Here is a 55472-nt window from a genome sequence, read left to right as displayed (position 1 = left end):
CGCACGGTGTCGAGGTCTTCCCTCATGGCGGCCTGCAGGCTCATGCTCATGCAGTCCTTCAGCACATTGCAGTCTGCAGGGGGTGGGGCAGCAGCCATTGGCGCCTGTGCGGGTGCCACAGCCAATGGTGGCTGGGCGCCAGGCGGTGGGCTCATGGGCGCCTGTGCGGGTGCCTCCGGCTCGGCGGGCGCTTGTGCCATGGCTTCATCGTTTTCGGCAGGTGCAGCCTCTTCGGCTTCTTGCGCATCGGTCTCGGCCTGCGCCTGTGTGATCGGCGCTTCGTCATTCAGGAAGGCCATCACCACCTCGTCGAAGCGGCCCAGTGCGGCCACCACCGGGGCGGCATCCAGCGGGCGACCATTGACCTGCAGCATGCCCTTTTCGAACTTGAGGGTGGCTTGCAGGCCGTCAGGGGTTTCGCGCGCCATCTGCGAGGCCAGCACGAACTGCCGCTGGTCGGCGTTGAGCAGCTCACCCTTGAGCAGCAGCTTGCCCTGTGCGTTCAGCAGCCGTGCGGTGCTGAGGGCCTGCCCGGGGGCGGCGGCAGCCAGTTGCAGCTGGAAGTCGCCCTCCAGGCCGCCTTGCGTGCCCAGACCACTCAGCCGGGTGATGCCCGCCTTCATGCCGCTGGCCAGCAGGGTCTGCACGGCCTGGCGCACCTTCTGGCTTTCCTCGCGGGTCAGGGCCTGGACACCGCATGACGAGCCCATCACCGTGGTGAGCGTTTCCACGCTGGCCGCGTGCAGGCCTTGCACCGAAGCCTCCAGCACCATGTCCTTGAGCTCCTGTCCGGCCCATTGCACACGGCTCAGGCGCTGGGTGAGCGTGGAGTCGAGGCGGTCGTTCTTTTCTAGTGTGATGGAGCGGAATTCCAGGCCTGTGGCCGTGGCCGTCTGGCTGCTGATCTCCTGCACTTTCAGGCCCATGCTGCCGATGCCGCGCTGCCAGTGCTGCAGGTCGAGATCGATCCCCAGGCCCTTGACCTGCACGGCGTGGCCGGTACCACGCAGGGTGACGTCATCGAGCTGCCACTGGAACTGCAGCGCCTTGTGGTGCCAGGATACCTTGCCTTTGGAGGGAGAGCCTTCCAGGCGTTCGCCGCCTGCGGCATACGACATGGCAGGCAAGCTCAGGTCGGAATGGATCGCGCCAGTCCAACGAACCTGACCGTCGCCTTGCAAGGGGTTGTCGCTGCCGAACACCCGCTTGAACACCTCTGCGCCTTCCCCCTGTGGTTTGAGCGACCAGTGGAAGCGGTTAGAGGCCGTGAAGCTCGGGAGGTGGCTGGCCTCGTAGTCAAGCCGCCAGACGGTGTCGGCGTCACCGTCGCCGGTGTGGCATCGGTCACGCACCACCACATCGACCGATCCTGTTGAAGACAGGTACCCCGCCGTGTGCTGCAGGTTGCGCAGCAGCACATCACTCTTGGGGTCAGGGGTGCTGGCCAGTTGGCGCAGATGTTCGTCCACCGCGCGAGAGCTGAAGTGGGGCAAGGCCCCGAAGGCGAGAGCGCTCAGGCCCACGATGGCCATCAGGCCGTTGCGAAGCACGGGCTTCATGGGGCACCTCCATCCAAGTTGCCCGGCGAGATTAGCCCTGAGTGATGAAGGAAAGAAGACCCGCACGAGATGCCGGCGCGAGGCAACGCCCGTTTTTCACGGAAAAGCCCGCGATGGCTTCAGGGGTTTGCCAATCGGCAACAGACCAGGCGGTGCGCCCGCCCCAGGTCAGGCCCTGCGTGGGCGCTGGATCCAGGCATCCAGACCCGCCAGGGCCTGAGTCCACAGGGGGGGCATCAGTGCCATCACCCAGGCACTGGTGCCGATTTCGGTGCTGCGGTGCCAGAAAGCCAGCCCCACGGGCAGGCTGACGGCAACCAGCCACACGGCCCAGAACACGAAGAAGAGCAGGGCCTGGGCTCGGCGGTGTTGCCACCATTGGCCGGCGCCGGGCACGATGCCTGACAACAAGGCAGGCACCCATCCGGGCGCCTGGAGCGTGTCCAGCGCGAGCGGTTCCACCTCTTCGCGCTGGGCGGCCGGAATGCCCAGGTGATGCAGCACCCGTTCGGCCGTGACCTGTGACGGCACCAGCCCCTGCAGGATGCGACCGTCGGCCATGCGGATCTGCATCCACACCCCTGGGGCAAAGGTGTGTTGCAGGCGGGTCCAGGTGGGCAGGCGCTTGCGCGAAACCAGGCGAACACGCTCGATGCCGGCGCGGTACCAGCGCGCCTCCAGCGCCTGGGTCCCCGACGGCGGGCTTCTGAAGGCCAGCAGGCGCCGGCTGGTCAGCACCATCCAGCGCACGCGCATGCCATCGCGCATCATCCAGGTCTCTCGGGCGTGCTCGCCGGGCTTGGCTGCGGCGGCCCAATGGGGCGTCAGGCGCAGCCATTGCAAGGCCTGCTGGTTCAGCATCGACTCGAAGGCCGGGTGACGGGCCAGGCGCTTGAGCCAGCTGGGTTGCAGTGCCAGGGCTGCCAGCATGCCGCCGAGTGAGCCGAACCGCACAGGCCAGGTCGAGCCTGGCTGCACGATCAAGGCGAGGAAGGCCAGGGTCATCAGCAGGGGCGCGCGTGCAATCAGGGCTTTGACCAACCGGCGTGGTGCTTGTTCGGGCATGGTGCCCACGAACCGCAATTCCATTCCTGCTTCGGCCCGGGCGGGCGCCTGTTGGCGCCACCGCTGCAAAGCCCAGCACAACATGCCCAGGAGAAGGGCCACCACAGCCCCCAGGCGCGCCAGACGGTGCCGATCCATGGCCGCGTCGGCCTGGGCGCGCTCGCTGGCCAGGGCATGGCGCAAGGTGGCATCGGCGTAGTCGTCCAGCGCATGACCGTCGACACCGAATCGACGTATGCGCCAGTCATGCCCGTCGATGACCAGCAGTTCTTCGCGTCGCCAGGCCAGGTCCCTGGGCTCGGCGGTGTCTGGCAGTTCGAGCGCCTTGAGGGCCCCATCAGGCATCACGAAGGCGACATCACCCTTTTGCATGCGGGCATCGAGCAGGGCGATGGTGGCCACGGGGCTGTCCGGCACGCCGCGCGCAGGGTGTGTGTCGGACAAGGCCAGATACTGCCGGTCTGTGGTGGGTTTGAGCGTCAGACGGCTGGTCTGACGCAGGTCGAGCCCGCTCAGGCCCACCAGCGCAGCGCGGTTGGTGTCCGTGGCCCAGAGGGTGTCGCCCTCCCACCACAGCCGGTTCGTGAATTCGAAGGTGCCGGGTTGGCTGCGCGCCAGCAATCGCCCCTCGGGGCTGAACAGCACCACGGTGTGGCTGCCCCCTGTGGCCACGGCCATCCGGCCATCCAGGTGCACGGCCAGCCAGACCGCGCCGTCCAGCTGGTGGCGCAGGTCGGCCGGCCAGTCCAGGTGCACGGTGCGGGTCAAGGCCCCGGTCTGCCCATTGAGCACCACGACATCCGGGTGCCCGCGGCTCATGGCCAGCAATTCGTCGTGGTCGACCAGCGAGCGCACCGACAGCGTGGCGGGCGCCTTCGGCAGCCCCAGCCTGTCCAGTGGCACCTGCTGCACGGTGTGGCCCGCGGTGTCCAGCAGCAGCAGACCGCTGTCCACCACCACCCAGACACGGCCATCGGCGAGGGGCGCCAGGGCCGATGGCCCCTGGTGCGTCAATGCGTCGCGGTGCCATTGCACCGACCCACCCGCCAGCAGCATGCTGACCAGCAGGCACAGGCCTGCCAGCCACGACCCGAGGCGTGACGGCGGTGGGCTCATGGCGACGTGGGGCTGCAGCACAATGCGCGCGACCCGAGGTCAGGCAGCGACGGTGCGAACGGTCAGCGCAGGTGCGCCGGCGGCGATCGCGATCAGGCGATCGATGTTGGGGTGCTTGCCGGCGTTCAAACGGGCATCGGCGGTGTGTTCGGCGTAGATGTCCAGGCCTTCCAGGGCCGCCGCGGCGTTGATGCTGCCATGCCGGCTGGCCAGGGCAGCGTAGACGGCCAGCGAGCCCGCCTGGCCTGGCTTGTTCTCGATGCGGGCGCTGACCTGTCCATCTGCGTCGATCAGTTCAATGGCCGACAGGTGGGCGACGGGTGGCAGTTGTTTGAGGTTGTCGGCGAAGGCCATGTGGTGTCTCTGGTCAGCGGGGCAAGCGCAAAAGCGTGGATTTTGCCGCAAGCCGTGCCTGCAAGCCGCTGGTGTATGGTGTCCAGATGCGTGTTTCTGAACGCCTGGCCGATGCCAGGGAGAGTCTGCAGGGGCTGACGGGTCGGCAACTGGGTTTTGCGGCCGCCACCGCAGGTGCCGTGGCGTTTTCCGGCAAGGCCATCGTGGCCAAGTTGATGTACCGGCTGGGTGCCGACGCGGTCTCGACCGTGGGGATGCGCATGGCCTATGCGCTGCCCCTGTTTGCGGCCCTGGCCTGGTGGGTGTCGAGGTCGGAGGAGGCCCGGCGAACGCCCCTGGGGCGCCGGGATGCCTGGCAGGTGGCCGCGCTGGGTTTTTGCGGCTACTACCTGGCCTCGACCCTTGACTTCCTGGGGCTTCAGTACATCTCGGCCAGTCTGGAGCGGGCGATCTTGTACCTCAATCCCACACTGGTGCTGTTGCTGTCGGTGGTGTTTCTGGGGCACCGGGTGCGCTGGGCCGCGGTCGGTGCCATGGCGCTGGCCTATGCGGGCGTGGTGGTCGTGTTCTTGCACGATCTGTCGTCTCTGCACCTGGGCGTGCACGTTGCCGCAGGCTGGCATGACGTGTTGCTGGGCGGGGCGCTGGTGTTTGCCAGTGCCCTGTCGTATGCGGTGTACCTGATGGGCAGCGGCACCCTGGTGCAGCGCCTGGGCAGCCTGCGCCTGGTGTCCTACGCGTCCTGCATGGCCTGTGTGCTGTGCATTGTCCAGTGGGTGGTGGTGCATCAGGTCTCGGGTGGACAGGCGGGTGGTTGGGCACATCTGCCCTGGCAAGCCCATGCCTTGTCGGTGCTCAATGCCGTGGCCTGCACGGTGCTGCCGATCTGGCTGGTCATGCAGGGCGTCAAGCACCTGGGGGCATCGATGGCTTCGCAGGTGGGCATGATCGGGCCGCTGTCGACCCTCTGGATGGCCTCTGTGTGGCTGGGTGAGCCCATCACGCCCCAGTTGCTGCTGGGCACGGCCGCCATCCTGGGGGGCGTGGTGCTGCTGGCCCGTGTGAAGGGCTGATCAGCGCTGGGCGTGCCGGGCTTCGGCCTGCCCCAGGGCCTGTCGCAGGCATCGGGCTTGCTGGCCGATCGACTCAGGCAAGGGTTGTGTGCCCTCCAGCACCGACTGGATGTATGCCGCAGTGGTGCCAGCGTCGTGTTGCGTGGGCAGGTCGGGCAGGGCGGTCAGCGTGCCCTCCTGGGGTTGACGGCTCAGGCTGGTGTCCATCTCGCCTTGCAGGTACACATCGAAACGGGGTTGCCTGCGCGCGTCGGCCACGGGCTCGCCTTCGGTGCCTCGCATCAGCAGTGCGTTGGCCTGGGTGCGCTGCAGGTAAGCCTTCAGCGACACGGCGTATTCAGGGTGGGTATGGTTGACCACACGCACGGTGGGCACGGCTGGCGGCAGGGGGGCGAGCAGCTTGGCCACGGTGTGCGCCGGGTTGCGCAGGCCGATGGTCCAGCGCACGTCCAGCAACCTGGCCAAGCCAGGGCAGAGGGTGTGGGTGTCGACAAAGGCAGGTTGGCGCGCCAGCCAGGCCGAAGCCACTTCTTGCGGTGTACGGCACCGCGCCCAGCCGAGGGCATCGAACACCTGGGCCGTGGTGACCCGGGTGGGATCGGCCAGCGGGCCATGCACCAGCACCGCCACACCGCTGCGCGCCAGATGGGCAGCCAGCAGCGCGGTCAGGTTGGGCAGCTTGCGTGCGCCGTTGTAGCTGGGCAGCACCACCACGCCCGAGCCATGGGGCTGGGGTGCAGGCAGCGGCATACAGCGCGCCAGGGTGGACTGCACGAACCCATCCAGTTCTTCGTCGGTTTCGCCCTTGATGCGCATGGCCAGGGCGAAGGCGCCGACCTCGAGGTCGGTCACACGGCCGTCGAGGACCTGGTCGAACAGGTCACGGGCCTGGTCACACGACAGCGGCCGGGCGCCTTCTTTGCCCCGGCCGATTTCCTTGATGTAGGCGGCAATGCTCATGCGGGCATTGTCGCTGCGATCAGGCCGCGGGTGCCGTGCTGTCGCACCGAGCCGGGTGCGACTTGATCAGCTTCTTGAGTTCGGGCACGCAGGAGCCGCAGTTGGTGCCACAGCGCAGCTGCCCCTGAAGGGCCGACAGCCGCTCGTCGGGCGAGCCCTGGCACTGGCCCAGTGTTTCGACGATGGCCGGTTCGGTCACATTGAAGCAGGTGCACACCTGACGGCCTTTGCTGGCCGTGGCCACGGGGGGCGTGGCGCCGGGCATTAGCAGGTTGCGCCCGAAGGTGTCGACCGGGCTTTCCTCCTGCAGCAAAGGGCGCAGCCAGACTTCGGAGCTGATGTCACCACCCAGCAGGAAGCCTTGCAGCACTTGCTGTTCGCCAAGGGCCTGCCGGCGCACGGTGCGGTGCTGGCCTCGGGCGGTGTCGCGCAGGCGCAGGCAGTCGGGGGTGTCCAGGCCCAGCAGGGCTTCCATGGCGTGCAGCCATTCGGCGCTGGGCGCTTCGGTGCGGGCGCCACGGAACAGCACGCCCACCAGGCCTTGCGCATGGGGCTCCCGGCCGAAAGGCACGCAGCTGGCATAAGCGAAATCGGTCATCTGCGCCTTGAGGGCCTCGCGCAAGCGGCTGGCCTGCTCGGCCGGCAACCACACCAGGGCCAGCAGGCGCCAGGGCAGTTGCACAGGGCTGATCTGCACGGCCGCGTGCTTGAGTTCGGGCTGTTTGGATTTTGGGCAGAAGAAGGGACTGGTCAGGGCGTTCACCCCTGTGCGGGCCTGCCCCTCCGGCCCGGTGCCGCCCAGCACTTCCTGGCCCCAGTGCATGGCCATGAAAGCCTGCCCCGGGCGCTGTGCCTCGCTGGTGTGCACCGGCACGATCACGCTGCCACGGCGCGAGCGCACTTCCACCAGGTCGCCTTCGGCCAGGCCCCGTTGCTGCAGGTCGGTGGCGTGCAGGTCGATGCAGGGTTCGCTGACATGGCCGAACAGGCGGCCCAGCGTGCCGGTGCGGCTCATGCCGTGCCACTGGTCGCGCAGCCGCCCGGTGTTCAGGCTGATGGGGAACTCGGCCGTGCAGGGGTCTTGCACGGGTTCGTAGGGCACGTTGGCAAATCGCGCACGGCCGCTGGGGGTGGGGAAGCGCCCGTCGGTGTACAGGCGCGCGGTGCCTTGTGCATGGCCTTCGGGCATGGGCCATTGCTGCGGGCCTTGCTGCTCCAGCAGGGCGTAGCTCAGCCCCGTGATGTCGAGGTCACGGCCGCGGGTGCTGTCGCGGTGTTCGTTCCACACCTGCTCAGCGGTTTCATAAGGGAACAGGGTGGTGGTGCCTGTGCGCCAGGTGGCGCGACGCTCGGGCATCAAGGCTTCGAGGCGGCGGGCCACGTCGCGGAAGATCTGCCAGTCGTGTCGGGCCAGCCCCGAAGGCGCCTGGGCCGCCCGCACACGGCTGATGCGGCGCTCGCTGTTGGTCACGGTGCCGTCTTTTTCGCCCCAGGTGGTGGCCGGCAGCAGCACATCGGCATACGGCACGGTGGCGGTCGTGGCGAAGGCTTCCTGCACCACCACCAGCTCGGCGGTTTCCAGTGCCTTGCGCACGGTGGCCTGGTCAGGCAATGACTGCGCGGGGTTCGTGCATGCAATCCACAGGGCCTTGATCTCGCCGCGGGCAGCGGCTTCGAACATTTCCACGGCGGTCTTGCCGGGCTGGGCGGGCACATCGGCCACACCCCACAGGGCGGCCACCTCTTCGCGGTGGGCCGGGTTGGCCAGGTCGCGGTGCGCGCTCAGCAGGTTGGCCATGCCGCCCACTTCGCGCCCACCCATGGCATTGGGCTGCCCGGTCAGCGAGAAAGGGCCTGCGCCAGGCTTGCCGATCTGTCCGGTGGCCAGATGGAAGTTGATGAGCGTGGCGTTCTTGTCGGTGCCGCGGCTGCTCTGGTTCAGGCCCTGGCAATACAGCGACAGGGTGGGCGTGTGAGCGCCCATCCAGCGCGCGGCCTGCAGCAGGTCGGCTTCGGGCACGCCGCAGACATCGGCCACGCGGGCGGGCGGGTGGTCGGCCACGGTGGCACGCAGGGCCTCGAAGCCTTCGGTGTGGGCCTCGATGTAGGCCATGTCGATCAGGCCTTCGGCCAGCGCAATGTGCAGCAGGCCATGGAACAGCGCCACGTCGGTGCCCGGGCGCAAGGGCAGGTACAGATCGGCCATTTCGGCCGTCTCGGTCTTGCGTGGGTCGGCCACGATCAGCTTCTGATCCGGGTTGGCCTTGCGGGCCCCCTCGATGCGCCGGAACAGGATCGGGTGCGCATATGCCGTGTTGGCCCCCACGATGAACAGGGTGCGGGCGTGCTGGAAATCGTCGTAGCAGGCCGGGGGGGCATCCACCCCCAGCGTGGCCTTGTAGCCGGCCACGGCGCTGCTCATGCACAGGCGCGAATTGGTGTCGAGGTTGTTGGTGCCCACCAGCCCTTTGGCCAGCTTGTTGAGCACGTAATAGTCTTCGGTCAGCAGCTGACCGGAGCCGTAAAAGCCGATGGCGTCCGGGCCGTGCGTGCGCACGATGCGCGCCAGCTCCTGGGCCACATGGTCGAGGGCCGTGCTCCAGGTGGTGGCTTGCGGTGCCTGATCGCGCTGCGTGCGCAGGGCCGGTTGCAGCAGGCGAGCGGCCTGGGTCACGGCCGGGGCCGCGGTCAGGTGCAGGGTGCTGCCCTTGGTGCACAGCCTGCCGAAGTTGGCCGGGTGATCCGGGTCGCCCTGTACATCGACGATCTGGCCGTGGCGGGTTTCGATGATCACGCCACAACCCGTGCCGCAATAGGGGCAGGTGGCACGCGTGTGCTGGCGCTCGCCCTCAGGGGCGCGGATGGGGATGGTCCTGCTCATGGGCGGGCCTTTGTGCGGTGTGTTGAAACTCAGCGGGCACCGACTCTTCGGACGGTGTCTTGTGCAGGGGAGCAAAGAACAGGAAAGAGCGAGAAAGAACGACAGGCGATGACAGCGCGATCTGTCACCCGTGCATGCAAGAAGCGCACCACACCCCGTGACGCACCAAGAGGCGGTCAGCCGAGCTGGGCGTACAGGCCTGTGACCTTGTCCATGACCATCAGGATGTTTTCAGAGGTGGAGAACACCTCTTCGGCTCGGCGCTGAGCCCCAGCAGGCTCCTGCAGTCGGCTCAAGGCGTTTTCGAAGAACACCCATTGCTGCTCGGCCAACGTGAGGTGCTCACGGATCGTGGGGGTGGCCTGAGGGGCCACATACAGCAGGTTCAGCGCCGACCGGAACTCTTGCCGCGCTTTCTCCATTTCGCCTGGCGCATCGGCCACCTGTGCACCCCAGCGCTGGCTGAGGTAGAACTTGGCCGTGCGTTGAGACAGCATGCGCTGGCGGCCCGCCACGTTCACCAGTTTGCCCACCGGCTTGCCCGACAGCTGCTCCAGTTGCACCGTGCCTTGATGCGCCAGCTTGAGCACCTTGCTGTCCAGGCCCAGCACCAGCCCGGTGGCCGAGCGGTCGGGAGACTGTCCCACCAGCGCAGCCTTGTAGTCGCTCCAGGCCGCCTCCAGGCTTTGGTAGGTGCTCCTGATGTCCGGGGTGGGCGCGTAACTTTTCAGTTCGACCAGCTGGCGGTCGAACAAGGCCATCGAGTCGCCCAGCACCTTGTCGGCGCGACGTGCATCGATGCCTTGGCCCAGGGCCAGCCAGGCCTTGGCCATGCGCTGAGACAGCATGCGCTGGCGGCCCGCCTTGTTGATGGCGTCATTCAGTGATGTGACCTGGGCCTGCACGGTCAGCGGTGTGGTCAGCCCAAGGCTCAGTGCAAACGGGACCCCGGGTGTCAGCAGGGGTGTCATGGCGCCGAGCAGGGCCTGGCGGCGGGAAATGTTCAGCGATTCGGTGTGCTTCATGGAACTGCCTGTGTGCGTTGCGCGAGCCCCCGCGAGAGCTCGCCCTGCGGGCGATGCAAGATCTTGGCCAGATGGCTGGGGCAGGGCGCTGGCGCGGTGCTCAGGCGCAGGCCAGCGCCTGCCCGAAGATCAGGCGGTCACGCATGGCGCCCACCTTCGCGCCGTCCTGGATCAGCTGGAAGTACCAGCTGCCATCGTCGGTGTCGCCGTACAGGCAGGCCCCCACCAGCTGCTCGCCCGCCAGCACCAGCTTCTTGTAGACCCCGGCCTGCGGATCGTCCAGCACGATCTCTTCGGTGCCTTCGCCCCCCATGAAGTTGCCCGCCGAAAACAGCTGCACACCGGTCACCTTCAGCTTGGTCGAGATCTGCGAGCCGGTGTAGCGCCCGATGCCGAACTGCGCCAGGTGCGTGGCACACACCTTGGCCTGGTCGAACAAGGGGGCCACCAGGCCATAGGCGATGCCGCGATGGGCGGCACACTCGCCCACGGCGTACACCCGGGGGTCGGTCACCGTCTGCAAGGTGTCGGTCACCACAATGCCGCGCTCGCAGTGCAAGCCGGTCTGCTGGGCCAGGCCCACGTTGGGCCGCACACCCGCGGCCATGACCACCAGGTCGGCTGCGGCCTCGGTGCCGTCCTTGAAGCGCACGGCACACACCCGGCCCTGTCCGTTGTCGACCAGCTCTTGTGTCTGCGCCCCGATGCGGAACCTCAGGCCGTGGCCTTCCAGCGTGCTTTGCAGCAGGCCGGCGGCTTTTTGATCGAGCTGACGCTCGAGCAGCCACGGCGCAATGTGCACCACGGTGACTTCCATGCCGCGCTGACGCAGGCCATAGGCCGCCTCCAGGCCCAGCAGCCCGCCCCCGATCACCACCGCATGGCGGTGCTGGCGAGCGGTCTCGATCATGTACTCGGTGTCGGCAATGTCACGGTAGGCGATCACACCGTCCAGTTCCTTGCCTGGCACCGGCAGGATGAAGGGGTTCGAGCCCGTGGCCATCAGCAGGCGGTCGTAAGGCGCTTCGGTGCCATCGTCGGCGCGCACGATGCGGCGCTGGCGGTCGACCTCGACCACCTTGCGGCCCAGGTGCAGGGTGATGCCGCGATCGGCATACCACTGCAGCGGGTTCAGGATGATGTCGTCCAGGGTCTGCTCGCCAGCCAGCACGGGCGAGAGCATGATGCGGTTGTAATTCGGGTGCGGCTCGGCACTGAACACCGTGATGTCGTACAGGTCTGGCGCGAGCTTGAGCAGCTCTTCCAGGGTGCGAACCCCGGCCATGCCGTTGCCGACCATCACGAGCTTCTGCTTGTTCATGGTGGAATCCTTCAGCGGGTCTTGTCTTTTTGTGCAGGGTGGCAAGCAAATTCAAGGCCACTGGCCGTTTGCGTCGCACCTGTTGGGCGTGCGAGCCTGTGGCTGGGCCGCACACCTTGCACGCAAGCGACCTGCCAAGGCACCAAACTTGCGTGCTGCACGCACCTGAACAGGGCGGCACCAAGGCAGTGCACCCAAGCTGAGGAAGCGCATGAGTTTTGAACTGGATGTGGCCTGCCGCTGCGAGCGTGGGCCCCGAGAGCGGCTGGAAGATTTCGCCGCGGTGGTGGCGCCGCAAGGGCGTGACGCCCAGGCCGGCGTGATCGCGGCGCTGGCCGATGGCGTGTCCAGCGGCGGGGGCGGTCTGGAGGCGGCACAGGCCGCCGTGCTGGCCGTGACGGGCGACTACCATGCCGCACCGATCACCTGGGACACCTCGGTCACGCTGGAGCGCCTGATTGGCAGCTTCAATGCCTGGCTGACCGACCACAACCGGCGTCGGCAGCCTTTCCGTGACGCCCCGATCGCCATGACCACCCTGACCACGCTGGTGCTGCGCGGCCATGGCTACAGCCTGGCCCATGTGGGCGACAGCCGCGCCTGGCTGGTGCGTCAGGGTGACTGCGTGCAGCTCACGCAAGACCACACCATGGGCGGCCATGAGTTTCAGAATGGCCTGACCCGTGCCCTGGGGGCTGAAGATGCCGTGCGTGTGGACCACAGCGAGGGCGACATCCAGATCGGCGACACCTTCATCCTGACCAGCGATGGCGTGCATGGCGCCTTGCGGCCCAAGCAGTTTCGCGAGCTGGCGCGTCTGGCGTCTGCCCAGGCCGTGTGTGACGGTCTGATCGACAAGGCGCTGGCCTCCGGCGGCAGGGACAACGCCAGCGCGCTGGTCATTCGCATCATGGGCCTGGCCGAAGCCGAACTGGCCGACGCCCAGCGCCGCTCACGCCTGCTGCCAGTGCCCGAACGCCTCCAGGCGGGCGATGTGCTCGACGGCCTGAAGGTGCTGGCGCTGGTGGCCAACAACGGCGTGCACCGCGTGTGCAAGGTGCAGCGCCTGTCTGATGGGCGCTTTCTGGCGCTCAAGACCTTGCACCCCTCTCGGGCCAGCGACCCCGAAGAGCGCGCGATGCTGGCCCACGAGGCCTGGCTGGGTGCGCGCGTGACCGAGCGCGACGCGCGGGGCCTGGTGCGCAGCCACGAGCCCGATCAGCCCACGGCTTTCTACACCCTGCAGGACTGGTGCGACGGCCAGCCCCTGGGTTTGCTGATCCGCGACAAACGCTTCGATGTCACCGAGGTGGTGCATGGCGCGATCGAGATTGCCCGCGCCGTGGGGCGCTTGCACCAGCATGGCGTGGTGCACCGCGACATCAAGCCCGACAACCTGCTGCTGGGCGAAGATGGGCAGTGGCACTTGCTCGACCTGGGGGTGGCGCTGTCGGGCAAAGAGCCCGAGTGCCTGAAAAGCCTGCACGCAGGCACGCCCAGCTACATGAACCCCGAGCAATGGTCGGACGACCCGCAGCTGTCCAGGGCCCATGCGGGCAGTGACCTCTTCGCCCTGGGGGCCGTGCTTTACGAATGGTTGACGGGCCGACTGCCCTATGGCGAGGTCGAGCCCTACCAGATGGGGCGCTACCGCCGTGACCCAACGCCACCTTCACGCCTGCGCCCCGACGTGCCCATCTGGCTGGACCACATCGTGCTCAAGGCCGTGGCGCGTGACCCGAAGCAGCGCTTCGAAACCGCAGAAGAGCTGGTGCTGGCCCTTGAGCGCGGTGCATCGCGGCCCCTGCTGGCGCCTGGCAGCACCCCGCTGGTGCAGCGTGACCCGGCTGCGGTGTGGAGGCTGGCCCTGGGCGTGTCGCTGTTGTTCAACCTGCTGCTGGTGTATTGGCTGGTGTTTCTGCCGAACCGCGGGGGCTGAAGCAGGCACAAAAAAGCCGGACAGCGCAGACTGTCCGGCATCAGGGGCGCTTGTGGCGCCATCGAAAACCGCGCCCTTGTGCGGCGCGGCGGTGGAAAGCGTCAGCGGGCGCCCGCCTGGCGGGTGCCTTGTGCATAGGCTTGCGCCAGGGTGCCGCCCGTGCGCGCGCGGCCTCCTTTTTCGGCCCAGGTGCGTGTCCAGCGGATCTGCATCACGCGCATCATCACCAGCACGGCCACACCCAGCACGGCGAAGGCCAGGAAGCCGTAGAAGTAGCTGCCGGTCAGTTGTTTGGATTGCCCCATGGCATTCGGAATGAACCCGCCGCCCAGTGCGCCCAGCTCACCGATCATGGAGCCGGCCACGGCAGTGGTCAGGGGCCAGCGCAAAGGCACCAGCTGGAACAGCGCGCCGTTGCCTGCACCCAGCGCCGCAAAGCACAGCATGAAGAGCAGGGTGGTCAGGGCCAGGTTGCTGCCCATGGTGCCGCACACCACCAGGGTGATCACCACGAAGGCCAGCACGCCAGTCAGGGTGTTGATGCCGCCCCAGCGGTCAGACAACCAGCCTCCCAACACCCGGGTGGCCGAGCCCATCAGGGTGGCCAGCATGGTCAGCTGCCCGGCTTCCACCTTGGTCACCTTGAACTGGTCGTAGAAGTAAGTGGGCAGGAAATTGGCCAGGCCAATGAAGCCGCCAAAGGTGATCACGTAGATCAGGCTGAAGGCCCAGCCGTCTTTCTCGTAGAGGCAAGCGGTGTGTTCGCGGAAGGTCTGGTGTTCGACATCGGGCGGCTCTTTGGCCATCAGGGCCATCACGATCATGGGCAGCACCATCGTGAAGGCGGCCAGCCCGTACACCGTCTGCCAGCCGAACTTGGCGGCCAGTGGTGGGGCAAACAGCACGGCCAGCACCGTGCCGCTGTTGCCGGCGCCGGCAATGCCCATGGCCAGCCCCTTGTACTTGGGTGGGAACCAGCCAGAACCCAGCGACAGCGCGATGCCGAAGCTGCCCCCGGCAATGCCCAGCAGCACACCCATGGCGATCACTTCGCTGTGCGAATCGACGAAGAAGTAGCCGTAGCACAGTGCCAAGATGATCAGGAACATCTCGACCAGCGCCGCGCTCTTGCGGCCGATGTACTGAGACAGCAGCCCCAGGGGGAAGCGCATCAGCGCGCCCGCGATGATGGGCACTGACACCATGAAGCCTTTTTCTGCGGGTGTGAGGTTGAAGGTCTCACTGATGAACGGCGCCATGGCCCCGTTCAGCACCCAGATGGCAAAGGTGAAGTCGAAATAAAGGAAAGAGGCGAACAGGGTCGGCGCATGGCCAGACCGCAAGAAGGTCTTGAAGTTGCTCATGGGATCACTCAGCGGTTGCGCGTGCACCTTCGTGGGGACACGCTTGTGTTGTGCCCTTGTGGAAGCAAACGCCATGCCAGGTGGTGGTGCGGGGCGCACCGCCGTTGTGCACGCCCGCGCGGTCGTGAAAAGGCGGCAGAAATGGGACAATGCCGGCAGTTGAATCAGGAGCACGCATGAGCATCAAGTCAGACCGCTGGATCCGTCGCATGGCCGAAGAGCACGGCATGATCGAACCGTTCGAGCCCGGTCAGATTCGGCAGTCGGCCAATGGCCAGAAGATCGTGAGCTACGGCACCAGCAGCTACGGCTACGACATCCGTTGCGCCGACGAATTCAAGATCTTCACCAACATCCACTCCACCGTGGTCGACCCCAAGAATTTCGACGAAAAAAGCTTTGTCGATTTCAAAGGTGACTGCTGCATCATCCCGCCCAACAGTTTTGCCTTGGCCCGCACCGTGGAGTATTTCCGGATCCCACGCACGGTGCTGACCATTTGTCTGGGCAAGAGCACCTATGCCCGCTGCGGCATCATCGTCAACGTCACCCCGTTCGAGCCCGAATGGGAGGGCTACGTCACGCTGGAGTTCAGCAACACCACGCCCCTTCCTGCCAAGATCTACGCGGGCGAAGGCTGCGCGCAGGTGCTGTTTTTTGAAAGCGATGAGGTCTGCGAAACCAGTTACCGTGACCGAGGTGGCAAATACCAGGGGCAGCATGGGGTGACCCTGCCTAAAACCTGAGCGCCAGAGGCCGACAAAACAAGCACGTGCCACCCATTCCAAGGATGGGGCACGACAAGTAGTTGCGGTAACATCAATGGCGGTATTGAGTGCCCTTGGGCACGCTGTGACAGCTCCGATGTGAAGCCTGGGCAAAATCCGGGAACAACAATGACATCCACACGGAGGCCGTCGCTGGCTATCGGGTCGCACGGAAGTCCCTACAGACTTCAGGGAGGGGGCGATCGGGTATCAATGCTCTGGTAGTACCTTTTGTCTGGGCCTTTCCCCCATGCGCCGACCCCTGCAATCTCCCGCGTTGATCAACGCGTTTTACGACAGTGTCCGCCCCGAGCAGCGAGAGACGGCGCAAGCCGTCCAGCGGGCGATCCAGTCGGTGGCCCCACAGCTGCGCCCTGAAGTGAAGTGGGGCAATCTTGTCTTCACCAACGATGGCGACAACCTGCTGGCCATCGTGATGTTCAAGCTCAATGTCCACCTCCAGGTGTTCAACGGCGTGCAGCTGTTGAGTGACTTTCCTGAACTGCAAGGTGCAGGCAAAGGCATGCGGCATGTCAAGTTCCGCTACCGGCAGCCGATTGATGAAAAACTGGTGTGCGAACTCACGCAGGCCAGCCTGGATGCCTATGCGCGTTCCTACCGAAACCAGTACGCCAGTCACGGTCATGAGCGCTGAGTAGCGTTGCACTCTGACGGCGCTGCCTACAATGCATCAATGTCGTCCGCCCTGCACCTGCTCAACGCCGATCTCCACTGCCACTCCAGCGTGTCAGACGGCACACTCACGCCCGAGGCCGTGGCAGACCGTGCCTGTGCCAACGGTGTCCAGTTGTGGGCCCTGACCGACCACGATGAAGTGGGCGGGCAGCAGTTCGCGCTGGAGGCTGCACACGCACGGGGCATGGACTACCTCACGGGCACCGAGATTTCGGTGACCTTTGCAGGCAAGACCGTGCACATCGTGGGCCTGGGCTTTGACCACACCCACCCGGGCATGGTCGATGGGCTGGCCTTCACGCGGGGCGGCCGAGAGCGCCGTGCGCGAGACATGGCGGCTGATCTGGCACGCGTGGGCATACCGGGCGCTTTCGAGGGTGCTTTGAAGTACGTGGGCAACCCCGACCTGATCTCGCGCACCCATTTCGCGCGTTACCTGGTCGAAGTGGGGGCCTGTGGCGACACCCATGAGGTGTTCCGTCGCTACCTGACCGAAGGCAAGCCGGGCTATGTCGAGCACCGCTGGGCCAGCCTGGGTGATGCCATTCGCTGGATCACTCAGGCGGGCGGTCTGGCCGTGATCGCGCACCCCGGACGCTATGACTTCACGCCCACCGAGGAGTACGCCCTGTTCACCGAGTTCAAGGCCCACGGCGGTCTGGGTGTCGAAGTGGTCACGGGCAGCCACACCGTGGCCGAGTACGCCAGATACGCCGACATGGCGGTCGAGTTCGACCTGCTGGCCTCGCGCGGGTCCGACTTCCATGACCCCAATGAAAGCCACACCGACCTGGGCACCTTGCCCGACCTGCCCGGCAAGGTCACGCCGGTTTGGGAAGCCCTGCAGGCGCGCATCCACCGCGCCTGACAGCCCATGGCCCAGTTGTTCGAGGTCCATCCGGACCACCCTCAGCAGCGCCTGCTTCGACAGGCCGCGCAACTGTTGCAGCAAGGGCAGGTGGTGGCCGTGCCGACCGACTCCAGTTATGCGCTGGTGTGCCACCTGGACGACAAGGCAGCTGTTGATGCCTTGCGTCGCATCCGGGGTGTCGACGAGCGCCATCACCTGACGCTGCTGTGCCGAGACCTGTCTGAGTTGGCGCAGTACGCACGTGTGGACAACCGGCAGTACCGCCTGCTCAAGCTGGGCACACCCGGGCCTTACACCTTCATCCTGGAGGCCACCAAAGAAGTGCCACGCCGGGTGTCGCACCCTTCAAGGCGCACCATCGGCCTTCGCGTGCCCGACCACAAGGCCCTTCAAGGCCTGCTCGAAGAAATGGGGCAACCCTTGCTGGCGACCACCCTGATTCTGCCGGGTGAAGACGATGCGCTGAATGATGCGCACGACATTCGTGAACGTCTGCAGAAGCAGGTGTCCGCCGTGATCGATGCCGGTGCCTGCGCCATGTCGCCCACCACCGTGGTCGACCTCAGCAGCGGCGAGGCGGTGGTGTTGCGTGAGGGGCGTGGGGAGCTGGCGGCGCTGGGACTGTGAGCCCTTGGGCGTTGCCCGGATGCGTGGGGTTCAGGGGCGAGGTCCGTTTTGCAGGGTGTTCAGCACGCCCTGCGCATTGAAGCCCAGCTGCCATTGCCCACGCACGTTCATCAGCGGCGTGCCGGGTGAACCGGCGGCCTGGTAGGTCTGCGCGCACTCGCGGTCGCGGTCGATGTCGCACTCGGTGTAGGGCACACCCCAGGCCTCCAGCTGGTCCATGGCCCGGTGGCAATACACGCAGGTGTCGGTGCTGTACATCACGATGTCGCCCGGGCGGGCGAGGGCGGCCAGTTGTCGGCCGGTTTCATCACCCTGGCGGCCTTGCCACCACTGCATGCCCAGGTACACGGCCAGCACGATCAGGGCGGGCGCCAGCCATTGGCGCCATGCCGGGGTGTCGATGGGGTTGGCCACGGTGTATGGGTGGTTGCTGTGGGGTCAGGATTTCGGGGCGGCTTTCTGGCCCAGCTTGCTTTCTTCGCCAGCCAGCAGCTTGCGGATGTTGGCCTCATGGCGCCAGATCAGCAGCACGCTCATCACCACCACACCCCAGAACATCACGCCCACGCCATTGAAGTGCCACTGCAGCACGGGCGCCGCCAGCGAAGCGGTCAGGGCCGCCAGCGACGAATAGCGGAAGATGGCGGCCATGGCCAGCCACACCAGCAGCGTCAGGCCGCCCATGGCCGGATCGAAAGCGAGCAGCGCACCTGCGGCCGTGGCCACGCCCTTGCCACCCTCGAACTTGAAGAACACGGGCCACAGGTGGCCCAGGAAGGCCCCCAGCCCCACGGCGGTCTGTACGTCCAGGCTCAGGCCCATGCGCTGAGCCACCACGATGGGCACATAGGCCTTCAGGGCGTCGAACACCAGGGTCAGGATGGCGGCTGCCTTGTTGCCCGAGCGCAGCACGTTGGTGGCACCCGGGTTGCCCGAGCCGTACGTGCGCGGGTCGCTCAGGCCGAACAGGCGGCTGACGATCACGGCAAACGACAGAGAACCGATCAGGTAGCCCAGCACGGCGCCCGCGGCCGACTGGGTCTGTGGGGAAAGGGCTTGCAGATCCATGGGTGTGGTGAGCCGATGGGGCGCGGCTCGGTGCTCGAAAAACGCGCCAGTGTAGCCGCTGCTAGGGGACATTCCCGTGACGGGGTGTGCAGGCACGGGGTGACAATGCAGTCGCTCAGATTCACCCCCCGCCCAGCCATGATTTCCTACGACCGTCAGAAACGCCCGAACCTGCTGCTGTGGGGCGGTGCCTTGGTGCTGGGTGCTGCGGTGGGGGCAGGCTTGTGGTGGCACCAGCAACAACAGGGGCCCGACGCAGCGAGCGGTGTGGCCGCGGTGTCTCCCGTCGAGCCTCCTGCGTCGGCGGCCGAGGCCTTGCGCAACCTGAGCACCCCGCCCGCTGTGCTCGATGACGGCCGGCCGGCCGACTTTTCGCCCGACGAGTGGAAGAGCCTCCAAGACACGGTGGGCAAGTCGCCCAATGGGGCGCAGGAGCTGGCCCGCGTGGCCAATTACCTGCGGTTTCAGCGCGCCTTCACCCAGTGGCAGGAGCTGAGCGAAAACGGCACGCCCGAACAGAGGCGCCCCTTGGCGGAAAAGTTGCTGCAGACCGTGCCGGAGCGCCTCAAGCAGTCCGAGGTGACCATCGGTGAGGCCCTCATGCTGGCCGCGGTGCTCTACAACGACATCGAGCCCGATGAAAGCGCCCGCGCTGCCAAGCTCGACGCTTATCGCATTCAGCTGGAGGCCGTGGCGCCCAAGGTCGATCAAGCCGCCGAGATGCGCGAAGCCAATTGCCTGGCCGAATACAAGCGACGTGAGGCGGTCATCCAGCAGGAGTACCTGTCGCAACCCGAGGGGCAGCGCGACCACAAGAAGTTCGAGACCGACCTCGATGCTGCCCACAAGGCCGTGTACGAGGCCACCGACTGCGCGGGCCGTCGCTGAGCGCGCACAGTCGGCGTGAGGGCCCAAGGGCCCGATAGAATCTCAGGCAATGAGCCGAGATGACCTTGCCCCCGTCGCACAGACACCCCCCGCGCGGTGGTGGCCCTGGCTGGTGGGCGTGCTGGTGGCAGCCCTGGCCTGGGGCATGAGCCGGCAGGCGGCGGTTTTCGCACCCTTTCTGTTGTCGTTCGCTCTGGCCTATGTGCTGCAACCTGCGGTTGAGGCGCTGGTGCGCCGCCGCTGGCCACGTGCCCTGGCGGCTGGCGTGGCGGTGCTGGGGGCAGGCGTGACCTTGGTGCTGCTGGCGGCCTTGCTGGTGCCCATCGTGATGGACCTGGTACCGCGCCTGCGCGAACAGTTGCCGGACCTGGCCCAGCGAGCCTGGCTGGGTCTGCAGCCCTGGCTGGCGCAAATGGGTCTCAAGGTGCCGCAGGAGCTGGCTGATTTCAAGCCGCTCATTGCCCGCCACCTCTCCACCCATGGCGAAGAGCTGTCCCAGGCCGTGCTCAATTCGGTCAAGGTGGGCGGCAGCGCCCTGTTCACCGTGGTGGGGCTGGTGGGGCTGGTGCCCATGCTGGCGTTTTACTGGTTGTGTGATTGGTCGCGCATCCTCGCGCTGGCCACCGGCCTGGTGCCAGTGCGCTGGCGGCGTGGCGTGCTGGCGGTGGCCAGTGAAACCGACACCGTCATGGGGCATTACCTGCGGGGGCAGTTGCTGGTGATGCTGATCCTGGCGGTGTACTACAGCGTCGGCCTGATGCTTTTCGGCCATGAGCTGGCCCTGCCCATCGGAGTGTTCACCGGGCTGGCGGTGTGCATCCCCTACCTGGGCTTTGGCCTCGGGCTGGTGCTGGCGCTGTTGTCGGGCGTGTTGCAGTTCAGTGCCGAAGGTGCGGCCTGGTGGTGGCCGTTCGTGGCGGTCGGCGTGGTGTATGGCATCGGCCAGGTGGTCGAAAGCATCGTGCTCACGCCCCGGTTGGTCGGTGAGCAGATCGGGCTGCATCCCCTGGCCGTGATCCTGGCGCTCATGCTGTTTGGCGCCATGCTGGGCTTTGTGGGGGTGCTGATTGCACTGCCTGTGAGCGCGTTGCTGATGGTGCTGGCCCGCCGGGCCCTGGTGGCCTATCAGGGCTCGGTCTGGTTCCAGGAGGACGGCCCTTCATCATGAGCGCAGTGCTTCAAAGCGCCTGGGCCCCCATGCGGCAACTGGCGCTCGACCTGGGCCCTTCTGACGTGCCCGGCCTGGACGATTTCGTGCAGGGCGACAACGCCGAGGTGCTGGCCTGGCTGCGTGCCTGGCCCGACAGTGCCACGCCCGGTGCACCCGCCTACCTGTGGGGCGCTGAGGGCCTGGGCAAGACCCACCTGCTCAAGGGCCTGGCCTCGCAGGCGCTGGGGCTGGGCTGGCATGTGCTGTGGCTGGATCCGCACGGCTTCCAGTCGTGGGACTGCGGTCAGCCGCAAGCCGCGACCCTGGTGCTGATGGACGACTGCGACCGTCTGGATGCCCAGCAGCAACACTGGGCTTTCAACCTGTTCATCGAGTGCGCAGCCAGCCTGGCGGAGGCCCCTGCAGGCACGCCGGTGGCCATCGCGATCGTGGCCGCCGGGCGAGTGCCGCCGGTGGATCTGCCTGTGCGCGACGACCTGCGCACCCGCCTGGGCTGGGGCCTCACATTTGCTGTGCACGCGCTGGGCGAAGACGACCTGCGCGAAGCTTTGCAACACGAAGCCCGCCGCCGCGGCCTGAAGCTGCACGAAGGCGTACTGCCTTACCTGCTCACGCACTGCCGCCGTGACCAGGGCTACCTGATGCGGCTGCTGGACCAACTTGACCGATTTGCGCTGGCCGAACAGCGGGGCGTGACCGTGCCCTTGCTCAAGCAGATGCTGGCGCTGGAGACCGCATGAACCTGTGCCTTTTCGACCTCGACCACACCCTGCTGCCGCTTGACTCCGACCACGAGTTCGGTGAGTTCCTGTGCCGCAGCGGCCTGGCCGATGCCGCGGCCTACCGTGCCCGCAACGACGCTTTCTATCAACAGTATTGCAATGGCACCCTGGTGCTGGCCGAGTACATCGAGTTCACCACCAGCGTGTGGCGCCGCATGAGCCCGACCGAGCAGGCCGATCTGCAGGCGCGTTTCCTGGCCGAAGTCATCCAGCCCGCCATCCGCCCGCAGGCCCTGGCCCTGGTCGAGCAGCACCGTGCGCAAGGCGACCTGATCGCCATCGTCACGGCCACCAACGAGTTCGTCACCCAGCCCATTGCCAGGGCGTTTGGCGTCGATCACCTGATCGCCGTGAAGCTCGTGCGCGACGCCGAAGGCCGCGTCACGGGTGAAATCGATGGTGTGCCGTCCTTCAGAGAGGGCAAAATCACGCGCGTCGAACAGTGGTTGGCCGAACGGGGCCATTCGCTCACCGATTTCCAACGCGTCAGCTTTTACAGCGATTCGCCCAACGACCTGCCCCTGCTGGAGCAGTCCACCGACCCGGTGGCCACCAACCCCAGTCCGGCGCTGGAGGCCGAGGCGAAAGCCCGCGGCTGGCGTCTGCTGAACCTCTTCCAATGATCAAGAGCCTCATCAACAAAATCCTGGCCCGCGGGCCGGCACGCGCCAAGGCGTCTTCCCAGACGTCGGCCCCCACGGGCGACGAAGCGCCGGCCAAGGCGCCCCGCAGCCGCGCCAAGAAGGCCAAGAGCAAGGCGCCCACCGGTGAGCGTGTGGAGCTGAACGCAGCCGATTGCGGCATCGACGTGCGCCTGGTCGACGAGCGGGCCTACAAGGTGGTCAGCACCCTGAAAGATGCCGGCTACGAGGCCTACATCGTGGGCGGCGCCGTGCGCGACCTGCTGCTGGGCTTGCGCCCGAAAGACTTCGACGTGGCCACCAACGCCACGCCCGAGCAGGTCAAGGGCCTGTTCCGCCGCGCCTTCATCATCGGCAAGCGTTTCCGCATCGTGCACGTGGTGTACGGCCGCGGGCGCGAGCACGAAGTGATTGAAGTGTCCACCTTCCGCGCCTACCTCGATGCCGGTGCGGCCGAGCAGGTCAGCGGCAACGAAAAAACGTCGCGCAAGGAGCTGGGCGACAAATCGCACGTGGTCGACGCCAGTGGCCGTGTGCTGCGCGACAACGTGTGGGGCCCCCAAGACCAGGATGCCGCGCGCCGCGATTTCACCATCAATGCCATGTACTACGACCCGATCGCGGGGGTGGTGGTGGACTACCACGGTGGCATCGACGACGCCCGTGCCCGCGTGTTGCGCATGATCGGTGAGCCCGACATGCGCTACCGCGAAGACCCGGTGCGCATCATCCGCGTGGTTCGCTTTGCGGCCAAGCTCGGTTTCGAGATCGAGCCTGGCACCCGTGCCCCGCTGCGCGACATGGCCAGCCTGCTGTCGAACGTGCCGCAGTCGCGCCTGTTTGATGAAATGATCAAGCTGCTGCAGACCGGCCATGCCCGCGCCTCGCTCGAAGAGTTGCGCAAGCAGGGCCTGGACCACGGTTTGTTCCCCATCCTGGACGCGGTGTTCGACCCGCAGCATCCGCCCAGCGAAGAGCGCCTCGAGTTCATCGACCTGGCCCTGGCCGACACGGACCGTCGCGTGGGCGAGGGCAAGCCGGTGGCGCCCAGTTTCCTGCTGGCCTGTCTGCTGTGGCACGACGTGCGCGACGAGTGGGACACCAACCTGCGCAACGGCGTGCCCAGCTTCCCCGCGCTGCAGCAGGCCACCGACGCGGTGTTCAACGCCCGCATTGGCGACATTTCAGGCCGTGGCAAGCTGGCCGCCGACATGCGCGAGATCTGGACCATGCAGCCGCGCTTCGACCGCCGCGTGGGCAATGGCCCGTACAGCCTGGTGCAGCAGCCGCGCTTCCGCGCTGGGTTCGACTTCCTGCGCCTGCGCGGGCAGGTCGGTGAGGTGGAGCCCGAGCTGGCCAACTGGTGGGAAGATTTCTCTCTGGCCGACGACGAAACCCGCGACGACCTGGTGGCCCAGGCCCGCGAGGCCGAGTCGCAGCGTCGACAGAGCCGTGCGCCCCTGGCCCGTGGCGCCGCCCCTTCGACCACGGGTACCGACGGTGGCCTGGCGGGTGAGGTGGGGGATGTGGGCGAGGGCGATGCCCCCGCCAAGAAGCGTCGTCGTCGCCGTCGCAAGCCGGCCGGCGAAGGCCGCCGCGGCGGCGCAGCATCGGGCGGGCCTGGCGAATGAGCCAACCCGTCGCCGGGCCGCGCAGTTTCCACGCCTGGATCGGCCTCGGGGCCAACCTGGGCGATGGCCCGGCCGCCTTGCGGGCCGCCGCGCAGGCCATCGGCCGCCTGCCGGGCACTCGGCTGGTGGCGGGCTCGTCGCTGTACCGTTCGGCGCCGGTCGATGCGTCTGGCCCTGACTACACCAACGCCGTGCTGCTGGTGCTGACCTCACTGGGTCCGCGTGAACTGCTGCATGCACTCCAGCGCCAGGAACTGGCTCAGGGCCGCGAGCGCCCGCACCACAACGCCCCGCGCACCCTTGACCTCGACATCATCTGGCACGGCGATCTGATCACCTGGAGCCCCGAGCTGGTGCTGCCGCACCCCCGCTACCGTCAGCGCGCGTTCGTGCTGGAGCCGCTGGCCGAGGTGCTCAAAGCCCTGTTGAACAACCCCGAGGTGGTGCTGGAAAGCTGGCCCCATGTTCCCGACATGGCCCACCGCCGTGCGCTGGCGCTGGCTCAGGGCATCGAAAAACTGCCGGAAACCTTGTGGCCGGCCTGAAAAAACGTGTGATCGGGGCGTGCCAAGGCTCCGAATGCGCGCCAAGCCCCTGATTTCTCTGGAATTCGCTGTTTTTTCAGAGTAGAATCGCAGGCTTTGTTGGTGGGGCTTGCTGCATGTTTGCAAAGGAAGTCCACTGACAGGCGCTGCAACCCGGCGCTGTGCACACCGAGACAGGTCAGCCCGTGTCCCTCCGCGAATCCGGACGTGGAACACGGGAACGGGCCAAGACCCTGGTGGCCGAAAGGCAGGTTTTCACCTTGTGTGGCAATGCGTTGGCAGTGCGGTCAGTGGCCGTGCAGAGGCCCTTTTGAATGCATTCAATCTGAAAGCGATCTGTAATGACGACCATCCGTGTCAAAGAAAACGAGCCTTTTGACGTTGCCCTGCGCCGCTTCAAGCGCACCATCGAAAAGCTGGGCCTGCTGACCGAACTGCGCGCCCGCGAGTTCTACGAAAAGCCCACCGCCGAGCGCAAGCGCAAGAAGGCTGCCGCCGTCAAGCGCCACTACAAGCGCGTGCGCAGCATGCAGCTGCCCAAGAAGCTGTACTGATCGCTTCGGTCCCTTCTTTGCCGCCGAGCGTCATGATCTGACCTCGGTGCTGCAACCAAAGCCCGCGCGGGGACGCCCATGCGGGCTTTCGCTTTTTCAAGGCATCCATGTCAGGGCACCTGCAGTGCCCTCGTGTTGCCCAGTCCTCTGAACCTCTGACGCCCCAGGAGCCCCCATGAGCCTCAAAGCCCGCATCAACGACGACATGAAGGCCGCCATGCGCGCCAAGGAAGCCGAGCGCCTCGGCACCATCCGCATGCTGCTGGCGGCCATGAAGCAAAAGGAAGTGGACGAGCGCGTGGAGCTGGACGACGCCATGGTGGTGGCCATCGTCGACAAGCTGATCAAGCAGCGCAAGGACGCTGCCGAGCAATACACCGCCGGTGGTCGCCCTGACCTGGCCGACAAGGAAAAGTCGGAAATCACGGTGCTGGAGCTGTACCTGCCCCAGCGCATGAGCGCCGATGAGATCAAGGCTGCCATTGCCGCCATCGTGGCCGAAGTGGGCGCTGCCGGCCCTGGCGACATGGGCAAGGTCATGGGTGCCGCCAAGCAGCAGCTGGCGGGCAAGGCCGACATGGGCCAGGTGTCGGCCGCTGTGAAGGCTGCGCTGGCGGGTTGACCCCGAGTCGGCAGGCGCCGCCAGAGGTGGTTGCCTGCACGACAATGCTGACATTCCACCCAGGAGGCCCCATGAGCCAGATCACCCTGCAACCCATTGCCGAAGACGTCTACGCGGCGCCGCAGTTGTCGGCAGAAGCCATGGCCGCCGCGGCCGAAGCCGGCTTCAAGGCCGTGATGAACAATCGTCCCGACATGGAAGGGGGCCCTGATCAGCCCTCGAGCGCCAGCATCGAGGCCGCTGCCCAGGCGGCAGGTCTGGCCTACGCCTACCTGCCTGTGCAGGGCGGCTACCAGTCGCCTGAAGAGATCGCACAATGCGCCGAGCTGCTCAAGAGCCTGCCGCGCCCGCTGCTGATGTTCTGCCGCAGTGGCGCCCGTTCGACCCGGCTGTTCATGCAGGCCCAGGCCCTGGATGAGCGGGGCTGACGCAGGCAGGGGCGCGATGCAAGCCTTCATCCGACTGATCGATGGCCTGTCGCGTGCGCTGGGTGTGCTCGCGGCCTGGGCCCTGCTGCTGGCCTGCGCCATCAGCGCTGGCAATGCCGTGCTGCGCTATGCCTTCAGCATCGGCTCGAACGCCTGGCTGGAGGCACAGTGGTACCTGTTTGCACTGGCGGTGATGGCGGGCGCGCCCATGCTGTTGCGCCTGAACGAGCACGTGCGGGTTGACGTGGTCTATGGCGGGCGTGAGCCCCGCACCAGGGCATGGATCGATGCACTGGGCTTGTTGTTCGTGCTGCTGCCGGTGTGTGCGCTGGTGGTGCACCTGTCGTGGCAATTTGCACTGGATTCCTACCACCAGCATGAGTTGTCGCCCAGCGCGGGTGGCCTGATCCGCTGGCCGGTCAAGATGGCCATTCCGGTGGGCTTTGCCTTGCTGGCCCTGCAGGGCCTGGCCGAATTCTTCAAACGTGTTCAGTACCTGCGCGGCCAGGGCGTGGACCTGCCCCAGTACGAAAGGCCGCTGCAATGATCGCCATGGAGCAAATGGCCCCCGTCATGTTCGGGGCGCTGATCCTGGTCATGCTGCTGGGCTTCCCGGTGGCCTTCTCACTGGCCGGGTTGGGCCTGGGCTTTGGCTATTTCGCCGTCAGTCAGGGCTTTTTCACCGAGGCCTTCATGGGCAACCTGCCCATCCGGCTGTACGGGGTGCTCAGCAACGAGTTGCTGCTGTCCATTCCCTTTTTCACCTTCATGGGCGCCATCCTAGAGCGCTGCGGCCTGGCCGAAGACCTGCTCGAAGGCACGGGGCAATTGTTCGGCAGCAAGCCGGGTGGCCTGGCCTTTGCCGTTATCCTGGTGGGCGCCATCCTGGGTGCCATCACGGGCACCGTGGCCGCCAGCGTGATCGCCATGGGCGTCATTTCGCTGCCAGTCATGATGCGCTACGGCTACGACATGCGCTTCGCCACAGGCGTGATCGCAGCCTCAGGCACCATCACGCAACTGATCCCGCCGTCGCTGGTGCTGGTGGTGCTGGCCGACCAGCTGGGCCGTTCGGTGGGCGACATGTACCTCGGCGCGATTGGCCCCTCGCTGCTGCAAACCGCCATCTTCCTGCTGTTCACCTGGGCCGTGGTGGTGTTCCGCCCGCACTGGGTGCCGCCCCTGCCTCCCGAAGCTCGCACCTTGCAAGGCTCGGCCCTGCTCAAGCGGGTGCTGTGGGGCATGGTGCCCTCTGTCGTGCTGATCTTCCTGGTGCTGGGCACGTTGTTCATGGGCCTGGCCACGCCGACCGAGGCGGGCGCCCTGGGCGCCTTGGGTGGCATGGCCTTGGCCGCGCTGCACAAGCGGTTGAGCTGGGCTCTGGTGTGGCAGGCCATGGACAGCACCTTCCGTGTCACCACGATGGTGATCTTCATCCTGCTGGGCTCCAGCGTGTTCTCGCTGGTGTTCCAGGGTGTGGACGGTCACATCTGGATCGAGCACCTGCTCACCAACCTGCCAGGCGGCCCGATTGGCTTCCTGATCGCGGTGAACATCTTCGTGTTCTTCCTGGCGTTCTTCCTCGACTTCTTCGAGATCGCCTTCATCATCGTGCCGCTGCTGGCGCCGGTGGCGCAGAAGCTGGGCATCGACCTGGTGTGGTTCGGCGTGCTGCTGTGCGTGAACATGCAGACCAGTTTCATGCACCCGCCCTTTGGTTTTGCGCTGTTCTACCTGCGTGGGGTGGCCGACCAGATCCACAAGAGCGGGGCCATTGCGCGGCCCATCCAGTCGCGCGACATCTACCTGGGTGCCATTCCTTGGGTGCTGCTGCAGCTGTCGCTGGTGGCCATCGTGATTTTCTGGCCCGAGTCGGTCACGGCCTTCCTCGACAAGGAAGAGGTCGTGAACGTCGACGATGTGAAGATCGAGATGCAGATCGAAGACACGGGGGCGGATCCGCTGGCCCCGATGGTTGAGGAGTCGGCATCTGGGGCCGAGCCGGTACCCAGCGCGGCAGACATGGCCGACCCCTCATTGATCGACCCCAACACGCTGCGGCCCTGATGGTCGCTCCTCGGTCATCTCTTCAGATGATCGGTCGAAAGCACAAAAGCCCTCCGGCGGAGGGCTTTTTGCTGGGCGCTGGCCAGACTCAGGCAGCCGGTTCTTCGCGGCTGACGATGAATGCCACCAGCGCGATCAGGCCGCAAGCCACGGCCCACAGCACGGGCTTGTTGCCCAGCGCCCAGGCCGTGAGGGCCAGGCTGGTACCGATGCCCAGTGTGGCGGCCACCTTGCCCTTGCGGGTGATCTGGCGGTGTTCCACCCACAGGCGCAGGCTGGCACCGTAGCGGGGGTGGCTGAGCAGGCGTTCGCGCAGGGCCGGGTCGCCCTTGCCGTAGGCCCACAGGCCGATCAGCAGGAACACGGTGGTGGGCATCAGGGGGATGAAGGCGTTGACCACTCCGATGCCGAAACACAGCATGCCGAACGTGCGCCAGGTGCGGGCCAGGGCCCGGTCACCCCAGTCGGCCGTGCGGGCCGGGGCAACGATGGCTGAGGGCAGGGCGGTGGTGGCGTTTCTCGCGGCGTTCATGGGCAGCTCCTGACAACTCCAGCTTACAAGGTTCTTCGGGTGGCGCGCGCAGAAATTGATCTGGACAAACCGCTTGTGTGCCCCACGCCGCGCAACTGTGTCACGGTTGCGTCAAGGTGCGGGCCCGATGTCGCAAGGGGTTCCTGCACGAGGCGTGGCGCGCCATGGGTGCACTGTAGGCCGGCATGGGTGGCCGGTCCAATTGCAAAAGCTTCTGGCCACGTTGCACAAAATCGATCACCACCTTCTTGAGGCGGGAGCAGGCGTGAAAAAGGGGCCCGAAGGCCCCTGGTGTCTGCGCTCTGGCAAGCTCACAGCTTGGCCGACTGCATGAAGCGGTCAAAGGTGGCCTCGGTGAAGCGGAACCACATGTTCTGGTCGGCGCGGAACTTGGCGTAGTCGGTGTACACCTTCTTCCAGTTCGGGTTCTTGTCGTTGAGCTCGCTGTAGATGGTCATGGAGTGCTTGAACGCGGCGTCCATCACTTCCTTGGGGAACTGCACCAGCTGGGTCTTGCTGCCCACCAACTGCTTGAGTGCCATCGGGTTGCGGGCATCGTAGCGGGCCTGCATTTCATTGTGGGCCAGCGCTGCCGCAGCTTCCACCATGGCCTTGTACTCGGCCGGCAAGGCGTTGTAAGCCTTGGTGTTGATGAAGAAGTCGAGCTGCGGGCCACCTTCCCACCAGCCGGGGAAGTGGTAGTACGGGGCCACCTTGTGGAAGCCGAGCTTCTGGTCGTCGTAAGGGCCCACCCATTCGGCCGCGTCGATCGTGCCTTTTTCCAGGGCCTGGTAGATCTCGCCGCCTGGCAGGTTCTGGGGCACGGCGCCCATGCGCTCGATCACGCGGCCGGCAAAGCCACCGATGCGCATTTTCAGGCCCTTCATGTCGGCCAGCGACTTGACCGGCTTGCGGTACCAGCCACCCATCTGCGCGCCGGTGTTGCCGCCCGGGAAGTTGATGATGTTGTACTGGGCGTAAAACTCGCGCATGAGCTTCATGCCGTTGCCTTCGAACATCCAGGCCGACATCTGACGAGAATTCAGACCGAAGGGGATGGTGCAGCCGATGGCGAAGGTTTCGTCCTTGCCCACGAAGTAATAGGGCGCGGTGTGGGCGATTTCGACCGTGCCGTTCTGCACGCCGTCGACCACGCCGAAGGCGGGCATCAGTTCACCACCCGCGTGCACCGAAATCTGGAACTTGCCGCCCGACATCTCGTTCACTTTTTTGGCGAACACATCGGCTGCACCAAAGATGGTGTCCAGCGACTTGGGGAAGCTGGAGGCCAGGCGCCAGCGGATCTGGGTCTGGGCATGGACGATGCCGGGGGCGGCACCCGCAGCCAGCACGCCGGCCAGACCCGCGTGGTTGATGAAGGAACGACGTTGCATGAGGGTCTCCTGGAGTGGTGGTGTGTGCCGAGGGCTCAGTGGCCCGCGATCTTCATTTTCTCGATCAGGACCGAGCCGATGGTCTTGCTGCCGTAGGTGTAGGCGTCAGCGCCCACGGCCACGATCTGCTGGAACATGTCGCGCAGGTTGCTGGCGATGGTGATCTCGTGCACAGGGTAGGCGATGACACCGTTTTCCACCCAGTACCCCGAGGCCCCGCGCGAGTAATCACCCGTGACGTAGTTGACGCCCTGGCCCATCAGTTCGGTCACGAACAGGCCGGTGCCCAGCTTGCGCAGCATGGCGGGCAGGTCGTCACCGGGCTTGGTGAGGCGGCTGCGCAGGGTCAGGTTCTGCGAACCGCCGGCGTGACCGGTGGTCTTCATGCCCAGCTTGCGGGCCGAGTAGCTCGACAGGAAATAGGCCTGCGTGACGCCGCTGGCCACCACCTTGCGCTTGCGGGTGAGCACGCCCTCGTCGTCGAAGGGGGCGCTGCCCTTGCCGCGCAGCACGTGGGGGTCTTCCAGGATGTCGATGTGTTTGGGCAGCACCTGCTGGCCCAGGCAGTCGACCAGAAAGGTCGACTTGCGGTACAGCGCGCCCCCACTCGTGGCCTGCACATAGGCGCCCAGCAGGCCGGCGGCCAGGGTGTTTTCGAACAGCACGGGCACTTCGCAGGTGGCGATCTTGCGGCCCTTCAGGCGCGACAGCGCGCGTTCGGCGGCGTAGCGGCCCACGGCTTCGGGGCGGGCCATGTCTTTGGCCGAGCGCTCTGAGGTGTACCAGAAGTCGCGCTGCATGTCGTTGCCACGCCCCGCAATGGGCGAGACCGACAGCGAGTGCCGCGAGCTGGCGTACCCGCCACGAAAGCCCCTGCTGTTGCCAGAAAAGAAGTGCGACTGCTGCGCCGACACCGAAGCGCCTTCCGAGTTGGTGATGCGCTTGTCGACCGCCAGCGCAGCCGCCTCGCCCCGCATGGCCAGTTCGGCTGCCTTGTCGGCGGTGATGTTCCAGGGGTGGAACAGGTCCAGGTCGCGCAGGGCGGCCTTGCCCATCGCCATGTCTTCCACGTCCGGCAGGCCGGCCATGGGATCTTCTGCCGTGAAGCGCGCGATGTCGTAGGCGGCGCGCACGGTCTGCTCCAGGGAGGCGGGCGAGAAATCAGAGGTGCTGGCGTTGCCACGGCGCTGACCCAGGTACACCGTCACGCCGATGGACTTGTCGCGGTTGCGCTCGACGTTTTCCAGCTTGCCCTTGCGCACCGACACGCTCAGGCCGGCGCCTTCGGACACTTCTGCACCGGCATCGGAGGCGCCCATCTTGCGGGCCAGCTCCAGCGTCTGCTCGATCAGGTCCTTGAACTCGTCACGGCTGTAGGCAAAGCCTGCGGCCGGCTTGGCGCTGGCTTGTGCGCCGTGTTTCGCAGTGGGGGATGCAGGGCGCTTGGCGCTGGTCGAAGGGGTGCGGGGCGAGGCAGAAGCGGTCTTGCGGGTGGCCATGGGTTGGTGCCTTGAAGAGGTGCCTCGTATCATAGCGATGACATGAACCCGAATTACCACCCTTCAAAAGGCCCGAAGTCGGCTCCCGACGATCTGGCCGACATGGCGCCCAGCCGCAGCGCGCTCAAACGCGCCAGTGACGACCTGCAGAAACTCGGCAAGCAGCTGCTCGATCTGCCCGACAGCCGCCTCGATGCCATCGGCATGCCCGAGAACCTGCGCGAGGCGCTGGCCGACTACCGCCGCACCCGGTCGTTCGAAGGCAAGCGCCGCCAGCTGCAGTACATCGGCAAGGTGATCCGCAGCGTCGATGCCGAGCCTCTTCGCGAAGCTGTGGCGGCCTTCCAACTGGGCCATGCCCAGGACGCTCTGGCCCTGCACGAGGCCGAGGCCTGGCGCCGCCGCCTGATCGATGACGAAAAGACCGCGCTGGACGACTGGCTGGCCCAGCATCCGGGCACCGATGTGCAGCAGCTGCGTACGCTGATCCGCAATGCCCGCAAGGACGCCGCCCTGACGCCCGACAAGCGCAATGGCAAGGCCTTCCGCGAGCTGTTCCAGCTGATCAAGGCGGCCCTGCTGGCCGGTGACGCGGGCGCCACCGATGAGATCGTTGAGCCCGAGGGCGACGATGAGTGAGCTGCCGCCCGTGGTGCTGCAGCCCGTGCGCATTGGCGTGGTGTCGGTGAGTGACCGCGCCAGCACCGGTGTCTATGAAGACAAGGGCCTGCCGGCCTTGCAGGACTGGCTGGGGCGTGCGGTGCGCAACCCGGTGGAGTGGGTGCCCCGCCTGATCCCTGACGACCGCGCCGTGATCGCGCAGACCTTGCGTGAACTGGTTGATGACGCCGGTTGCCACCTGGTGCTGACCACCGGCGGCACAGGCCCGGCGGTGCGCGACGTGACGCCCGATGCCACCCTGGATGTGGCCGACAAGGAAATGCCGGGCTTTGGCGAGCAGATGCGCCAGATCAGCCTGCGGTTCGTGCCCACGGCCATCTTGTCGCGGCAGAGGGCCGTGATCCGCAAGCAGGCCCTGGTGCTGAACCTGCCGGGGCAGCCCAAGTCGATCGCGGAAACGCTGGAAGGGCTGCGCGATGCCGAAGGGCGCTCGGTGGTGCCGGGCATCTTTGCGGCCGTGCCCTACTGCATCGACCTGATCGGCGGCCCTTACATCGACACCCGCCCTGAGGTGTGCGAGGCCTTCCGGCCCAAGACGGCACGCCGTGTGGTGATCGAGGCCTGAGTTTCAGCGCGGGGCCCGGCGTGGATCCGGGCCTTGCCAATCAGGGCTTGGCCACCACGTTCTTGACGCTGGCGCCCACCTGGGGCTCGCCGCCACCGTAGTACCCATTGAGCAGCCGCAGTGCCGGTTCGGCCGGGCTGCCACTGCCTGCCAGCGCGCTGCGTGCGACCAGGCCACTCCAGCCGGTTTTCGGGAAGGTGTCTTTCACCACCACCCAAGGCTTGGCCAGGGCCTGATCGGCTGGGCCGAGCGGCCGGAAGCTTCCTTCGGCGGCGGCCAGCGCCTGGCCATTCACGCTGTAGGCCTGCGCATTGCGCGCCATGGGCACCAGCAGGTACACCTGCCCTTTGGGGCCGTCGACCACGGTGGCCTGCACCTCCTGCACCTGCCCCTGGCTGTTGCGCCTCTGGCCCATGAAGCGCGTGGCGTTCAGGCCATTGAGCTGGCTGGGCTGGGTGCGGCCCGCCGTGGGCTGCAACGCTTGCTGGATGATGCGGGCGTGGTCACGGCCCGCCGAGGCGGGCGCCAGTTTCATCACCAGGGCAGCGTTGCCGTCGGCTGTGGCCACCGTGAGGGTGTCGGCGCCGTTCTGGATGCGCCAGCCAGGCGGGGCGGTCAGGGCGATGCCCAGGCCAGGGTGCAGGAAATGGGCGCCTCGCACCAGGCCTTGTTCGGGGCTGTCGCCAAAGGCCATGTCCTGGATGGCGGCCAGGTAGCGCTGCCTGCCGTCGTCGGCATAGCGGCCCTGGTCGGGGCCTGGGTAACGGGCGGCCACCTCGCGGATGTCCTGCAGGCGCTTGTCGTTGCTGGGGTGGGTGGCCAGCCAGTCGTTGCCACCTGATGCCTGGCGCCCTTGCGCGCGGGCCTGGTCGGCAGCATGGCTTTCCTGGTTCTTGAGCACCTGGATCACGTCGACCATGTTGGCCGGGTTGTAGCGGCTGCGGGCCAGGTATTCCGCGCCAAGTCGGTCGGCTTCGGTCTCGTGTTCGCGGCTGTGGCTGGCGATGAGGCCCGAGGCCACGCTTTGCGACACGTCGCTGGCCATGCGGCCCGCACCGCTCACGCCTTTTGCTTCCAGCACCGCACCCAGCACCGAGGCGGCCAGCACGCCGATGGACGCGGTTTGCTGCTGCGTGGCCTGCTGCGCGCCGTGCCGTGCGGTCACGTGGCCGATTTCATGGCCCAGCACGCCGGCCAGATCGGCCTCGCTGTCGAGGTAGGCCATCAGCCCGCGGGTGATGTACACATAGCCGCCGGGCAGAGCGAAGGCGTTGATCACGGGGCTGTCGAGCACGGTGAAGTGCCAGGTGAGTTCGGCGCGGTGCGATTGCTTCGCCAGTTTCTGGCCCACCTCGTTCACATAGGCCTGCAGCTTCGCATCGGGGTACTGGCCGTATTCCTTCAGGATCTCCTGGTGGTTCTTGCTGCCGGTGGCCACTTCCTGCTTTTCGTCCATCACGGTGCGCTGCAGCTGGCCGGTCACAGGGTTGCGCACCTGGGTGCCGCAGCCGGTCAGGGCCAAGGAGATCACCAAGGTGGCGAGCAGGGTGGGGCGGATGCGGCTCATGCGGTTCAAGCGGTTCAAACGGCTCATGCAGTGTGCTCCAGCTGCGCCAGTTCGCCCTGCACGGTCTGCAGGATGCGCTGGCGCAGCCATTGGTTGGTGGGGTCGTCTTCGGCGCTGCTGTGCCAGTACAGGTGGGCGTCCAGCTGGGCCGAAATCAAGGGGAAGGGGTGCAGCCGGTTGTCGAACTGCCGATTGGCCACGCGGGCGTATTGCTCGGGCATGGTCAGCAGCATGTCGGTCATGCTGACCACACGGCAGGCCGCGAAGTAGTGGCGGCAACGCAGGCCGATCTGCCGGCGCAGGCCCTGGCGGCTGAGCTCGTGGTCTTCAATGCCCAGGCCCTGCTTGCGGGCCGAGACCAGCACGTGCGAGGCGGCCAGGTAGGTGTCCAGGTGCACCGGACCCGCACCGATCAGGGGGTGGTCGCGGTGGGCCACCACGACGAGCCGGTCAAGCACCAGGCGGGTGTGCTGCACCTCAGGCGCCACGGGCAGCGCGATGTCGATGATGGCGTCGACACGGCCCTGGCGCAGGGCGTCGGCCAGGTCGGCCCGCTCGATCTGCACGCACTGCACACTGACCCCCGGGGCATGCTGCCGGATGTGGGCCATCAGGCCGGGCAGGGTAAGCGATTCCAGGATGTCGCGCATGCCGATGGTGAACACCCGGTCAGAGGTCTCGGGCACGAAGCCCAGCGATTGGGGCGATTTGATGCCCGCCTGCAGGCTGGTCAGCGCGCGTCGCACCACGGGCATCAGCTGGCGGGCGTAGGGTGTGGGGATCATGCGCCGGCCCTGCCGCACGAACAGCGGGTCGTCCAGGTGTTCGCGCAGGCGGGCCAGGGCATGGCTGACGGCCGGCTGGCTCAGGTGCAGCTCGCGCGCAGCCGCCGTGAGCGAGCCCGTTTGCACGATGGCGTCGAACACCGGGAAGAGGTTGAGGTCGATCTTGCTGAGATTCACGCCGTTGATGGTATCGGATTCAAAGAATTCATTGGATGGATGGTCGTGCCTTTCCTACACTGGCGCCGCACGGCGTTTTCACATCAGGAGACAAGCATGGATTTCGGTCATTCCCCTCGGGCCCAGGATTACATCGCGCGGGTGCAGGCCTTCATGCGCGACCACATCTTCCCGGCCGAGGCGGCCTACCACGCACAGATGACCGGCAGCCCCGACTGGCGCCAGTGGCGTCAGCCCGCCATCATGGAAGACCTCAAGGCCAAGGCGCGTGCCGCCGGGCTGTGGAACCTCTTCCTGAAAGACCCGCACCATGGCGCAGGCCTGAACGTGGTCGAATATGCCGCGCTGGCCGAGCTGATGGGCCACAACACCATGGCCGCGGAGGTGTTCAACTGCAACGCGCCCGACACCGGCAACATGGAAGTGCTGCACATGTACGGCACCCATGCGCAGCAACAGCAGTGGATGCTGCCCCTGCTGGAGGGCAAGATCCGCTCGGCCTTCTGCATGACCGAGCCCGAGGTGGCCTCGTCGGATGCCACCAACATGGCCGCCACGGCGGTGCCCGAAGGCGATGAGGTGGTCATCAACGGCCGCAAGTGGTTCAGCTCGGGCATCGGGCACCCGAACTGCAAGGTGCTGATCTTCATGGGCCTGACCGACCCCACGGCCGAACGCCACAAGCGCCATTCCATGATCCTGGTGCCGCTGGACACGCCCGGCGTGAAGATCCAGCGCATGCTGCCAGCCTTCGGCGTGTACGACGAGCCTTTCGGCCACGGTGAAGTCACCTTTGACAACGTGCGCGTGCCCAAAGAGAACATCATTGCCGGCCTGGGGCGTGGCTTCGAGATCGCCCAGGGCCGCCTGGGTCCGGGGCGCATCCACCACTGCATGCGCTGCATCGGGGGCGCCGAGCGCGCCTTGCAACTGATGACGGCGCGTGGCGACCAGCGGGTGGCCTTTGGCAAGCCCCTGAACCAGCTGGGTGGCAATGTCGATGTGATCGCCAATGCGCGCATGGCCATCGAGCAGGCCCGCCTGCTGACCTTGAAAGCCGCCTGGATGATGGACACCGTGGGCGTGAAGGCCGCCATGAGCGAGATCTCGATGATCAAGGTGGTGGCGCCCAACATGGCGCAGGCCGTGATCGATGCGGGCATCCAGATGCATGGTGCCCTGGGCGTCACGCTCGACACCCCGCTGAGCACGCTGGCCGCCTATGTGCGCACCGTGCGCCTGGCCGATGGCCCAGACGAAGTGCACCGCAAGGTGGTCGCGAAATTCGAGCTCGCACGCCAGCGCCTGGCCCGTGGCGAAGCCTGACCCTCACACGAACACCCTGGAGCAACCCTGATGAGCAAGAGCAAACCCCTGATCGATGGCGCGGTGGACGTGCGGGCTGGCGAAGAAGTCGACCTGGCCCGCGTGGGCGACCACCTGCGCGCACAGGGCATGGTGCTGGTGGGCGAGCCCCGCCTGCAGCAGTTTCCCGGCGGGGCGTCGAACCTGACCTACCTGATCCGCTACGACAACATCGACCTGATCCTGCGCCGCCCGCCTTTCGGGCACATCGCCAAGTCGGCCCATGACGTGGTGCGCGAGGCGCGCATCATGCAGGCCCTGCGCCCGGTGTACCCGGCCGTGCCCGAAATCTACGCCATCTGCGAAGACGTGGACGTGATCGGCGCGCCGTTTTATGTGATGCAGCGCCTGGTGGGCATCATCCCGCGGCAGAACTTCTCGCCCGAGATGAACCTCGATGCGCCGCGCACGCGCCAGCTGTGTCTGAACGTGCTCGACAAGCTCATCGAGCTGCACACGCTCGACCCGGCCCAGGCCGGCCTGGACACGCTGGGCAAGGGCGAGGGCTATGTGGCCCGTCAGGTGGAAGGCTGGAGCAAGCGATTCCGTGCCGCGCACACCGATGACGTGGGCAACTTCGAGACCGTGATGGCCTGGCTGGAGGCCAAGCAGCCGAAGCAGGAAGTGGCCATCCGCCTGATCCACAACGACTACCGCTTCGACAACGTGGTGCTCGACCCGCAAGACCCCTTGAAGGTGATCGGCGTGCTCGACTGGGAAATGGCCACCCTGGGGGACCCCATGATGGACCTGGGCAGCTCGCTGGCTTACTGGGTGCAGGCCGATGACGACATGTTCATGCTGGGCTCGCGCCGCCAGCCCACCAACGCCCCGGGCATGCTGACGCGCCGCGAGGTGATCGAGTACTACGGCGCCAAGACCGGCTGGAGCGTGGCCAACTTCGATTTCTACGAGGTGTACGGCCTGTTCCGCCTGATGGGCATCGTCCAGCAGATCTACAAGCGGTTCAAGGAAGGCAACGCCCGCAACCCGGTGTTTGCCACCTTCGGGCCCTTTGCCGACTACCTGGGGCAGCGCTGCGAACGCATCATGGCGGCGTCCAGCCTGTGAGTTTTCAACACCGAGTGCCCAACAACATGACAGGAGACACCCCATGAACACCGCCAACACCCCCAACACCTTCGATCTGACCGGCAAAGTGGCCCTGGTCACCGGTTCCAGCCGCGGCATTGGCGAAGCCGCCGCGCGCTTGCTGGCCGCGCACGGTGCGCACGTGATCATTTCCAGCCGCAAGGCCGAGCCCTGTGAGGCGGTGGCCGCGTCCATCCGCGAGGCCGGTGGCAAGGCCTCGGTGCTGGCCTGTCACGTGGGCGAGCCCGCGCAGATCGACGCCACCTTCGAGGCCATCGAGCGCGACTTCGGCCGGCTGGACATCCTGGTCAACAACGCGGCGGCCAACCCCTACTTCGGCCACATCACCGAGACGGACCTGGGCGCCTTCCAGAAAACGGTGGATGTGAACATCAGGGGCTACTTTTTCATGTGCGCCAAGGGCGCCAAGCTGATGGCCAAGAACGGTGGCGGCTCGATCATCAACGTGGCCTCGGTCAATGGCATCACGCCGGGCATGTGGCAAGGCATTTACAGCATCACCAAGGCCGCGGTGATCAGCATGACGCACGCATTCGCGAAGGAATGCGCTTCCATGAAAGTGCGCGTGAACGCGCTGCTGCCGGGCGCCACCGACACCAAGTTCGCGTCGGCCCTGACCACCAACCCCGAGGTGCTCAAGCTGGTGATGGGCCACACGCCCATGAACCGCGTGGCCGACCCGTCGGAGATGGCCGGTGCCGTGCTGTACCTGGCGTCGAATGCGTCGAGCTACACCACGGGCGCCTGCCTGAACGTGGACGGCGGCTACCTGCTGGGCTGAACGGCACGAGGGCTGAAGCGCTTCAGCCCGTGCTGAGGCTCACCGCCTGTCACTTGACCAGGCGGTTCAGCCCTTCGGCATCAAAGTGCTCGGTCTTGAGCGCATCGCTGGGCATGCAGTCGCGGCCCACTTCGCTCTGTGCGCAGGCGGCCAGTTTCTCGACGGCCTGCCACAGCAGCGTGATCTGGTGTTCGTGCCCACCGGCGTTGTCGATCAGGCCTTTGAGGGCTTGCGACAGCGGGTCGTCGCCCTCGGTCACGCCATAGGCTGAAAAGCCCATGCGGGTGGCCGTGGCTTCGCGCTCGGCCTGTTTCTCGTCCATCACCTGCTGCTTGCCCACGATGATGCGTGCCGGGTTGCCCACGGCCGTGGCCCCTGGCGGCACCGGCTTGACCACCACGGCGTTCGAGCCCACGCGGGCGCCATCGCCCACGGTGAAGCCGCCCAGCACCTGCGCATTCGCGCCCACGATCACGCCTTTGCCCAGCGTCGGGTGGCGTTTGGCGCCCTTGCTCAATGAAGTGCCGCCCAGGGTCACGCCCTGGTAGATGGTGCAGTCGTCACCGATCTCGGCGGTTTCGCCCACCACCACGCCCATGCCATGGTCGATGAACACCCGGCGGCCCACGGTGGCACCCGGGTGGATCTCGATGCCCGTGAGGAAGCGACCCCAGTGCGAGATCCAGCGGCCCAGCCATTTCAGCCCATGGCGCCAGCACCAGTTCGCGGCGCGGTGCATGGCCAGGGCGTGCAGACCGGGGTAACAGGTCAGCACTTCCCAGGCGGTGCGGGCCGCAGGGTCGCGTTCCAGGATGCAGGCGATGTCTTCTCTCAGACGGGCAAAGAACATGGACGGCAGAAGCTGATGCGTTTTTCGAATGAGGCGGCCAGTGTATCGCCGGGGGCTGACCCTTGCAGGGCTCAGGGCTGGCGCGGCTTGACCAGGGCCTGCACCGCACGCGCCATGCCCCGCAGGATGTGGACTTCTTCGGTGCGCAGTGCGGCGCGGTTGAGCAACTGGTTCAGGCGCGGCACCAGTTTCTTGGGCGCGGCCGGGTCGAGAAAGCCGATGTCCACCAGGGCCTGCTGCCAGTGTTCCAGCGTGCCTTGCACCGCCTGGCCATCGGCCAGTTCGACCGTGGGTGTGCGGGCCTCGACCGGGAACCCGCCCTGGGCCATGCGCCATTCGTAGGCCAGCACCTGCACGGCCTGCGACAGGTTCAGCGAGCCATAAGCCGGGTTGGTCGGGATGCTGATGACCGAATGGCATCGGTACACGTCTTCATTGGCCATGCCATAGCGTTCGCTGCCGAACACGAAGCCGACGGTGGGACGGGGCATTTCGCCAGCCAGGGCGGCCAGCCCCTCGCGCGGGGTGAGTGTGGGCGGGCCGAAATCACGCGGGGTCATGGCCGTGCCGATGGCGTGGTGCACGCCTTCCAGGGCCTCGGCCAGGGTGCTCACCACGCGGGCGCGCACCAGGATGTCGGCGGCACCGCTGGCCATGGCCACGGTCTCTTCCTGGCTCAGCACATCGGCAAAGCGGGGGCGCACCAGCACCAGCTCGGAAAAGCCCATCACCTTCATGGCCCGGGCCGTTGCGCCCACATTGCCCGGGTGGCTGGTGTCCACCAGGATGAAACGCGTCGGATCAACGGACACGGCGGGCACGCGAGGCGAAGGGGGGTGCATTTTGGCAACGAACTCAGTAGAATCTCGGATTCTCGCTCGTTCTTTGTCTTCGTTGCGCCCCATTTCGGCCTTTGCTGGCCCGGAATGCCTGTCAGGATGCGATGGCTGTGTGCCGTCGTGCGCTGGCTTGCCAAAGTGGCTTGACCGCCAGTCTGGAGCACCCATGGGGGTGGCAGACGGTGTGGTGGTCGCCCGGCAGCCGTGCCCGATGAGCCCTCCCTCGGTGCCCGCAGTGCGTCCGGTCTGCGTGGGTCTCATTGTCTGAACAGGTTTCACCATGTCCCAAGCCTTGCACCCCATGCTCAACATCGCCATCAAGGCCGCTCGCGCAGCCGGGGCGATCATCAACCGGGCATCGCTCGACATCGAGCGTCTGCAGGTGGTGGCCAAGTCGCACAACGACTTCGTCACCGAGGTGGACCAGGCCGCTGAAGAGGCCATCATCGAAACCATCCTGGGCGCATACCCGTCGCATGGCATGCTGGCTGAAGAGTCGGGCAACAGCCGCGGCAACAAGCACAGCGACTTCGTCTGGATCATCGATCCGCTGGACGGCACCACCAACTTCATCCACGGCTTCCCCGTGTACGCCGTGTCGATCGCGCTGGCCTTCCGCGGCCAGGTGCAGCAGGCCGTGGTGTACGACCCCGCCCGCAACGACCTGTTCTATGCCTCGCGCGGCAAGGGCGCCTTCCTGAACGACCGCCGTATCCGCGTGTCCAAGCGCACCCGCATGCTCGACAGCCTGATCGGCACCGGCTTTCCCTTCCGCAAGGGCGACAACTTCCAGCGTTACCTGAAGATGTTCGAAGAGGTGATGGTGCAGTGCGCCGGTGTGCGCCGCCCGGGCGCTGCCGCCCTCGACCTGTGCTACGTGGCCGCCGGCTACTACGACGGCTTCTTCGAGACCGGCCTGAACCCCTGGGACATCGCCGCAGGCTCGCTGATGATCACCGAGGCCGGTGGCCTGGTGGGCAACTTCACGGGTGAAGCCGACTTCCTGTACCAGCGCGAGATCGTGTGCGGTACCCCCCGCATTTACGGCCAGTTGGTCAAGACCCTGGCACCCTACAGCCGCGTGATCACCGACGCCCCTGCGGCCGACGGTGAAGACCGTGCCGAAGCCGGTGACGAGGTGGATGCCGAGCAGGCCCAGGAAGACGACGCCCTGATCGCCCTGCTGCAAAACGAAGAAGACGCAGCCAGCCCCGCAGCCGCTGCAGCGGCCGCCGCCGAAGAGCCCAAGGCCCCGGTGCGCCGCCGCATCACGGCCGCGGCCAAGGCCCAGGAAGACATCGAGAAGGCCCGCTTCGAGCCCAAGCCACGCGCCCCGCGCCGCAACCGCGACGACGCGCCGTTCTGAACCAGGCGCCCATCTGCCTCTGACAGGCGCCAAGGCGCCTGACGGCATCGCCCCGAGGCCCCGGCTGTCGGGGCGTTTTTGCGTTCAGAACGCTTTAAAATCAACGGTTTGACCTTGCGGACACCGCCTTGACCGATTTCAGCGCCCATACGCCGATGATGGCCCAGTACCTAGGCATCAAAGCCGAGTACCCGGACACGCTCGTCTTCTACCGCATGGGCGATTTCTACGAGCTGTTCTACGAAGACGCCCGCAAGGCCAACCGCCTGATCGACATCACGCTCACGGTGCGTGGGCAATCGGCTGGCGAGCCCGTGGTGATGGCCGGAGTGCCCGTGCACGCTGTGGAAACCTACCTGGCCAAGCTGATCAAGTTGGGCGAATCGGTGGCCATTGCCGAACAGGTGGGCGAGGTGGGCGCCAGCAAGGGGCCCGTCGAGCGCAAGGTGGTGCGCGTGGTCACGCCCGGCACCCTGACCGATTCCGAACTGCTCAGCGAACGGGCCGATTCCCTGCTGGTGGCCGTGGTGGCCGGCAGCGTGCGCGGTGGCCTGGCCAATGCGAAAGACCAGACCCCCTGCGCCCTGGCCTGGCTCGGAATGTCCAGCGGGCAGCTGGGCATCACCGAATGCACCCAGCGCGACCTGCCGGGCTGGCTGGCCCGCCTGCAACCGGCCGAGGTGCTGTTCGACCGCGAACGCGTGCCGCCCGCGCTGGCGCCCATGCTGTCGCAGCCGCGCGGCGTGGCCTTCACGCCGCGCCCCACGTGGCAGTTCGACGCCGGCCTGGGTGAGCGCAAGCTGACCGAGCAGCTCAAGGTGGCCAGCCTGAAAGCCTTTGGCGCCGACGACATGGCCCTGGCCCATGCCGCGGCGGCCGCCTTGCTGAGCTTTGCCGAGCACACTCAGGGCAGGGCGCTGGCCCACGTGACCACGCTCACGGTGCCGCGCAGCAGCGACCTGCTGGAGATCCCGCCGGCCACCTTGCGCAACCTGGAGCTGGTGCAGACCCTGCGGGGTGAAGATTCGCCCACGCTGCTCTCGCTGCTCGACACCTGTCGCACCGGCATGGGCAGCCGCGCCCTGCGCCAGTGGGTGACCAACCCACCGCGTGACCGCCGCCATGCGCAAGAGCGGCATGCCGCCATCGACCTGCTGCTCAACCCGCCCGACCTGAGCCAGAACCTCGACGCCCTGCGCGAGGCCCTGCGCCAGATGAGCGACGCCGAGCGCATCACCTCGCGCATTGCGCTGCGCCAGGTGCGCCCGCGCGAGCTGGCCGGCCTGCGCGACACGCTGATGAACCTGCCCGTGCTGCGTGCCTGCGTGCCCACCGGCACCCCCTTGCTGGATCAGGTGCACCAGCACCTGCAGCCCGACCCGGCCCTGGCCGAGCGCCTGCAGCGCACCATCGCCGAGATGCCGGCCGTGCTGCTGCGAGACGGGGGCGTGATCGCTTCCGGCTTCGATGCCGACCTCGACGAGCTGCGCGCCATCTCCAGCAACTGTGATGCTTTCCTGCTCGACCTGGAAACGCGCGAGCGGGCCCGCACCGGCATCCCGAATCTGCGCGTGCAGTTCAACAAGGTGCATGGCTTTTACATCGAGATCACGCAAAGCCACGCCGACAAGGTCCCGCTGGACTACCAGCGCCGCCAGACCCTGAAAAACGCCGAGCGCTACATCACGCCCGAACTCAAGGCCTTCGAAGACAAGGCCCTGTCGGCGCAAGAGCGCAGCCTGCAGCGCGAGAAGTTCCTGTTCGAGCAGTTGATCGACGAACTGCAGGCCAACATCGCCGTGTTGTCGCACCTGGCGCGGGCCCTGGCCACGCTGGACGCCATCGCGGCCCTGGCCGAACGTGCGGCCTCGCTGGGCTGGACCCAGCCCGAGTTCGTGAACATGCCCTGCCTGGAGATCGAGAAAGGCCGCCACCCTGTGGTCGAAGCGCGCCTGATGGAAACCAGTGGCGCGGCCTTCATCCCGAACGACTGCCGGCTGGACGCCAACCGCCGCATGCTGATCGTCACCGGCCCCAACATGGGCGGTAAATCGACCTTCATGCGCCAGGTGGCGCTCATCACCATCCTGGCCTACATGGGCTCGTACGTGCCCGCGGCCAGCTGCCGCCTGGGCCCGATCGACGCCATCCACACCCGCATCGGTGCGGCCGACGACCTGGCCAACGCCCAGTCCACCTTCATGATGGAAATGACCGAGGCCGCCGCCATCGTGCACACGGCCACCGAGCATTCCCTGGTGCTGATGGACGAGATCGGCCGTGGCACCTCGACCTTCGACGGCCTGGCCCTGGCCGGCGCCATCGCCAGCCACCTGCACGACCGCAACAAGGCCTTCACCCTGTTCGCCACGCACTACTTCGAGCTGACCGCGTTGCCCGAAAAGCACCCCCGGGCCAGCAATGTGCACGTGGGCGTGGCCGAAGCCGGTGACGACATCGTGTTCCTGCACGAATTGCAAGCGGGCCCGGCCAGCCGCAGCTACGGTGTGCAGGTGGCGCGCCTGGCCGGCATGCCGCCCAGCCTGATCCGCCAGGCCCGTGCCGCGCTCGATGCGCTCGAGTCGCAGCAGAAGGCCGACGACGACCAGATCGACCTGTTCGCCGACTTTGGCGGCAGTGCCACGGCCTTGCCCATGCCCGAACTGCCCACGGCTGGCGCAGATCCTGCACACTTGGAAGCCAGTCTGGCCGAGCGCGCCACGCTCGATCTGCTGGCCCGCATCGACCCCGATGCCCTGACCCCTCGTGAAGCGCTTGATGCGCTGTATCAACTCAAATCGGTGATCACATCATGACCTACTGCGTCGCCATGCGGCTCAACGCCGGTCTCGTCTTCCTGTCCGACTCGCGCACCAACGCGGGCATGGACCAGATCAGCACCTTCCGCAAGATGACGGTGTACGAAAAGCCCGGCGAGCGCGTGCTGGTGCTCATGACCGCCGGCAACCTGGCCATCACCCAGGCCGTCAAGCAGCTGCTCGACAAAGAGAGCATCGAAGGGCCCGATGGCGAAGCGGTCACGCTGTGGACTGCCACCACTCTGTTCGACGTGGCCCGCATCGTGGGCAGTGCCGTGCGCAAAGTGCACGCGCGTGATGCCGAGGCCCTGAAAAAACACGGCATCGACTTCAACTGCAGCCTGATCATCGGCGGGCAGATCAAGGGCGAAACCATGCGCCTGTTCAATGTCTACGCCGCAGGCAACTTTGTGGAAGCCGGCATCGATGGCGTGTGCTACTTCCAGATCGGTGAGTCGAAATACGGCAAGCCCGTGATCGACCGTGTGGTCACGCCACACACACCGCTGGAAGAGGCCGCCAAGTGCGCCCTGATCTCGATGGATTCGACCCTGAAGTCGAATTTGTCGGTCGGCCTGCCGCTGGACATGCTGGTCTACACCGCCAACAGCCTGAAGGCCGATCAGCTGGTCAACATCGACGAGAGCAATGCCTACTTCCGCATGATCCGCAGCACCTGGGGCCAGCGCCTGCGCCAGGTGTTCGATTCGATCCCTGACCCCAGCTGGGACGGCGACCAGCCCGATTTGTCGGCCAACAGCAGCGCGCAGCAGCAGGCCATGAACCCGCTGAGCAAGATCAACGCGCCCCAGGGCTGAGGAAGCATTGTTGTCTCAAGCCACCCTTGACCCGCGCGACTGGCGTGCCTGCGTGGCACCCATGCTCGACTGGACTGACAGGCATTGCAGGGTCTTTCACCGCCAGCTCAGCCGCCATGCCCGCCTCTACACCGAGATGATCACCACGGGTGCCATCATCCACGGGCAGATGCACCGCTTTCTTGAATACAGCGAGCAGGAGCACCCGGTGGCCCTGCAGCTCGGCGGCAGCGAGCCCGATGACCTGGCCCAGTGCGCGCGCATTGCGCAGCAGATGGGCTACGACGAGGTCAACCTGAACTGTGGCTGCCCCAGCGAGCGCGTGCAGCGTGGTGCGTTTGGCGCCTGCCTGATGAACGAGGCCACGCTGGTGGCCGACTGCGTCAAGGCCATGGTCGATGCGACAGGGGGCGATGCGCGCATGCCGATCACGGTCAAGCACCGCATCGGCATCGACCAGATCGAAAGTTACGACTACGTGCGCGATTTCGTGGGCACGGTGGCGGCCGCGGGTTGCCAGGTGTTCATCGTGCACGCCCGCAATGCCTGGCTCAAGGGATTGAGTCCCAAAGAAAATCGCGAGATTCCGCCGCTGCGCTATGAGTTTGTTCACCAGCTCAAGCGCGACTTTCCGCACCTCATCATCGTGATCAACGGGGGGTTGGCCACCAACGACCAGTGCCTGGCCCAGTTGCAGCCCGGAGCCGTGTTGCCCAACGTGGCGCTGGATGGGGTGATGGTGGGGCGCGCGGCGTATCACACGCCCTGGATGATGGCCGAGTGGGACCACCTGTTCTTCGGAGAGGCGCCGCGAGAAGGCTACACACGCGAGATGGCCGAAGCTGCCATCGTGGATTACACCGCCGCCGAAATGGTGCGCACCCAGGGCTTGGCCCATGGCGAGGTGCGCTGGCCGCAGGTCATGCGACACGTGCTGGGCCTGTACAACGGCCTGCCCGGTGCGCGGCGCTGGCGTCAGGTGTGGTCAGACCACAAGCTCAAGCACCACGCAGTGCACGAGGTGATGGCACTGGCGCACCAGCGCCCGGCACGGGCTGAGGCCGCTGAAGCCTGACGCAGCTTGTCCCGACCTGGGGGCTCAGGGCGTGGCCTGTGCAGTCAGGGTGGCTGCTGGAGGCGCCATCAGGTGCTCGAAGGTGTCCATCTGCATCTCGAAGCTGAAGAAGCGGTTGCGCCCCTGGGCCTTGGCGCTGTAAAGCGCTTCGTCGGCTCGCATCAGCAGGTGCTGCACATTGGTGTCATCGTCAGGCACGACGGTTGTGATGCCGCCCGAAATGGTCACCACATTCGACACCGGTGAGTCGGGGTGCGGCATGGGCTGGTTGCCCATCAGCTGCAGCAGGGCCCGCGCGAAGGTCATGGCCCCTGAGCGCGAGGTATTGGGCAGGATCATGCCGAACTCCTCGCCACCATAGCGCGCCACATAGTCCATCGGTCGGCGGCACACCGTGCTCAGGATGCGGCCGATGTGCTCCAGGCAGCGATCGCCCTGCACATGGCCCAGGGTGTCGTTGTAGCGCTTGAAGTGGTCCACGTCACACAAGATCAGGGTGAGGGCGTGCTGGTCGCGACGGCACTGGCGCACGGCTTCGTGCAGCCGGTCGTCGAAGCCGCGGCGGTTGCCCAGTTTGGTGAGCTGGTCTTGCACCGAAATGTGGGTCAGGCGCTGGTTCGCAATGTGCAATTCTTCCGAGGTGCGCATCAGCTGGTTGCGCATGCGGATCAGGCGTTGCATGGCGTGCAGCTTGGCGCTGAGCACCACCGGTGAAATCGGTTTGATCAGGTAGTCGTCACCGCCAGCCTGGATGCCGCGCCACAGGTCGATCTCCTTGTCGAGCGCCGACAGAAAGATGATGGGCGTCCAGCGGCTGCCCTCGCGCTCGCGCAGCTGGCGGGCCAGCCAGTAGCCATCGTTGCCGGGCATGATCACGTCCAGCAGCACCAGGTCGACTTTGTGTTCGCCGAACAACTGGAGTGCCTGATCGGCTGACTCAGCCTCCAGGGTGGTGTGCCCCTTCATCCGCAGTTGCTGGGCGAGGTGCAGCCGAACGGATGGCTGGTCATCGACCAGCAGGATGTTCATCGGGTGAGATTGCATGGGGCGTACTGCGCGTAGAGCCTGACGTTCTCGTTATCGGCGCCGGCACTTGTCGCTTGAGCAACTCCCTGTAGGCAACATGGACATGAAAAAAGCACCCCTTGGGGTGCTTCTTGGGCGTGGGTGAGACCCGTGGGATCAGACGCGCTTCTTGTACTCGTGGGTGCGGGTGTCGATTTCGATCTTGTCGCCCGATTCCACGAACAGGGGCACCGAGATTTCGAAGCCGGTGCCGACGATGCGGGCAGGCTTCATCACCTTGCCCGAGGTGTCGCCCTTGACGCCAGGTTCGGTTTCGATTTCACGCACGACCGAGGTGGGCAGTTCCACCGAGATGGCACGACCTTCGTAGAACACCACTTCCACGGCCATGGCGTCTTGCAGGTAGTTGATGGCGTCGCCCATGTTCTCGGCTTCAACTTCGAACTGGTTGTACTCGGCGTCCATGAAGGCGTACATCGGGTCGGCGAAGTAGGAGTAGGTGCACTCTTTCTTCTCGAGGATGATCTGGTCCATCTTGTCGTCGGCCTTGAACACCACTTCGGCGCCCGAGCCGTTCAGCAGGTTCTTCATCTTCATGCGCACGGTGGCGGCGCCACGGCCGCCACGGCTGTACTCGGTCTTCAGAACCACCATCGGGTCCTTGCCTTGCATGATCACATTGCCTGCGCGGATTTCTTGTGCGAGTTTCATGGGTACGGTTCCCGAATCTGTGGGGCCCTCAAAGCGCGTTTCAAAGCGTGCGCCCGGGCAACTCCGTTGACGTTACTGACGTCGGTTGACGTTCACGGTGAAAGGACACGCAACTCGGCGGCAGGCGCTGCCACCAGGCGAAAACTGTCCAAAGCCTGCGATTCTACCTCGCAGAAGTGACAAAGGCCAGCAACTGAGTGCAGAGGTCCTGCTGGGTGGCCAGTGCCTGCCGGCTGGCGCGCTGGTGGGCCTGCCACTGCGGCCATCCCTCGGGGCCCATCAGCCAGTGCAAGGCGGCCGCCACGGACTGGCGCTCGCCCGTTCGGTGGTCCAGTCCGTTGAGCGCCGCCTGCACGTGGTGCACGGCCTCTTGCAGCGCTGCGGGCCAGTTGGCCATCCAGCGTTGCTCGAAAGCCGCCAGCTTGTCGGCGTGCACCCCATCGTCCTGGCGGTAGATGTCCCACAGGTGCGGCCGCCCGGCCCACAGGGCTCGCACGGCCGAATCTTCGCCGCGCACCACGTTCAGGTCGCACGACCACAGCAGGCGGTCGAAATCGGGCTGGGGCAGCGCGGTGGCCAGGGGCACAAGCTGCATCGTGCCCAGGCCCAGTGCGGCCTGCCCCTCGGGCGTTGAGGCCCATGCCAGGGCGGCCTGTGTGGCTTGCCCCGGGGTGAGCAGCACGTCCAGTGGAGTGGCCATGTCGGCCCAGGCTTGAAGCAGGGGCCCCACGGGCGAAGGCGCATAACAGAACAGGCTGACCCGCCGTGCGTGGGCGCGCGGTTTGCCGCTTTGCCAGGGCAACTGGCTCAACCACTGCAGCATGCCCTCGGCGTTGGCCTGCCAGGCGTCGCACGCCTCGATCAACCCTGGCTCGCGCAGCAGCCCTCCGGTGCGCGCGGTGAAGCCCGGGTAGAAAAACACCTTGCGCAGCCCGGCGCCAGGACCGTGCCACACAGGGGAGGGCAGCCGGTGGCTGCGTTCCACATAGTCTTCAGCACTCAGGTATTCCAGGTTCAGCCACACCGGGGGCGTGCCCTGGGGCTCGCGAGGCAGGCTGGCCAGCCATTCGCCGGGTGGCTCGCAGCCAAAGGCTTCGATCAGCACATCGGGCCACGGAGCGTTGTGCACTTCTGGCGGCATCTGCCAGGTGCCATCGGGCAGGGTGTGCCAGGGCAGCACCTGCACGTTCGCGTGGCCACCGGGCGCCATCCAGGCCAGGGCCGAGGCGTCGTCCACCCACAGGCGGACCTGTTCGCCGCGCTCGGCCAGGTCACAGGCCAGCCGCCAGCACACGCCGATGTCGCCAAAGTTGTCGATGACCTTGCAGAAGATGTCCCAGCGCATGGCGGTGGATTATCCTCGCGGCCATGACCGAGGATGTTGTTCCACCAGCCCCCGAATCCGCCCAGACCGATGAAGTCTGGCAGCGCCTGCTGACCGAGGTGGCCAGCCTGCCTGGCCTGCCCGGCGTGTACCGCTACTTCGATGCCAAGGGCGAAGTGCTGTACGTGGGCAAGGCGCGCGACTTGAAAAAACGCGTCTCCAGCTACTTCCACAAGAACCACGGCGGCACCCGCATCGGCCACATGGTCTCGCGCATTCAGCGGCTGGAGACCACGGTGGTGCGCAGTGAGGCCGAGGCCCTGCTGCTGGAAAACAACCTCATCAAGACGCTCAACCCGCGTTTCAACATCCTGTTCCGCGACGACAAGAGCTACCCCTACCTCAAGATCGCGTCGCACGACTTCCCGCGCCTGGCCTATTACCGTGGCGCGGTCGACAAGAAACACCGCTACTTCGGGCCTTACCCGAACGCCTGGGCCGTGAAAGAGACCATCCAGCTGCTGCAGCGGGTGTTCCTGCTGCGCACTTGCGAAGACTCCGTCTACAACCACCGCACCCGCCCCTGCCTGCTGTACCAGATCAAGCGTTGCAGTGGTCCCTGCGTGGGCTTCATTTCGGAAGACGACTACCGGCGTGACGTGAACCAGGCCGAGCGCTTCCTGCTCGGTGAGCAGGAGGCCGTGCTGGGCAGTCTGCAAGAGCAGATGATGGCCCACGCGGAGAAGCTGGAATACGAGAAGGCCGCCGAGATCCGCAACCAGATCGGCGCGCTGTCGAAGGTGCTGCATCAGCAGTCGGTCGACACCGGCATCGAAAAAGACGTCGACATCCTGGCCGTGAAGGTGCAGGGCGGGCGGGCCTGCGTGAACCTGGCCATGGTGCGGGGTGGCCGCCACCTGGGCGACCGCGCGCATTTCCCCGTGCATGTGCAGGACCACGTGGCCCTGGCCGAAGGCGAAGAAGAGGCCGTGGCCGTGGACAGTGCCGACGCCGTGGAAGTGAGTGTGCTGGAGGCCTTCCTGGCGCAGCACTACCTCGACGGTGGCGCTCCCAGCCTGCTGGTGCTGAGCCACCCGGTGGCCCCAGCCCTGATCGACGCGCTGGGCGAGCAGGGGGGACGCAAGATCACGGTGGTGCATCAGCCGCGTGAACAGCGCCGCACCTGGCTCGAAATGGCCGTGCAGGGCGCCGACCTGGCCTTGACCCGCCTGCTCAGCGAAGAAGGCTCGCAGCAGTCGCGCACCCGGGCGCTGGTCGAAGCGCTGGACCTGGCGCTCGACCCGCAGAAAGGCGAGGGCGACCCCATGGCCGCCCTGCGCATCGAGTGTTTCGACATCAGCCACACGGCGGGCGAAGCCACCCAGGCGTCTTGCGTGGTGTACGAGGGCCACAAGATGCAGCCTGGCCAGTACCGTCGCTACAACATCGACGGCATCACACCCGGCGACGACTACGCGGCCATGAAGCAGGTGCTGTTGCGTCGTTACGGGGGCGGCAGGCTCGAGCGCATGCCCGACCTGGTGCTGGTCGATGGTGGCAAGGGGCAGATCTCCATGGCCCGGGAGGTCTTCGAAGGCCTTGGCTTGAGCCTGGAGTTGCTGGTGGGCGTCGAGAAAGGCGAAGGCCGCAAGGTCGGCCTGGAAGAGCTGGTGTTTGCCGACGGACGGCCCAAGCTGCAGCTGGCTCCCACCTCGGCGGCGCTGATGCTGGTGGCGCACATCCGTGACGAAGCCCACCGATTTGCCATCACGGGCATGCGTGCCAAACGCGCCAGCGTGCGCACCAGCGGCAGCAAACTCGAAGAGATCCCGGGCGTGGGCCCCAAACGGCGTGCCCGCCTGCTGCAACGCTTTGGTGGCGTGCGCGGTGTGCAGGGCGCCAGCATCGACGAACTGGCCAGCGTCGACGGCATTTCGCGTGACCTGGCCGAGGAGATTTACCGTGCACTCCACTGACCGACGCACTGACCGACCCGCTGAACAACGCATTCAAAGACGTCTCACCGCCGTGGCGCTGGCCACTGGTGCCTTGGCGGGCTGGGCGGGCCTGATGAGCGGCTGCGCCCTTCTGGGCGGGACGTCCTCACCGCCCCCCCAGGGCGGCGCAGGCAGCCCGGGTGGCAAGGAGGCCTCACGTCCCACGGTCAAGCCGGGAGGCGCCGCTTCATCCAGCGGGGTTTCGCGCGAGCCCATGCTGGGCCCCCCCGCCACGCCGCGCTCATGGGCCGATGCCCGGCAGCAGGCCGCCCGCCGTCTGGTGGCCGCCAACCCCGACATCACCCACACAGGCCGTCCACAAGACATCCTGCTGGCCGTGCCTGTCATCACCATCGAACTGCATGCAGACGGCAGCATCAAACGCCTGGACGTGATGCGCTACCCCAAGCAGGCGCGTGACACGGTGGACATCGCCATGAAGGCCATCCGACGCGCAGCCCCCTTCGGCGATGTGTCCCGCCTGCCCAAGCCCTGGCAGTTCAACGAAACCTTCCTGTTCAACGATGACCGCCGTTTCAAACCGATGACGCTCGACCGGTGAGCGGCCTCAATCGCACCGCAACGCGTGCACAATGGGCCCATGTTCTGGAACCTGCCGACGCTGTTCACCTGGGCCCGCATCGTGGCCATCCCGCTCATCGTGGGCGTGTTCTACCTGCCCTGGGCCCCCGCCGAGGTCAACATCGCGGCCAGCGTGCTGTTCGTGGTGGTGGCCTTCACCGACTGGCTGGACGGCTGGCTGGCCCGGCGCCTGAACATGACCTCGGCCTTCGGTGCCTTCCTCGACCCGGTGGCCGACAAGTTTCTGGTGTGCGCCTCTCTGCTGATCCTGCTGGAAATGGGGCGCGTGTCGGCCATGGTGGCCCTGATCATCATCGGTCGCGAAATCGCCATTTCTGCCCTGCGTGAGTGGATGGCCCAGATCGGCGCATCACGCAGCGTGGCCGTGCACATGCTGGGCAAGCTCAAGACCGCAGCCCAGATGGCGGCCATCGTGTTGTTGCTCTACGACGGCCCGACCGGAGTGGCGCTGCCTCATTTGAGCCACACCCGTGAAATGGGCACGTGGCTCATCTGGGTGGCCTGCGGCCTGACCATCTGGTCCATGGCGTACTACCTGCGGAAGTCGATCCCGGACATCGTGGCGAAATCACGCTGAGCCTTGCTCAAGCACGTGCGGCATTGAACTGTCAACGGTGCATCCACGTGCGCATGCGCGAACGGGCGGGTGGCGCTTTCGACCTAGAATGAATTTTCGGTTCTTCAAGTTGTTCGGAGAGAGGTGGCCCGTGAACAAGGCTGAGTTGATCGAGCACATCGCCCGCCAGGCTGACATTTCCAAGGCTGCTGCTGGTCGTGCCCTGGAGGCCGTCATCAGCGGTGTGGAAACCACCCTCAAAAAGGGCGAATCGGTCTCGCTGGTAGGTTTCGGCACCTTCGCCGTGTCCACCCGGCCTGCGCGCACCGGACGCAACCCGCGCACAGGCGACGAGATCAACATCCGCAAGGCGAAGATTCCGAAGTTTCGCCCCGGCAAGGGTCTGAAAGACGCAGTGAACTGATCTACACTTCCGTCCGTGCTCGGGTGCTTAGCTCAGTTGGTAGAGCGGCGCCCTTACAAGGCGTAGGTCGGGGGTTCGAGCCCCTCAGCACCCACCAGACAACCCGACACAGACAAAGGCGAACCTCGGTTCGCCTTTGTGCCATCCGAGGCTGCAGAACACACACGGCGCTGGCCCCCTGGTACAGCGTCCCACCATAGGCTGGTCATGTTTGATTTCGTTCGCAACAACACGCGCATCCTTCAGCTGATCCTTCTGATCCTGATCCTTCCTTCCTTCGTGATCTTCGGTGTCCAGGGCTACGAAAGTTTCCTGTCGGGCGACGAGACCGTGGCCAAGGTGGGCAGCCAGAAGGTCACCCAGACCGAGATGGACAACGCGCACCGCCGCATGGTGGAGCAGGCCCGCGCCCGCAATCCGCAACTGGATGTCAGCAAGCTCGATTCCCCTGAAGTCAAGCGCCAGGCGCTCGATTCGCTGGTGGACGACTACACCCTCATCGCCGCGGTGAACGAGCAGCGCATCCGCACGGCCGACTCCCGCATCCTGCGCCTGTTTGCCACCTCGCCTGATTTCGCCCCGCTGCGCAACCCTGACGGCACGCTGAACACGCAACTGCTGGAGGCTCAGGGCATGACCTCGGCGCAGTTGACCGAGCGCATCCGTCAGCAGCTCACCATGATGCAGGTCACGGCTGGGGTGGTGGGCACCGGCATGGCACCCGAAACGGTCAACAAACTGGCTGTGGATTCGCTGTTCCAGGTGCGTGACGTGCAGTGGATGGCTTTCGATGCCAAGAACTACGTGGCACAACTCAATCCCACCGAGGAACAGCTGCGCAAGTACTTTGCCCAGCCAAGCGTGAGCGATGCATTCCTGCAGCCGGAGCGCGCCGACATCGAGTACCTGGTGCTGGACCTGGATGCCCTCAAGGCACGCGCCACCGTGTCTGAGGAGGAGTTGCGTCGGTCTTACCAGGACAACCTGGGCAAGTACGCTCGCCCGGAAGAGCGCCGTGCCAGCCACATCCTGATCAAGGCGGACGGCAGTGCCTCGGCCGACGTGCGCAATGCAGCCAAGGCCAAGGCTGAAGCACTGCTGGCCCAGGTGCGCAAGAGCCCCGCGTCGTTTGGCGAGCTGGCCCGCAAGAATTCAGAGGACGAAGGTTCGGCCGCCAACGGGGGTGATCTCGATTTCTTTGCTCGTGGCGCCATGGTCAAGCCCTTCGAAGACGCCACGTTTGCCCTGAAAAAGGGCGAGGTCAGCGGTCTGGTTGAGTCGGATTTCGGCTATCACATCATCCAGTTGACCGACGTGCGGGGGGGTGACACCCTGACTTTCGAGCAGGTGCGTCCTGACATCGAAGCCGATGCCCGCAAGCAACTGGCTCAGCGCATGTACGCCGAGGCCGCCGAAAAGTTCACCAACGCCGTGTACGAGCAGTCTGACTCGCTCAAGGGTGTGGCCGACGAATTGAAACTGCCATTGCAGTCGGCTCAAAACGTGCTGGCCAAGCCCACCACCGACCAGGGGGTGATCCTGGGCAACCAACGGCTGTTGCAGGCACTGTTTGACCCGACCAACCGGTCGAAGGGGCGCAACACCGATGCCATTGAAGTGGCCGCCAACAAGCTGGTGTCCGCTCGCATCGTGAAGTACCACGCACCCTCCAAGCCTGCTTTCGAGGCGGTTCAGGCCGACGTCAAGGCTCGTTGGGTGGCGGCCGAGTCCGTCAAGGCGGCCAAGGCCGACGCGCAAGCCAAGATGGTTGCATGGCAGAAAGACCCGGCCCTGTCGCAACTGCCGGCCTCGGTGCAGATGTCGCGCCGCCTGATGTTCAGTCAGCCCAGCCAGGTGCTTGATGCGGCCTTGCGCGCCTCCGAAAAGAAGCTGCCCGCCTGGCAGGTGGTGGATCTGGGCCCGCAGGGTGCAGCCATCGTCAAGGTCAACAAAGTGTTGCCAGCGACGATGTCAGCCGATGAGCGCGCAGAGACCCGGCAACAACTCACCGGCTATCTGGCTCAGGCCGAGGGTGCTGCCTACATGGCCGCGCTCAAGCGTGAACTGAAAGTTGTTTACACACCCAAAGCGCCGAGCAAAGCGTCTGAGGCAGAAAAAACCGCAGGCAAGTAATTTTCGCTTGAAAAGTGTGTATATAATCTAAGTCTTCGACGACGGTGGCTGTAGCTCAGTTGGTAGAGTCCCAGATTGTGATTCTGGTTGTCGTGGGTTCGAGTCCCATCAGCCACCCCACCGTATCCTTTTGATGTGCTAAGTCTTTGATTCCAAAAAAGAACCAAGCACATCAGACACTTAGGCAAGCCCGTCCGGACACAGACCCGGACAGTTCCCTTGAGAAAGACCTCGGGCAACTGCTCCAGTTGTTCGATCAAGGGAAACTCAGCTTGTCTTCCTCAAGCAACAGAACCAAAAGCTTTGGCTATCACGTTAAGACGGATGGCCTGTTGAATCACGAGCAAAACTGAGCCAGGCGTCACGTCCAAAACTGAGCCACTAGGTTGACGAAGAAGCGGACTGCTCGGATGTGGATAAGTCTACTGTCTGGTCGGCTCCTTTGGGTGTTTTGCTA

The 55472-nt window shown here is 66.0% G+C and carries 50 protein-coding genes, 2 tRNA genes and 1 pseudogene (1 of these 53 running past the window's edge); 33 read left to right on the top strand and 20 right to left on the bottom strand.

Going from position 1 to position 55472, the window contains the following annotated elements; genetic code table 11:
* From EYS42_RS04050 to EYS42_RS04040, 3 genes are all read right to left on the bottom strand, one after another.
* Window positions 1-1559, bottom strand: the 5' portion of a protein-coding gene (locus tag EYS42_RS04050; protein ID WP_130966598.1) for a DUF945 family protein. The gene continues 502 nt to the left of window position 1, outside the view; 1559 of the gene's 2061 nt are visible here — the first part of the coding sequence; the start codon lies at window positions 1557-1559; its stop codon lies off the left edge, out of view.
* A gap of 168 nt (window positions 1560-1727) precedes the next feature.
* Window positions 1728-3740 (bottom strand): hypothetical protein, encoded by a 2013-nt coding sequence (locus EYS42_RS04045; RefSeq protein ID WP_130966597.1) that lies wholly within the window; start codon window positions 3738-3740, stop codon window positions 1728-1730.
* A gap of 39 nt (window positions 3741-3779) precedes the next feature.
* Window positions 3780-4094, bottom strand: a complete 315-nt coding sequence (locus EYS42_RS04040) for a DUF2322 family protein (RefSeq protein ID WP_130966596.1) — start codon at window positions 4092-4094, stop codon at window positions 3780-3782.
* A gap of 86 nt (window positions 4095-4180) precedes the next feature.
* On the opposite strand from EYS42_RS04040, the gene EYS42_RS04035 reads away from it, so the two are divergent.
* Window positions 4181-5167, top strand: coding sequence for a DMT family transporter (locus EYS42_RS04035; RefSeq protein WP_130966595.1), 987 nt, complete (start codon window positions 4181-4183; stop codon window positions 5165-5167).
* Here the strand turns inward: EYS42_RS04035 and ybiB are convergent, their stop codons facing one another.
* The 4 genes and pseudogenes from ybiB to EYS42_RS04015 form a co-directional block, all read right to left on the bottom strand.
* Window positions 5168-6127, bottom strand: a complete 960-nt coding sequence (ybiB, locus tag EYS42_RS04030) for a DNA-binding protein YbiB (protein ID WP_130966594.1) — start codon at window positions 6125-6127, stop codon at window positions 5168-5170.
* Between the two features lie 19 nt (window positions 6128-6146).
* A complete protein-coding gene (locus tag EYS42_RS04025) occupies window positions 6147-9008 on the bottom strand; it encodes a nitrate reductase (protein ID WP_130966593.1) in 2862 nt (953 codons plus the stop codon).
* 176 nt (window positions 9009-9184) lie between these two features.
* On the bottom strand, window positions 9185-10033 hold the full coding sequence (locus EYS42_RS04020; RefSeq protein ID WP_245503499.1) for a type IV pili methyl-accepting chemotaxis transducer N-terminal domain-containing protein: 849 nt from the start codon (window positions 10031-10033) through the stop codon (window positions 9185-9187).
* Window positions 10034-10148: 115 nt separating this feature from the next.
* Window positions 10149-11354 (bottom strand): annotated as a pseudogene (locus EYS42_RS04015) (NAD(P)/FAD-dependent oxidoreductase); the annotation flags it as partial.
* Between the two features lie 211 nt (window positions 11355-11565).
* On the opposite strand from EYS42_RS04015, the gene EYS42_RS04010 reads away from it, so the two are divergent.
* Window positions 11566-13293, top strand: coding sequence for a bifunctional protein-serine/threonine kinase/phosphatase (locus EYS42_RS04010; RefSeq protein ID WP_130966591.1), 1728 nt, complete (start codon window positions 11566-11568; stop codon window positions 13291-13293).
* Window positions 13294-13394: 101 nt separating this feature from the next.
* Here EYS42_RS04010 and EYS42_RS04005 read toward each other — a convergent pair whose 3' ends face one another.
* The gene (locus EYS42_RS04005) at window positions 13395-14657 is read right to left on the bottom strand and encodes an MFS transporter (protein ID WP_130966590.1); all 1263 of its coding nucleotides are present in this window, start codon (window positions 14655-14657) and stop codon (window positions 13395-13397) included.
* A gap of 176 nt (window positions 14658-14833) precedes the next feature.
* Between EYS42_RS04005 and dcd the strand changes: the two genes are divergently transcribed.
* From dcd to EYS42_RS03985, 4 genes are all read left to right on the top strand, one after another.
* Entirely contained in the window at window positions 14834-15403 is a 570-nt protein-coding gene (dcd, locus tag EYS42_RS04000) for a dCTP deaminase (RefSeq protein WP_130966589.1), read from the top strand.
* Window positions 15404-15674: 271 nt separating this feature from the next.
* Window positions 15675-16079 carry a DUF1801 domain-containing protein gene (locus EYS42_RS03995; protein ID WP_130966588.1) on the top strand — a complete coding sequence of 135 codons (405 nt, stop codon included), beginning with the start codon at window positions 15675-15677 and terminating at the stop codon, window positions 16077-16079.
* 39 nt (window positions 16080-16118) lie between these two features.
* Entirely contained in the window at window positions 16119-16988 is an 870-nt protein-coding gene (locus EYS42_RS03990) for a 3',5'-nucleoside bisphosphate phosphatase (RefSeq protein WP_130966587.1), read from the top strand.
* A gap of 6 nt (window positions 16989-16994) precedes the next feature.
* A complete protein-coding gene (locus tag EYS42_RS03985; RefSeq protein WP_130966586.1) occupies window positions 16995-17618 on the top strand; it encodes an L-threonylcarbamoyladenylate synthase in 624 nt (207 codons plus the stop codon).
* A gap of 30 nt (window positions 17619-17648) precedes the next feature.
* Here the strand turns inward: EYS42_RS03985 and EYS42_RS03980 are convergent, their stop codons facing one another.
* Both EYS42_RS03980 and plsY read right to left on the bottom strand, forming a co-directional pair.
* Complete coding sequence (locus EYS42_RS03980) at window positions 17649-18032, bottom strand: glutaredoxin family protein (RefSeq protein WP_130966585.1); 384 nt, start codon at window positions 18030-18032, stop codon at window positions 17649-17651.
* Window positions 18033-18056: 24 nt separating this feature from the next.
* Window positions 18057-18686, bottom strand: coding sequence for a glycerol-3-phosphate 1-O-acyltransferase PlsY (plsY, locus tag EYS42_RS03975; protein ID WP_130967284.1), 630 nt, complete (start codon window positions 18684-18686; stop codon window positions 18057-18059).
* 138 nt (window positions 18687-18824) lie between these two features.
* Here plsY and EYS42_RS03970 point away from each other — a divergent pair, with 138 nt between their 5' ends.
* From EYS42_RS03970 to EYS42_RS03920, 11 genes are all read left to right on the top strand, one after another.
* Window positions 18825-19574, top strand: coding sequence for a hypothetical protein (locus EYS42_RS03970; protein ID WP_130966584.1), 750 nt, complete (start codon window positions 18825-18827; stop codon window positions 19572-19574).
* 49 nt (window positions 19575-19623) lie between these two features.
* Complete coding sequence (locus EYS42_RS03965; RefSeq protein WP_130966583.1) at window positions 19624-20742, top strand: AI-2E family transporter; 1119 nt, start codon at window positions 19624-19626, stop codon at window positions 20740-20742.
* Window positions 20739-21485 carry a DnaA regulatory inactivator Hda gene (gene hda, locus EYS42_RS03960; protein ID WP_245503498.1) on the top strand — a complete coding sequence of 249 codons (747 nt, stop codon included), beginning with the start codon at window positions 20739-20741 and terminating at the stop codon, window positions 21483-21485. The genes EYS42_RS03965 and hda overlap by 4 nt, the downstream gene beginning before the upstream one ends.
* Window positions 21482-22150, top strand: a complete 669-nt coding sequence (locus tag EYS42_RS03955) for a histidinol-phosphatase (protein WP_130966582.1) — start codon at window positions 21482-21484, stop codon at window positions 22148-22150. The genes hda and EYS42_RS03955 overlap by 4 nt, the downstream gene beginning before the upstream one ends.
* A complete protein-coding gene (gene pcnB / locus EYS42_RS03950; RefSeq protein ID WP_130966581.1) occupies window positions 22147-23799 on the top strand; it encodes a polynucleotide adenylyltransferase PcnB in 1653 nt (550 codons plus the stop codon). The genes EYS42_RS03955 and pcnB overlap by 4 nt, the downstream gene beginning before the upstream one ends.
* On the top strand, window positions 23796-24344 hold the full coding sequence (gene folK, locus EYS42_RS03945; RefSeq protein ID WP_130966580.1) for a 2-amino-4-hydroxy-6-hydroxymethyldihydropteridine diphosphokinase: 549 nt from the start codon (window positions 23796-23798) through the stop codon (window positions 24342-24344). The genes pcnB and folK overlap by 4 nt, the downstream gene beginning before the upstream one ends.
* Window positions 24345-24685: 341 nt before the next feature.
* Window positions 24686-24898 (top strand): 30S ribosomal protein S21, encoded by a 213-nt coding sequence (gene rpsU / locus EYS42_RS03940; protein ID WP_012346814.1) that lies wholly within the window; start codon window positions 24686-24688, stop codon window positions 24896-24898.
* Between the two features lie 175 nt (window positions 24899-25073).
* Window positions 25074-25520: a GatB/YqeY domain-containing protein gene (locus EYS42_RS03935; RefSeq protein WP_130966579.1), complete on the top strand. Its 447-nt coding sequence runs from the start codon at window positions 25074-25076 to the stop codon at window positions 25518-25520.
* A gap of 71 nt (window positions 25521-25591) precedes the next feature.
* A complete protein-coding gene (locus EYS42_RS03930; RefSeq protein ID WP_130966578.1) occupies window positions 25592-25948 on the top strand; it encodes a TIGR01244 family sulfur transferase in 357 nt (118 codons plus the stop codon).
* Between the two features lie 16 nt (window positions 25949-25964).
* On the top strand, window positions 25965-26495 hold the full coding sequence (locus tag EYS42_RS03925; RefSeq protein ID WP_130966577.1) for a TRAP transporter small permease subunit: 531 nt from the start codon (window positions 25965-25967) through the stop codon (window positions 26493-26495).
* Window positions 26495-28015, top strand: coding sequence for a TRAP transporter large permease (locus EYS42_RS03920; protein WP_207301122.1), 1521 nt, complete (start codon window positions 26495-26497; stop codon window positions 28013-28015). Before EYS42_RS03925 ends, EYS42_RS03920 begins: the two co-directional genes overlap by 1 nt.
* A gap of 88 nt (window positions 28016-28103) precedes the next feature.
* Here EYS42_RS03920 and EYS42_RS03915 read toward each other — a convergent pair whose 3' ends face one another.
* The 3 genes from EYS42_RS03915 to pmbA all read right to left on the bottom strand — a co-directional run bounded on the left by EYS42_RS03915 (window position 28104) and on the right by pmbA (window position 31440).
* Window positions 28104-28547 (bottom strand): YbaN family protein, encoded by a 444-nt coding sequence (locus EYS42_RS03915; protein ID WP_130966575.1) that lies wholly within the window; start codon window positions 28545-28547, stop codon window positions 28104-28106.
* A gap of 311 nt (window positions 28548-28858) precedes the next feature.
* Window positions 28859-29941 (bottom strand): TRAP transporter substrate-binding protein, encoded by a 1083-nt coding sequence (locus EYS42_RS03910; RefSeq protein WP_130966574.1) that lies wholly within the window; start codon window positions 29939-29941, stop codon window positions 28859-28861.
* A 35-nt stretch (window positions 29942-29976) separates the two neighbouring features.
* Window positions 29977-31440, bottom strand: a complete 1464-nt coding sequence (gene pmbA, locus EYS42_RS03905; RefSeq protein WP_130966573.1) for a metalloprotease PmbA — start codon at window positions 31438-31440, stop codon at window positions 29977-29979.
* A gap of 42 nt (window positions 31441-31482) precedes the next feature.
* Here pmbA and yjgA point away from each other — a divergent pair, with 42 nt between their 5' ends.
* Together yjgA and mog are read left to right on the top strand one after the other, a co-directional pair.
* Window positions 31483-32079 carry a ribosome biogenesis factor YjgA gene (gene yjgA, locus EYS42_RS03900; protein ID WP_245503497.1) on the top strand — a complete coding sequence of 199 codons (597 nt, stop codon included), beginning with the start codon at window positions 31483-31485 and terminating at the stop codon, window positions 32077-32079.
* On the top strand, window positions 32072-32686 hold the full coding sequence (gene mog / locus EYS42_RS03895; protein ID WP_130966572.1) for a molybdopterin adenylyltransferase: 615 nt from the start codon (window positions 32072-32074) through the stop codon (window positions 32684-32686). Before yjgA ends, mog begins: the two co-directional genes overlap by 8 nt.
* Window positions 32687-32726: 40 nt before the next feature.
* Here the strand turns inward: mog and EYS42_RS03890 are convergent, their stop codons facing one another.
* Both EYS42_RS03890 and EYS42_RS03885 read right to left on the bottom strand, forming a co-directional pair.
* A complete protein-coding gene (locus tag EYS42_RS03890; RefSeq protein WP_245503496.1) occupies window positions 32727-34280 on the bottom strand; it encodes a M48 family metalloprotease in 1554 nt (517 codons plus the stop codon).
* Complete coding sequence (locus EYS42_RS03885) at window positions 34277-35215, bottom strand: LysR family transcriptional regulator (protein WP_130966571.1); 939 nt, start codon at window positions 35213-35215, stop codon at window positions 34277-34279. The genes EYS42_RS03890 and EYS42_RS03885 overlap by 4 nt, the downstream gene beginning before the upstream one ends.
* Before the next feature lie 96 nt (window positions 35216-35311).
* On the opposite strand from EYS42_RS03885, the gene EYS42_RS03880 reads away from it, so the two are divergent.
* The 3 genes from EYS42_RS03880 to EYS42_RS03870 are packed head-to-tail and all read left to right on the top strand — an operon-like array spanning window position 35312 to window position 38474.
* A complete protein-coding gene (locus EYS42_RS03880; protein WP_130966570.1) occupies window positions 35312-36541 on the top strand; it encodes an acyl-CoA dehydrogenase family protein in 1230 nt (409 codons plus the stop codon).
* A gap of 30 nt (window positions 36542-36571) precedes the next feature.
* Complete coding sequence (locus EYS42_RS03875; RefSeq protein ID WP_130966569.1) at window positions 36572-37651, top strand: phosphotransferase family protein; 1080 nt, start codon at window positions 36572-36574, stop codon at window positions 37649-37651.
* 43 nt (window positions 37652-37694) lie between these two features.
* On the top strand, window positions 37695-38474 hold the full coding sequence (locus EYS42_RS03870; RefSeq protein ID WP_130966568.1) for an SDR family oxidoreductase: 780 nt from the start codon (window positions 37695-37697) through the stop codon (window positions 38472-38474).
* Window positions 38475-38523: 49 nt separating this feature from the next.
* On the opposite strand, the gene cysE is transcribed toward EYS42_RS03870, so the two are convergent.
* Window positions 38524-39324, bottom strand: coding sequence for a serine O-acetyltransferase (cysE, locus tag EYS42_RS03865; protein WP_130966567.1), 801 nt, complete (start codon window positions 39322-39324; stop codon window positions 38524-38526).
* A 71-nt stretch (window positions 39325-39395) separates the two neighbouring features.
* Window positions 39396-40166 (bottom strand): RNA methyltransferase, encoded by a 771-nt coding sequence (locus EYS42_RS03860; protein WP_130966566.1) that lies wholly within the window; start codon window positions 40164-40166, stop codon window positions 39396-39398.
* Between the two features lie 277 nt (window positions 40167-40443).
* Between EYS42_RS03860 and EYS42_RS03855 the strand changes: the two genes are divergently transcribed.
* The 4 genes from EYS42_RS03855 to dusA all read left to right on the top strand — a co-directional run bounded on the left by EYS42_RS03855 (window position 40444) and on the right by dusA (window position 46241).
* Complete coding sequence (locus tag EYS42_RS03855; RefSeq protein ID WP_130966565.1) at window positions 40444-41529, top strand: inositol monophosphatase family protein; 1086 nt, start codon at window positions 40444-40446, stop codon at window positions 41527-41529.
* Window positions 41530-41684: 155 nt separating this feature from the next.
* Complete coding sequence (mutS, locus tag EYS42_RS03850) at window positions 41685-44345, top strand: DNA mismatch repair protein MutS (RefSeq protein ID WP_130967277.1); 2661 nt, start codon at window positions 41685-41687, stop codon at window positions 44343-44345.
* Entirely contained in the window at window positions 44342-45166 is an 825-nt protein-coding gene (locus EYS42_RS03845) for a proteasome-type protease (RefSeq protein WP_130966564.1), read from the top strand. Before mutS ends, EYS42_RS03845 begins: the two co-directional genes overlap by 4 nt.
* A gap of 10 nt (window positions 45167-45176) precedes the next feature.
* A complete protein-coding gene (gene dusA, locus EYS42_RS03840; RefSeq protein WP_280960174.1) occupies window positions 45177-46241 on the top strand; it encodes a tRNA dihydrouridine(20/20a) synthase DusA in 1065 nt (354 codons plus the stop codon).
* Window positions 46242-46265: 24 nt separating this feature from the next.
* Here dusA and EYS42_RS03835 read toward each other — a convergent pair whose 3' ends face one another.
* The 3 genes from EYS42_RS03835 to earP all read right to left on the bottom strand — a co-directional run bounded on the left by EYS42_RS03835 (window position 46266) and on the right by earP (window position 49323).
* Window positions 46266-47285 (bottom strand): diguanylate cyclase domain-containing protein, encoded by a 1020-nt coding sequence (locus EYS42_RS03835; RefSeq protein ID WP_130966563.1) that lies wholly within the window; start codon window positions 47283-47285, stop codon window positions 46266-46268.
* Between the two features lie 138 nt (window positions 47286-47423).
* Window positions 47424-47978: an elongation factor P gene (gene efp, locus EYS42_RS03830; protein ID WP_130966562.1), complete on the bottom strand. Its 555-nt coding sequence runs from the start codon at window positions 47976-47978 to the stop codon at window positions 47424-47426.
* A 163-nt stretch (window positions 47979-48141) separates the two neighbouring features.
* Window positions 48142-49323: an elongation factor P maturation arginine rhamnosyltransferase EarP gene (earP, locus tag EYS42_RS03825; RefSeq protein ID WP_130966561.1), complete on the bottom strand. Its 1182-nt coding sequence runs from the start codon at window positions 49321-49323 to the stop codon at window positions 48142-48144.
* 23 nt (window positions 49324-49346) lie between these two features.
* On the opposite strand from earP, the gene uvrC reads away from it, so the two are divergent.
* The 7 genes from uvrC (at window position 49347) to EYS42_RS03790 (ending at window position 55135) form a co-directional block, all read left to right on the top strand.
* Window positions 49347-51278 carry an excinuclease ABC subunit UvrC gene (gene uvrC / locus EYS42_RS03820; RefSeq protein WP_130966560.1) on the top strand — a complete coding sequence of 644 codons (1932 nt, stop codon included), beginning with the start codon at window positions 49347-49349 and terminating at the stop codon, window positions 51276-51278.
* A complete protein-coding gene (locus tag EYS42_RS03815; protein WP_130966559.1) occupies window positions 51265-51861 on the top strand; it encodes a hypothetical protein in 597 nt (198 codons plus the stop codon). The genes uvrC and EYS42_RS03815 overlap by 14 nt, the downstream gene beginning before the upstream one ends.
* 39 nt (window positions 51862-51900) lie before the next feature.
* The gene (gene pgsA, locus EYS42_RS03810; protein ID WP_130966558.1) at window positions 51901-52479 is read left to right on the top strand and encodes a CDP-diacylglycerol--glycerol-3-phosphate 3-phosphatidyltransferase; all 579 of its coding nucleotides are present in this window, start codon (window positions 51901-51903) and stop codon (window positions 52477-52479) included.
* 130 nt (window positions 52480-52609) lie between these two features.
* Window positions 52610-52882, top strand: coding sequence for an HU family DNA-binding protein (locus tag EYS42_RS03805; RefSeq protein WP_130966557.1), 273 nt, complete (start codon window positions 52610-52612; stop codon window positions 52880-52882).
* 21 nt (window positions 52883-52903) lie between these two features.
* Window positions 52904-52979, top strand: a tRNA-Val gene (locus EYS42_RS03800).
* A 110-nt stretch (window positions 52980-53089) separates the two neighbouring features.
* Complete coding sequence (locus EYS42_RS03795; protein WP_130966556.1) at window positions 53090-55015, top strand: peptidylprolyl isomerase; 1926 nt, start codon at window positions 53090-53092, stop codon at window positions 55013-55015.
* Between the two features lie 44 nt (window positions 55016-55059).
* A tRNA-His gene (locus EYS42_RS03790) sits at window positions 55060-55135 on the top strand.
* Window positions 55136-55472: the final 337 nt, after the last annotated feature.

Origin of the sequence: Aquabacterium lacunae (assembly GCF_004310865.1) — a bacterium.
Taxonomy (GTDB): domain Bacteria; phylum Pseudomonadota; class Gammaproteobacteria; order Burkholderiales; family Burkholderiaceae_C; genus Aquabacterium; species Aquabacterium lacunae.
The sequence above is the reverse complement of the archived record's forward strand: the minus strand, read 5'-3'. Positions and strand labels throughout refer to the sequence as shown.

What these genes read in the sequence shown, in the direction of transcription:
- yjgA (WP_245503497.1), top strand. Translation starts at nt 31,483, where the DNA reads ATGAACCCGAATTACCACCCTTCAAAAGGCCCGAAGTCGGCTCCCGAC.
- EYS42_RS03795 (WP_130966556.1), top strand. Translation starts at nt 53,090, where the DNA reads ATGTTTGATTTCGTTCGCAACAACACGCGCATCCTTCAGCTGATCCTT.
- EYS42_RS03835 (WP_130966563.1), bottom strand. Translation starts at nt 47,285, where the DNA reads ATGCAATCTCACCCGATGAACATCCTGCTGGTCGATGACCAGCCATCC.
- mutS (WP_130967277.1), top strand. Translation starts at nt 41,685, where the DNA reads ATGATGGCCCAGTACCTAGGCATCAAAGCCGAGTACCCGGACACGCTC.
- EYS42_RS03965 (WP_130966583.1), top strand. Translation starts at nt 19,624, where the DNA reads ATGAGCCGAGATGACCTTGCCCCCGTCGCACAGACACCCCCCGCGCGG.
- EYS42_RS03880 (WP_130966570.1), top strand. Translation starts at nt 35,312, where the DNA reads ATGGATTTCGGTCATTCCCCTCGGGCCCAGGATTACATCGCGCGGGTG.
- EYS42_RS03985 (WP_130966586.1), top strand. Translation starts at nt 16,995, where the DNA reads ATGGCCCAGTTGTTCGAGGTCCATCCGGACCACCCTCAGCAGCGCCTG.
- EYS42_RS04005 (WP_130966590.1), bottom strand. Translation starts at nt 14,657, where the DNA reads ATGAGCAACTTCAAGACCTTCTTGCGGTCTGGCCATGCGCCGACCCTG.
- EYS42_RS04025 (WP_130966593.1), bottom strand. Translation starts at nt 9,008, where the DNA reads ATGAGCAGGACCATCCCCATCCGCGCCCCTGAGGGCGAGCGCCAGCAC.
- mog (WP_130966572.1), top strand. Translation starts at nt 32,072, where the DNA reads ATGAGTGAGCTGCCGCCCGTGGTGCTGCAGCCCGTGCGCATTGGCGTG.
- earP (WP_130966561.1), bottom strand. Translation starts at nt 49,323, where the DNA reads ATGCGCTGGGACATCTTCTGCAAGGTCATCGACAACTTTGGCGACATC.
- EYS42_RS03995 (WP_130966588.1), top strand. Translation starts at nt 15,675, where the DNA reads ATGCGCCGACCCCTGCAATCTCCCGCGTTGATCAACGCGTTTTACGAC.
- EYS42_RS03860 (WP_130966566.1), bottom strand. Translation starts at nt 40,166, where the DNA reads ATGCACCCCCCTTCGCCTCGCGTGCCCGCCGTGTCCGTTGATCCGACG.
- efp (WP_130966562.1), bottom strand. Translation starts at nt 47,978, where the DNA reads ATGAAACTCGCACAAGAAATCCGCGCAGGCAATGTGATCATGCAAGGC.
- uvrC (WP_130966560.1), top strand. Translation starts at nt 49,347, where the DNA reads ATGACCGAGGATGTTGTTCCACCAGCCCCCGAATCCGCCCAGACCGAT.
- EYS42_RS03915 (WP_130966575.1), bottom strand. Translation starts at nt 28,547, where the DNA reads ATGAACGCCGCGAGAAACGCCACCACCGCCCTGCCCTCAGCCATCGTT.
- hda (WP_245503498.1), top strand. Translation starts at nt 20,739, where the DNA reads ATGAGCGCAGTGCTTCAAAGCGCCTGGGCCCCCATGCGGCAACTGGCG.
- pcnB (WP_130966581.1), top strand. Translation starts at nt 22,147, where the DNA reads ATGATCAAGAGCCTCATCAACAAAATCCTGGCCCGCGGGCCGGCACGC.
- EYS42_RS03890 (WP_245503496.1), bottom strand. Translation starts at nt 34,280, where the DNA reads ATGAGCCGTTTGAACCGCTTGAACCGCATGAGCCGCATCCGCCCCACC.
- rpsU (WP_012346814.1), top strand. Translation starts at nt 24,686, where the DNA reads ATGACGACCATCCGTGTCAAAGAAAACGAGCCTTTTGACGTTGCCCTG.
- EYS42_RS04045 (WP_130966597.1), bottom strand. Translation starts at nt 3,740, where the DNA reads ATGAGCCCACCGCCGTCACGCCTCGGGTCGTGGCTGGCAGGCCTGTGC.
- folK (WP_130966580.1), top strand. Translation starts at nt 23,796, where the DNA reads ATGAGCCAACCCGTCGCCGGGCCGCGCAGTTTCCACGCCTGGATCGGC.
- plsY (WP_130967284.1), bottom strand. Translation starts at nt 18,686, where the DNA reads ATGGATCTGCAAGCCCTTTCCCCACAGACCCAGTCGGCCGCGGGCGCC.
- EYS42_RS04020 (WP_245503499.1), bottom strand. Translation starts at nt 10,033, where the DNA reads ATGAAGCACACCGAATCGCTGAACATTTCCCGCCGCCAGGCCCTGCTC.
- EYS42_RS03910 (WP_130966574.1), bottom strand. Translation starts at nt 29,941, where the DNA reads ATGCAACGTCGTTCCTTCATCAACCACGCGGGTCTGGCCGGCGTGCTG.
- EYS42_RS03970 (WP_130966584.1), top strand. Translation starts at nt 18,825, where the DNA reads ATGATTTCCTACGACCGTCAGAAACGCCCGAACCTGCTGCTGTGGGGC.
- ybiB (WP_130966594.1), bottom strand. Translation starts at nt 6,127, where the DNA reads ATGAGCATTGCCGCCTACATCAAGGAAATCGGCCGGGGCAAAGAAGGC.
- EYS42_RS04040 (WP_130966596.1), bottom strand. Translation starts at nt 4,094, where the DNA reads ATGGCCTTCGCCGACAACCTCAAACAACTGCCACCCGTCGCCCACCTG.
- EYS42_RS03875 (WP_130966569.1), top strand. Translation starts at nt 36,572, where the DNA reads ATGAGCAAGAGCAAACCCCTGATCGATGGCGCGGTGGACGTGCGGGCT.
- EYS42_RS03935 (WP_130966579.1), top strand. Translation starts at nt 25,074, where the DNA reads ATGAGCCTCAAAGCCCGCATCAACGACGACATGAAGGCCGCCATGCGC.
- EYS42_RS03855 (WP_130966565.1), top strand. Translation starts at nt 40,444, where the DNA reads ATGTCCCAAGCCTTGCACCCCATGCTCAACATCGCCATCAAGGCCGCT.
- EYS42_RS03925 (WP_130966577.1), top strand. Translation starts at nt 25,965, where the DNA reads ATGCAAGCCTTCATCCGACTGATCGATGGCCTGTCGCGTGCGCTGGGT.
- EYS42_RS04035 (WP_130966595.1), top strand. Translation starts at nt 4,181, where the DNA reads ATGCGTGTTTCTGAACGCCTGGCCGATGCCAGGGAGAGTCTGCAGGGG.
- cysE (WP_130966567.1), bottom strand. Translation starts at nt 39,324, where the DNA reads ATGTTCTTTGCCCGTCTGAGAGAAGACATCGCCTGCATCCTGGAACGC.
- EYS42_RS03870 (WP_130966568.1), top strand. Translation starts at nt 37,695, where the DNA reads ATGAACACCGCCAACACCCCCAACACCTTCGATCTGACCGGCAAAGTG.
- EYS42_RS03930 (WP_130966578.1), top strand. Translation starts at nt 25,592, where the DNA reads ATGAGCCAGATCACCCTGCAACCCATTGCCGAAGACGTCTACGCGGCG.
- pgsA (WP_130966558.1), top strand. Translation starts at nt 51,901, where the DNA reads ATGTTCTGGAACCTGCCGACGCTGTTCACCTGGGCCCGCATCGTGGCC.
- EYS42_RS03990 (WP_130966587.1), top strand. Translation starts at nt 16,119, where the DNA reads ATGTCGTCCGCCCTGCACCTGCTCAACGCCGATCTCCACTGCCACTCC.
- dcd (WP_130966589.1), top strand. Translation starts at nt 14,834, where the DNA reads ATGAGCATCAAGTCAGACCGCTGGATCCGTCGCATGGCCGAAGAGCAC.
- EYS42_RS03845 (WP_130966564.1), top strand. Translation starts at nt 44,342, where the DNA reads ATGACCTACTGCGTCGCCATGCGGCTCAACGCCGGTCTCGTCTTCCTG.
- EYS42_RS03955 (WP_130966582.1), top strand. Translation starts at nt 21,482, where the DNA reads ATGAACCTGTGCCTTTTCGACCTCGACCACACCCTGCTGCCGCTTGAC.
- EYS42_RS04010 (WP_130966591.1), top strand. Translation starts at nt 11,566, where the DNA reads ATGAGTTTTGAACTGGATGTGGCCTGCCGCTGCGAGCGTGGGCCCCGA.
- pmbA (WP_130966573.1), bottom strand. Translation starts at nt 31,440, where the DNA reads ATGGCCACCCGCAAGACCGCTTCTGCCTCGCCCCGCACCCCTTCGACC.